The organism is Pseudomonas sp. UBA6562, assembly GCF_002434265.1.
Lineage (GTDB): Bacteria > Pseudomonadota > Gammaproteobacteria > Pseudomonadales > Pseudomonadaceae > Aquipseudomonas.
On the sequence record NZ_DJJS01000004.1, the window covers coordinates 209,753 to 252,966 of the forward strand.

Here is a 43,214-nt window from a genome sequence, read left to right on the forward strand (position 1 = left end):
ATACCTTTATTCGGCTCATCGGCTATCCACGGGCATGAAAAAGGGCGCCCTGTCAGCCAGGGCACCCTCCGATCTGCTGCGTATTACCTCACCTGGGCACGGCGTCCAGCGCCGCGCACCTAGGCGACACCCTTCAGTCCGTGGTGATCCGCGAATGCTTGCGCGTGTCCTTCATGGTCGCGTACACCAGCAGCGAACAGGCGATGCAGGCGGTGACGTACCAGTAGTAGCCCGTCTCCATGCCGGCGCTTTTGAACCACAGCGCCACGTACTCGGCCGTGCCGCCGAACACCGACACGGTCAGCGCATAGGGCAGGCCCACGCCCAAGGCGCGGATTTCGGTGGGGAACAGTTCGGCTTTGACCACGGCGTTGATCGAGGTGTAGCCGCTGACGATGATCAGCGCCGCCATGATCAGGAAGAACGCGCCCCACCAGCTCTGGATGGTGTGCAGGGTGGTCAGGATCGGTACGGTGAAGATCGTGCCCAGCACGCCGAAGGCGATCAGGATCGGACGCCGGCCGATCTTGTCCGACAGTGCGCCGATCACCGGTTGCAGGCACATGAACAGGAACAGCGTGGCCGCCGAGATGGTGGTCGAGTCGCTGATGCTCATGCCCACCGTGTTCACCAGATACTTCTGCATGTAGGTGGTGTAGGTGTAGAAGGCCAGGGTGCCGCCCATGGTCAGGCCGACCACGGTCAGCAGCTCCTTGGGGTGGCGCATCAGGGTGCGCATCAGGCTTTCCTTGGCTTTTTCCTTCTTGGTGAACGACGCGGTCTCTTCCATGCCACGGCGCAGCCACAGGGCGACCACCGCACACAGCGCGCCGATCACGAAGGGTACGCGCCAGCCCCAGGCGTACAGCTCTTCGGTGGTCAGGGTGTTCTGCAGGATGATCAGCACCGCCAGGGCGATGAGCTGGCCGGAGATCAGCGTCACGTACTGGAAGCTGGAGAAGAAGCCGCGGCGCTCCTTGCTGGCCATCTCGCTGAGGTAGGTGGCCGAGGTACCATATTCGCCGCCGACCGACAGGCCCTGCATCAAGCGCGCGACCACAAGCAGCACGGGCGCCGCCACACCGATGGTTTCGTAGCCGGGGGTCAGGGCGATCACCAGGGAACCGGCGCACATCAGCAGCACCGAGGCCATCAGCGCCGCCTTGCGGCCCTTGCGGTCGGCGTACAGGCCCATCAGCCAGCCGCCGATCGGGCGCATCAGGAAGCCCACGGCGAAGATCGCAGCGGTGTTGAGCAGTTGTGCGGTGGTGTCGCCGGCGGGGAAGAAGGCTTTGGCGAAGTACAGCGAGAATGCGGCGTAGACGTACCAGTCGTACCATTCGACCATGTTGCCGATCGAGCCACTGAAGATCGATTTGAGTCGGCTGGAGGTGCTACGGATGGCGGGCGCGGGCTGCGCCCGGCCTGGCAGGGGAGTGGTGTTATCCATCAGGGATACCTTCTCATTGTTTTTTTTAGGGCCCGCTGTGGCAGGCAGGCCTGGACGGTTGCAGAAGGTATGCCAATTGGGTGCGCAGCGATTCGAAAGGGTGCGCAGGCTCGGCCTGAAGCCGTCACAAGGGCCTAGCTAGCGGGCTTGCACAGCTGAAAAAGCAACACTCAGGTGATTCGGTACGTCCTGAAAATACAGTGTTGCGCTCACCTCTAAGCGGAAATCCGCCTATCCATGCTTAACGATGGGCAAGATTCCGCCTATTCGCGCTCGATGAAATCCTCGCGCACCAAACCATGGCGCTGCATCTTCTCGTTGAGCGTGCGGCGTGGCAGTTGCAGCGCCTCCATCACCGCTTTGATCTCGCCTCGATGCTGACGCAAGGCGGCGCGCAGGCACTGCGCTTCGAACGCTTCGAGCTGTTCGGCCAACGACGGGCTGCCGGCATCGGCTTGCGTTTCGGGCGCATCGAGTCCCAGCGCATGGCGCTCGGCAGCATTGGCCAGTTCGCGTACGTTGCCGGGCCAGTCGTGGGCCAGCAGTTGCGTCAGTTGCAGCGCCGACAGCGGCGCGGTCTGACGGCCCAGGCGCTCGGCGCTGTGGCGGGCGAAGTGCTCGAACAGCAGCGGAATGTCTTCGCGGCGCTCGCGCAGGGGCGCCAGGCGCAGTTCGGCGACGTTCAGGCGATAGGCGAGGTCTTCGCGGAAGCGCCCGGCACGGGCCTCCTCGAGCAGGTCGGGCTTGGTCGCGGCGATCACCCGCACATCGACGCTGATGCTTTGGTTGGCGCCCAGACGCTCGAGCTTCTGCTCCTGGATCACCCTCAGCAGCTTGGCCTGCTGGGCCAGCGGCATGCTTTCGATCTCGTCGAGGAACAGCGTGCCGCCGTGGGCGTATTCGAGCTTGCCGATGCGCTTGCCCTGGGCGCCGGTGAAGGCGCCGCTCTCGTGGCCGAACAGCTCGGCCTCGAACAGAGCCTCGGGAATCGCTGCGCAGTTGAGGGCCACGAAAGGTTTGCCGGACCGCGGGCCATAGTCGTGCAGGCAGCGCGCCACGCGCTCCTTGCCGCTGCCGGTCTCGCCGCGGATCAGCACGTTGACCGGCAGGGCGGCCAATTCCAGCACCTGTCGGCGCAACTGCTGCAGGCCTTGCGACATGCCCAGCAAGGTGCCTTCCAGGCGCGACTTGAGGTCGGCCTGCTCGTGCAGGCGTCGGTTCTCCAGCACCAGTTGGCGCTTTTCCAGAGCGCGGCGCAGGCTGCCGAGCAGGTGTTGCGGCGTGAAGGGCTTTTCCAGCAAGTCGTAGGCGCCGCGGCGCATCGCATCGACCGCCATCGGCACGTCGCCATGCCCGGTGAGCAGGATCACCGGCAGGTCGGCATCGCGCTGCTGCAACCGTTCGAGCAGTTGCAGACCGTCCATGCCCGGCATGCGCACATCGCTGATCACCACACCGGGGAAGTGCGTGGGCAACTGCGCCAGGCAGGCCTCGGCGCGGTCGTGCAGCTGCACGTCGAAGCCCGACAGGCTCAGCCATTGTTCGATGGCCGTGCGGATGCTCGCTTCATCGTCGATGACCATCACCGAATTCAACATACAGGCTCCAGATCGCAGGGCAGGGAGAGGGTGAAGCAGGCGCCGCCGGCCAGGTTCTCGACCCGCAACTGGCCACCGGCCTCGTGCACGATACCGTAGGAAATCGCCAGCCCCAGCCCCAGCCCGTCGCCCACCGGTTTGGTGGTGAAGAAGGGGTCGAAGACTTTGGGCAGGTCGGCTTCGGCAATGCCGCCACCCGAATCGATCACGCTCAGGCGCCAGTCGGGGCCGGCGTGCTCGATGCGGATCTCCAGGCGCTTGAAGCGTTTGTCGGCCATGGCGTCCAGGGCGTTGTGCAAGAGGTTGATCAGCACCTGCTCCAGGCGGATGGCGTCGCCGCGCACCCAGGCCGGGCGCGCCAGATACAGGGCCAGATCGATGCCGTCGCTGCGCAGGCGGGTGTCGAGCAGTTGCAGGGATTGATCGACCACGGTGGCCAGGTCCAGACGCTCGCGCAAGCCGCCGGGGCTGTTGCGGGCGAAGGTCTTCAGGTGGCCGGTGAGCGCGGCCATGCGTGCGAGCATCTGTTCCAGCGGCTCCAGGGCCTGGCGGGCCTGGTCGATGCGGCCATGGTCGAGCAGCAGGCGCAGGGTCTCCAGTTGCATGCGCTGGGTGGTCAGCGGCTGGTTGATCTCGTGGGCCAGGGCCGCCGACATCTGCCCCAGGGCCGCCAGCTTGGCGCTCTGCACCAGGCCTTCTTGGGCGGTGCGCAGCTCGCGGGTGCGTTGCTCCACTTCGCGCTCCAGCGCTTCGCGGCTGCGCTGGCGCAGACGTGCCAAGCGCAGGCGCTGGCTGACGAACAGCGTGGCGAATACCAGGCTCAACCACACCGCCGCCGCGCCCAAGGCGGCGTTGCGGCCGTCTTCGCCCAATTGCGGTTGACGCAGCAGGTGCAAGGTCCAGCCTTCGCTGTCCAGCGGCAGGCTTTCCCAGAGGTAATCGCGGCTGCCTTGCGGGCCTTGCACGCGGCTCAGGCGGCTGTGCTCGGTGAAGCGGCTCAGCACCTGGTGTTGCAGCGGGCGCAGGGGTTGCTTGTCGTACTGCCGGGTTTCGGCGAGCTCGGCGCGGTCGTCACGGCTGAGCGAGCGCAGTTCGCGGTAACGCCAGCCTTCCTGGTTGGCGATGAAGATGATCCCGCGCGCATCGCTGACCAGCACCACGTCGCTGCCCTGGCGCCAATCGCGTTCCAGCTCGGGAAACTCCAGCTTGACCACCATCGCACCCAGAAAGCGCTCGTGTTCGTCGTTCACCGCGCTGGAGAGGAAGTAGCCCGGCACGCCGCTGGTGACGCCCACGGCGAAGAAACGCCCGGTGCCTTCGCTGCGGGTCTGCTTGAAGTACGGGCGAAAGCCGTAGTTGGAGCCGACGTAGCTGGTCGGCAGGCGCCAGTTGCTGGCCGCTACGGCAAGGCCGGTAGGGTCGAGCAGTTCCAGGGTCGAGGACTGCGCCGCGCCATTGATGCGTTCCAGTTTGCGGTTGAGCGCCTCCTGCGCCGCCCCCTCGACCGGCCCGCGCAGGGCCGCGATCAATTCCGGGTCGAGGGCGAGCACGGCGGGCAGGGCGCGGTAGCGTTCGATCAGGGTGTGCAGGGACGTGGCGTACAGGCTCAGTTGCTCGCTGGCGCGCATGGCATCGGCGCGCATCGCGTCGCGCTTGGCGTGCTGCATGGCCCAGCCGGCGCTGAGCACGGTGCCGGCGACGATGGTCAGAATCATCAGCCCCAGACGCAGGGCGCGGTAGGACAGTGGCATGGGGCGATCCCCTGGAAGGAAGTAGCCGGGCGATGGCTCGGGGTCGGGGCGCCGTTGCGGCGGCACCCCGAGCTGCGGTCAGCGTAGGTCGAACGACTGCTGCTGCACGTCTTGGGAGTCCAATCCCACTTGCACGTTGAAGGTGCCCGCTTCGGCCACGTGCTGCAGCTGGGCGTTGTAGAACTTCAGGTCGTCCTCGCCCAGTTCGAAAGCGAGGGTGCGCGATTCGCCGGCCTTGAGCATCAGCTTCTCGAAACGCTTGAGTTCCTTCACCGGCCGGCTCATGGAGCCGGTCACGTCCTGCAGGTAGAGCTGCACCACGGTTTCGCCATCGCGCTTGCCGGTGTTGCGCACCGTGACCTTGGCCTGCAAGGTTTCGCCGCGTTGCAGGTGCTTGCTCGACAGGCTCAGGTCGGACAGCGCGAAACTGCTGTAGCTCAAGCCGTAGCCGAAGGGGTACAGCGGGCCGTTGGGTTCCTCGAAGTACTGCGAGGTGTAGTTGCCCGGCTGCCCTGGGGTGAACGGGCGGCCGATGCTCAGGTGGTTGTAGTACAGCGGAATCTGTCCCACCGAACGGGGGAAGGTGATCGGCAGCTTGCCGGACGGGTTGTAGTCGCCGAACAGCACGTCGGCGATGGCGTTGCCGCCCTCGGTACCGCTGAACCAGGTTTCCAGAATGGCGTCGGCCTGCTCGCGTTCCCAGCCGATCGACAGCGGCCTGCCGTTCATCAGCACCAGCACCAGGGGCTTGCCGGTGGCTTTCAAGGCCTTGATCAGCTCGCGCTGGCTGGCCGGGATTTCCAGGGTGGTGCGGCTCGACGACTCGTGCGACATCCCGCGCGACTCGCCGACCACGGCCACCACCACGTCGGCCTGCTGGGCGGCCTTGACCGCCTCGTCGATCAGCACCGCGGGCGGGCGCGGGTCGTCGACGATTTCCGGGGCGTCGAAGTTGAGGAAGTTGAGGTAATCCAGAATCGCCTTGTCGCCGGTGACGTTGGCGCCCTTGGCGTAGACCAGCTTGCCCCGGCCGTCGAGCGCCCGGCGCAGGCCTTCGCGCACGGTCACCGAATGCTGCGGCCGGCCATCGGCGGCCCAGCTGCCCATCATGTCGATGGGCGCGTCGGCCAGTGGGCCGACCACGGCGATGGCGGCGGATTTGCTCAGGGGCAGGGTCTGTTCGCGGTTCTCCAGCAGCACCAGGCTGCGCTTGGCCACGTCGCGGGCGGCGTCGCGGTGCAGGCGCGATTCGGCGTAGGTGTCCGGCACGTCGTCTTCGGGCTTGCCGATGCGCACGTAAGGGTCTTTGAACAGGCCCATTTCGTACTTGGCACCGAGCACTTCGCGCACCGCCTGGTCGAGCTCGGCCTGGCTCACTTCGCCGGATTTCAGCAGCCCGGGCAGTTCCTCGCCGTAGAGCGAGTCGTTCATGCTCATGTCGATTCCGGCCTTGATCGCCAGCTTGGCCGCCTCGCGACCGTCGCGGGCCACGCCGTGGCGGATCAGCTCCTGGATCGCGCCGTGGTCGCTGATGGTCACGCCTTTGAAGCCCCAGTCCTTGCGCAGCAGGTCGTTCATCAGCCAGGTGTTGGCGGTGGCCGGCACGCCGTTGATCGAGTTCAGCGCCACCATCACGCCACCGGCGCCGGCATCGATGCCGGCGCGGTAGGGCGGCAGGTAGTCGTTGTACATCTTCGGCAGGCTCATATCGACCGTGTTGTAGTCCCGCCCGCCTTCCACCGCACCGTACAGGGCGAAATGCTTGACGATGGCCAGGATGCTGTCGCGCTCGGCCGGGCTTTTGCCCTGAAAGGCGCGGACCATCGTTTCGCTGATGCGCGAGGTGAGGTAGGTGTCCTCGCCGAAGCCTTCGCTGGTGCGACCCCAGCGCGGATCGCGGGCGATGTCGACCATGGGCGCGAAGGTCATGTCCAGGGCGTCGGCCGAGGCTTCGATGGCCGAGGTACGGCCGACCTGGGCGATGGCCGCCAAGTCCCAGCTCGAGGCCAGGCCCAGGCTGATGGGGAAGATGGTGCGCTCGCCGTGCACGGTGTCGTAGGCGAAGAACATCGGGATCTTCAATCGGCTGCGCATGGCCGCGTCCTGCATGGGACGGTTTTCGGCGGCGGTGCGCGAGTTGAAGGTGCCGCCTATGCGGCCGGCGGCGATTTCCTCGCGGATCGTCTGCGCGGTCATTTCCGGGCCGATGCTGATCAGGCGCAACTGGCCGATCTTCTCGGCCTGGTTCATCTGCCCCAGCAGGTGGTCGATGAAGGCCTGCTTGTCTTGCAGGGCGGGAGCGGCGTCGGCGGCGAGGGCCGCCTGACTGACAAGGGCGAAAGCCAAGCCCAGCAAAGGCAATTTCATGGTCGATTCCGTCATGGGGCGCAGGCCGTCTCCGGGGGGAGTACGGGCAACCGAAGTGTTCGGGCGGCTATTGTTGTACAGTGCGTCGGGCCACGGCATGCCGGTCTGCCGATGGCCGGCGCCGAATTATGCCTGATTATGGCTGTGGCTCCAGAACCACGATGCACCCATAACTATAAGAAGCCACCGAGACCCAGGGCATGACTTCGCTCACCCCCTTGCAACAGCGCCAGATCGTCGAGGCCGTCGCCGGCGCCGAGCGGCGCACCGCGGCCACCGTGCGTGTAGTGCTGGCGCGCCGCACCGATGACTACCCCTACCTCCCGCTGTTCTGGGCCGCCTCGCTGGCCTTGGCCGTCCCTTGGCTGGTGCAGGCGGTGTTCGGCTGGCATCTGGGCCGGGGGCTGATGCTGCTGCACGGTCTGCTGTTTATCGGCCTGTGCCTGCTACTGCGCCATCCGCGCCTGAACGGCCGGCTGGTGCCACCTGCATTGCGTCGCCGGCAGGCGGCGCGGCTGGCACGCCAGCAATTGGAGCTGCAAGACGTGGGGCAGGGAAGGTTGCTGATCTTCGTGTGCGAGGCCGAGCGTTATGTGCAGATCCTCCACGACGCCACGCTCGCGCCGGCTGTCGCGGCCGGTACGCGGCACCTCATCGAGGCCCGGCTGCGCGCCGACCTCGCCCAGGAGCGACTGTTGCCCGGGCTGTTGCTGGCCATCGAACGTTGCGCCGATCTGCTCGAAGCGCTGCCGCCGGAAACTGGACGGACACCGCCAGCCCAACGCCTGGCCGGCCAGCGCCTGACGCTGCTCGATTAGCCGCGCCCATCGCCTGGCGCTTCGCCTACCTGCGCCGGCCACGTAGAATGCGCGCCATTGCGCCCTGCGCTCCCGCACTCCGAGGCACCCGCTGTCCATGTCCGTTACCGCTCCCACCGCTGCCGCGCCCGATGCGCGCAGCCAGTTCCTCGCCCTGCTCGACCGGGCCCTGGCCGACAACACCCTGAGCAAGCTGGTGCTGGCCCGCCATGTGGGCAGCGATGCCAGCTTGCAGCGGATCATCGCCAAGCCGGTGCTGATCAAGGGCCAGCCGCACCTTTCGCTGGTCTATCGGCACCAGACCCGTGACATCACCCGCAACCTGCCGCTGGCCGACGTGCCGGCGCTGGCCGCCGAGCTGTTGCCCGCCGCCTTTCGCAATGCCCACCTGTTCGACGCCGACGGCGAAGTGCAACTGACTTTCAGCAAGAAGGGCAAGGCCATGCTGCAACGCCATGGCGCCCAAGCGCCGCGCGAGGCCGCCGCCAGCACCGGCCACGACCGTGAGAAGAAACGCCACCTCGAGCTGTCGCGGCCTTTCCTGCGCGACCTCGGCGTGACCGACGCGCAGGGCGCCCTGATCCCGTCGATGTCGCGCAAGTGGAAGCAGATCAACAAGTTCATCGAAGTGTTCGAGCACGCCTTGGCCAGCGCGCCGCTGCCGGTCGATCGACCGTTGCGGGTGGCCGACTTCGGTTCGGGCAAGGGTTACCTGACCTTCGCCATGCACGACTACCTGCGCAACAGCCTGGGCCGCGAGGCGCAGGTGACCGGCGTGGAACTGCGCCCGGACATGGTCGAGCTGTGCAACGCCGCCGCCTCGCGCCTGCAACACCCGGGCCTGCGCTTCGAGTGCGGCGACGTGCGCACCGTGGTGCCGGACGCCATCGAAGTGATGATCGCCTTGCACGCCTGCGACGTCGCGACCGACTACGCCATCCACACCGGCATCCGCTGCCAGGCGGCGATCATCATGTGCTCGCCGTGCTGCCACAAGCAGCTGCGCCCGCAACTGCGCAGCCCCGAGTTGCTGCAGCCGATGCTGCAATACGGCCTGCACCAGGGCCAGCAGGCCGAGATGCTCACCGACAGCCTGCGCGCGCTGTACCTGGAAGCCTGCGGCTACGAGACCAAGGTGTTCGAGTTCATTTCCCTGGAGCACACCAGCAAGAATAAGATGGTCCTGGCCGTGAAGCGCGAGCGGCCGCTGCCGAACCACGAGCTGCTGGCGCGCATCGCGCAGTTGAAGGCGTTCTATTCGATCACCGAGCACTGCCTGGAAACCCTGCTGCGCGCCGACGGCCTGCTGCCGGCGCACTGAGGGCGCTCAGCGCCGGCGCAGGCTTTTCGGTGGCTCGATGGCCAGCGTAGGGGCCGCCAGCGGGTGGCTGCTGGCGTCGAAGAAGTCCAGGGCGGTGCCGGGCAGGTCGCCCAGCCGCTCGCCGAAATGCCGCTGCTGGTTGAGCACCGAGGCTTCGCCCAAGGGCCGGATGCCCACGGCGATGCGCGCCGGACGCGCTTGGCGCAGGGCCTCGAGCACATGCCCGTCGCTGTCGTCCAGGTGCTGGCCGAGCAGGCACAGGTTGCCGCCTTCGATGGCCAATTGCGCCAGGCACCAGGAGAGGTAATCGCTGCTGCGGATGGCTTGCAACTTATGTGCGCTCGGCGCTTCGTTGACGAACAGCGGCACTTCGCCCGGCACGTTCACCGCCGCGCCGTCGAGCAGTTCGCGGCCCTCGGCGGCGCGCAGGCGCGTGGTGCCGTCGGCCTGGCGCAACAGGTGCAGGCCGCCGTGCAGGTGCAGTACGCGAGTGCCGTCGGCTTGCGTGCGGCGCACATCGAAGAAACCCTGCTCGTCGAACAGTGCCGCAAAGCCCTCGGGCTGGTGCTGCACGGCCCAAGGCAGGATCAGGTCGTAGTTGCTGGTGTACACGCTGCGGTAGCGGCGCAGCTCGGCGTTGATCTGCGCCAGCGTGGCGTCCGGCACCAGGCTCAGCGGCACGTGCACGGCGCGGATGGCGTGGATCAGCGCCTGCTTGATCGAGTAGTAACGGTTGAGCGGTGCGGTGGAGTTGATGGCCAGGGCGGCATTGGCGCGTACGGTAGTGTTCAGCGCGCTCAGCACCGGTTCGAACAGTTCCGTGCCCAGGGCCTTGAACAGCGCCTGGTCGCTGATGCCCAGGGCCTTGTGGCGCACCTGCTGGGCCTGCTCGAACAGCGAGAAGTAGCCGAACGGTTTCCACAGCGCGCGGCTGGCGCCATTGCCCAGCAGTAGGGCGGTGGCGGGGTGGCGGTCGTTGAGCTCGGCCCAGGAGGGCAGGTGGACATCGCGTGCGGGCATTGGACTTCCATTGGCGGTCGCGTAAACGCCGCGACTGTAACACGTCGCTTTGGCGCACCGCGCGGGCTGCCAGGTGCCGGTCGGCCGAAAGCGACGGGCGTCGAGCGGCAGTTCTTGAGGTCGCACGCGGCTGCCTATATCGTCCGCACCATTCATCTTTAGGTAGGAAAGGTTTCAGGCTATGGCGAGCGAACATCTTGGCGCGGAGCAGTACGTCGAAGGCCGTCTGGTGGCCGTGATCCTGCTCGTGCTCACCGGCGTCGGCGCCCTGGCAGCCACCACCTTCTGCGGTGGCCGGGCGTGCGCGTTGGCCGCGCCGGTGGTCGCCTGCGCTGTGGTGGCGGCGCTGGTGCTGCTGGCCGTGCTCAACCGCGGCGCCAAGCGGCCCAAGCGCGAAGGGCGCAGCTACCTGCTGGCGTTCGCGGTGGCGCTGGTCTGGGCCGGTGGGGTGAGTGCGTTGGTGCTCGGGCAGACCGCGCCGGCGCAAGCGCACCTGGCGCTGTTCGCCGGGTTGTTGTGCGGTTTGCTTGGGGGCGTCGCGGCGGCGATCGTCGCGCACCTGTGGCACGAGTGGCCGAGCAACGCAGCTGCGCGCCCGACCCGCCGCGAGGCGAAAGCCCGGCAGGCGCTGGCGCAGGTCAAGGATCGGCTGTGAGGCGTGTGGTCGCCATCGCACGCTAGGCCTTGCGCATGAGCCCGCCCACGTCGCGCTGCGCCGGGTACGCGAAGGTTTCGGCAGCCAGTGCCCCAGGCAACGGGAATGATTTGCCCACCGTTGCGCTCGAACCTGAAACGACGGCTCTGCAAACCCAAGCGGCTCGCGTTGCGCACACAGGACTGAACGATGGCCAAAGAGATCAAGAACCCCTGTATTTCCGAGTGCAAGGTCAACAGCGAGATTTGCCTGAGCTGCGGGCGCAGCCGCGAGGAGATCCGCAAGTGGAAGGGCATGAAGCGCTCTGAGAAGAAGGACACGGTGGAGCGCGCTGCCGTGCGGTTGAAGGCGATCAAGAAGAAAAAACGCGACAAGAAATGAAAGGTCTGTAACCCAATCCTGCCCGGCTTCGGCAGCTCGAAGGCGAATGCGCGTGATCCGTAGCATGCAGCTGAGCAGGGCCCCTGAAGTGGCGCGCCGAACAGCGCAAAGCCGTTCGCCTACGAAAGCACGGCGGGCAAGCGAACACTGCCTCGACAAGCCTCAAGCCCACTGGAATGGGCACTTGGCAGGTAGACGGAGCAGGGCCTCTCAGGAAGCCCGTGCTTCTGGTCAAAGCGAATGCCTCGCGTGCCCTCCCTCCACCTAGCGCACGCTCGCCCGCACCTTTTCGCGAAAGCTGCTTTCGTAGCCGTCCTGGCGTTTCAACCGCTCAGCCAGGGTCGGCAGCAGGCTACGCGCAACCACGACGATGCCGTCGCGGTCACCGACGATGGCATCGCCCGGATAGCACACGACATTGCCGCAGGCGACGGCGATGCCCACCTGGCCCGGACCCCATTTCGAGGGGCCGGCCGGGTTCACCGCGCGGGCATAGACGGGCAGCCCCATGCCGTCGAGTTCTTCGACGTCACGCACCGCGCCATCGATGACCACCGCCGCCACCTGCTTGGCCAGGCAAATCTCACCGAGCAGGTCGCCGAACACCGAGCGGTTCACCTCACCGTTGCCGTTGATGACCAGCACGTCCCCTGGCTGCGCTTCGTCCAACGCGCGGTGGATGGCGAGGTTGTCACCCTCGCGCGTGTTCAGCGGCAAGATGGTGCCGAAGAACCTGGGCTTGCCGGCGGTGTGGCGAATGGCCGAAGCCATCATGCCCATACGGTCGAGCACGTCGCCGATCAGGGCCACCGGGTAATGCGAGATGTCCTCGACCAACGCCAGGTCGGCGCGCTCCCAAGTGGCGTTAACACGGATCGACTCATCGGACACATTGATGAACATTGCATACCTCCCGTTTCGAACGAGGCTTAGCCGAGCGACTTCGCCACAGGCTGGTTGACGGGGTGGGCAGGTGCCCGGCCCTCGAGTACGGCGGCGATCGCTTCCAGGGCGCTCATGCCGACGCGCAACAGCGACTCGTCGGTCTGGCCGGCGACATGGGGCGTGACGATCAGGTTGGGCGTGTTGGCGATGTCCGGCGTGGCATGCGCGAAGGGGTTGATCATGTCGATGTTCTCGGCGGCCAGAACGTCAGCCCCCGCACCGGCCAGCTTGCCGCGCTTGAGCGCGTCGACCAGCGCTTGCTCGTCCACCACGCCGCCACGGCTGGTGTTGATCAGCATCGCGCCGGTTTTCATCTTGGCGAACTCGGGCGCGCCGATGAGGTTGCGCGTGGTCTGCAGCAGCGGCACGTGCAGGCTGACGACATCGGCCGTGGACAGGAGGGTGTCGAAGTCCACCCAACGCCTGTCCGAGCCCGGGTCGATGGCCGGGTCGGTGAAGATCACTTTCATGCCGAACGCCTCCGCTACAGGTGCCACGCTCGAGCCGATGTTGCCGAACCCCACCAGGCCCAGCGTGCGCCCTTCGAGCTCGATGCCGGTCAGCGAGAGGCGGTCTTCTGCCCAGATCAGGTTGCGGGTTTGCTCGGAGGCCAGCGGCAATTTGCGGCACAGCGACAAGAGCAGGGCGAAGACATGCTCGACCACGCTGCGCTGGTTCGCACCCGGCGTGTTCGTGACCCAGACGCCGTGGTCGGCGGCCGCTTCGCAGTCGACGTTGTCATAGCCGGCACCATGCCGAGCGACGATCTTCAGCTTCGGCGAGGCCGCGATCATTTCTGCGCTGATGCGGCCACCCCGCAAAAACACGGCATCGACCTGATTGTGGATTGCTTCATAAGCGACGGCATGGGGGCCGTAGCCGAGACGAACCTCGCCGATCTCTGCTAGGCGGGAGAGGATCGTTTCGTGGATGGGGCTGGTGACGTAGATCAGAGGCATGCTGTCGTACTCAGGCGAATTGATGTTTTTTGTCGTCGTCGGCCGCTTGGTTGCGCACCGTCCACAACACGATCAGGCCCAGGACACCGGCAGCGCTCAGGATGAAAGCGGGCGCCGTCTGGTTGCCGCTTGCGCCGATCAGCCAGGTGGCCATGAACGGCCCGATGCCGCCGCCGATGACGGCGCCCACGCTGTGGCCGAAGGCGACGCCGGTGTGGCGAACGTGGGTTGGGAAGAATTCGGGCATGACCGAATAGGTGCCGGCCAGACACAGCGCGTAAGGCACCATGCCCAGGGCCAGACCGGCCATGGCCAGGCTGACCTGACCTTGCTGCATCAGCAGGAACGAGGGCACGGAGAGCAGTGCGTAGCCGAGATAGGCCAGGCGCAGCACAGCCTTGCTGCCGATGATTGAGCCGAGGTGGCCCGCCAGCGGAATCATCAGCGCGGCGAAGCTGACGGCCACCAGCACGATGGTGGAAGCCTGGCCCTTCGAGTAGCCGAGGATCGAGCTGAAGTACGCGGCGATGAACACCGTGCCGATGTAGGTGCCGATGTTCTGCACCAGGGCGATCATCATGACCTTGGTGAGCGGGCGCATGTAGTCGCGGACCAACTCGGCGAAGGGTGCGCTGTGTGCTTGGTGATCGTCGGCTTTTTTCGATTCGAATTCCGGGCTGTCTTCGATGCCCAGGCGCATCCACAGGCCAATGATGCCCAGTGGCAGGGCCAGCAGGAACGGAACGCGCCAGCCCCAGTCCGCCATCTGCGGGTCGGTCAGCCACGCCGCCGCAAGACCGGCGATGGCTGCGGCGAGCCCTTTGCCGAACTGTGCGATCGACGGCAGGAAGGAGATGTACAGCGAGCGACGATGGGCGGGCGCCCACTCGCGGATGTAGCTGGCCGCACCGCCAATTTCACCGCCGGCGGAGAAACCCTGCAGCATGCGCAGCGCGACGAGCAGGATGGGCGCCCAGACGCCGATCTGCGCATAGCCTGGGAGCAGGCCGATGAGTGTCGCGGCAATCCCCATCAGGGTGATGCTCGCGATCAGACTCGTTCGACGCCCAACCTTGTCCCCGAGCCAGCCGAACGCTATGGCGCCGATCGGACGCACGAGGAATGCCGAGCCGAAGACCAGGAAGGTATTGAGCAAGCCCGTGGTCGGGTCGTCGGAAGGGAAGAAGACCAGCGCGAGGGTGGCCGCCAGATAGCCGTAAATGCTGAAGTCGTAGTACTCGACGAACGTACCGAAGACGGCTGCGGCGGTAGCCTTCTTGGCTTTCGTCTTGCGCTCGATTCCAGGCTCGGGCAGGGCGACGGACTCCGTCAACGTATTGTTGTTATTCATAGGTCACTCCACTGTGTGGATCACGTCCGCTTTTAAAAAAATGGGACAGTGTCCTGTTTTGTTTTTTTAGAGAATCCTCGCGCTCAGCCTGGCTGTCAACCGGCGGCGATTGCTCTGCACCTTGGAACGGGCACAAAATGGGGCCCTCCCGATGCCCTGCCAGCCGACCAAATGCCTAACGCACCCACTGAACATGCGGCTTCCAAAGCCTGCGCAGCCACCTCCAGCCACGGTCGACTGATCGAGGTGCTGGATGCTTTGGTCAGACGAGCGGATGGCGAAGCCTGGGGCGTAAGGGAGCTGGCCAACGAGCTCGAGCAAAGCCGGAGCACCGTCAACCGCATCCTAGTGGCTTTGGTCGAGCGGGATTTTGCGGTCGAGGAGGGCGTCGGAAAATATCGAGTGGGGCCGCGCTTCAGGGTGCTGATGCACGCGCTGAATCACCGCAGTGCGCTTTTAGGTACGGCCCGGCAGCTACTCGATGGCCTGGCGCAGGGTGCACGGCAGGCGGCCGTGCTGTCGGTGTATGCGCCGCATGCGAACGGCTACTACATCCTGCACTGTGGCGAGGCCCCGGCCACGTTGTTCTTCAGGCCCAAGCGCGGAAATCCGTTCCCTTTGGCGTTCGGAGACATCGGTAGGGGGTTTAGCGAGTACCTGCGAACGCATGCCTGTTCGGAGGAAACTCCACCCCAGCGAATACCGCTCGAACCGTCAAAGGGCATTGCCGAAATCGAGTTCCCTACGGCTGTTTCGATGGTGGTGAGGCCACTGGCACCGGGGTTGCTGATCCTGGTGTCGCTGCATGAGCTGGGCGGTGTCGAGGCCAAGGTACGCGACACGGCCCAGGTGGTTCTCGAGCAGATAGCCGACCGTCTGGCACAGACGGTCGGCGTGTCGGGCGGTGCTGGACCTGAGGTCGTCAGCGATGGCGACAGTTCCATCGTCGCCCGGCTGGAGGGGCTGCTTCAGTTGGTCTGCGCCGAGCCCAATGGCTACGCGTGCGGTTCGGGTATGGCCGTCCAGTTGCACTGCAATGCGGCGACGGCCAAGAAAATCATGGGCTCCGCTACGCTCGAACGCTTGATACACAGCGACGGGCAGGCGATCCACCCCAGTGCCCGTCTCTATCAATGGGCAGCGCTGCTGAGCAACGAAACCCACTCCCCCGTGAAACTCTGCAAGGCCATCGTCGACGCCCTCGTGAAGGAAACGGGCGAGACCATCGCCTACCTGGCGTTCGACCGTGCCACTGGCAAGGCCCAGTTCCTCGACGTTGTCCAAGGTTGGCGGCCCATCCAGTACCAGCTGGAAACCGGAGTGGAGGTCCCGCTATATGCAGGGGGGGCGGGTAAAGCCGTGTTGGCTCATCTGCCAGATGCGTTCGCCGAGGGTTTGACGCTGGAAAAGCTCACCGAAGCGACGATCACCTCGCACGCCAAGCTGCGTGCCGACCTTCAGTCGATCCGCGATCGAGGCTGGTCGATGGGCGACGGCGAACGGGTGCTGGGCGCCTTCGGTATCGGCGTGCCGTTCTTCGTCGACGGGCACGTTGCCGGATCGATTTCCGCGACCATACCGCAGTACCGCAAGGAAGACTGTGACATCCCGTCCCTGGTCGAGAGCATGAGGCTGGCCTCGGAACGCATTGGTCGTTTGCTTTCTGTGGGGGCAGGGGGCGAGTCGTGTCTTGAGACCAGGCGCTGCAAAAGGGCAGGCGTGTCTGATGGCAGGGCTGGACACTTGTGGTCGTGAGGGAAGGTGGACTGGATTCTAGCGCTGAGGCCCACGTATGTCGGGGCTTGGAGGTGGAGCGGGTAGAGGGAATCGAACCCTCAACTAAAGCTTGGGAAGCTTTCGTTTTGCCACTAAACTATACCCGCTTCGCAGGGCGACTTTTTACCAGAGTGCGGCAGGTATTGAAAGCACGAACTGTGAAATAACCGCCTTCCTCGCTTCGCCCCGCAATGCCTTTGCAGCCTTTCTCAGCCTGTCTGCCGCCGGTTGCTCTGCCATGCGCGGATCAAACCGAAGCGATTTCCTCCGCATCCAGCTCACGATACTCCCCCGGCGCCAGCCCAGGATCGAGACGAATCGCCCCCATCTGCTCGCGGTGCAGCGCCACCACCTTGTTGTCGAACTGGCCGAACATGCGTTTGACCTGGTGATAGCGCCCCTCGACGATCGTCAGGCGTGCCTCCCGTGACCCGAGAATGTCCAGTTGGGCGGGTAGGGTGGTGAGGTCTTCGAAGGCGAAATGGAACCCTTCGCGAAAGCGCGCCACGTAATGCGCGCCGATCTCGTCTTCGGTATGCACCAGGTAAGTCTTGGGCTGCTTGGTACGCGGCTGGGTCAGGCGGCGCGACCATTGGCCGTCGTTGGTCAGCAGGAGCAGGCCGGTGGTGTTGTAGTCCAGGCGGCCGGCGATGTGCAGGCCTTCGCGCAGTGCGGGCGGCAGCAGGTCGAGCACGGTGGCGTGCTCGGGGTCGCGGGTGGCGCTGACGCAGCCGGCCGGTTTGTGCAGCATCAGGTAGCGCGCCGGCTCGCCGGCTTGCAGCACCTGGCCGTCCACGTGCACATGGCTGAACACCCTGACCTCGCAACGCGGATCGTCCACCGCCTGGCCATCCACGCGCACGCGCCGCTGCGCCAGTAGCAGGCGCACTTGCTGGCGGTTGTACTGGGGCAGGTTGGCGAGAAATCGGTCCAGGCGCATGAGGGTCGGCAGGTAGTGGGCAAGGGCGCGCAGTCTAGCGCTTTGGCGGGGCGAGCGCCGCAGGGTCTCCATGCGGTCTTGGTGATGCTGCCGATGCCGCGGTCTAGCGGGACGGCGATACCGCTTCCAACCGTGCCAGTACGCCCGCGCAACGCGGACATAAACAGCGGCTGTTGCGTTGCTCCAAGGGTAGGGCCAACAGCACCGCAGGGTCGATGCTGACCCCGTAGCACCAGCAGGGCTGGTCCGCGCGTTGCGGGTCGGCCAAGACGCAGTCGTTGCGGTTACCGCAGGCGGGGCAGTGCTGGGCGTCAGTCATGTGCGGCTGCCAAGCGTTCGCTGCGCAGGCGCTGGCGCGCGTTTTGTTGGGCGGGGTAGGGAGCGTCAGTCATGCGCGGTCTCCAAACGTTCGCCGCAGACGCGGTTGCGCCCGCCCTGCTTGGCGCGATACAGAGCGTTGTCGGCCCGGGCCAGCAAGGCTTGCAGGTCGTCGCCCGGCTGCAGGCTGCTCATGCCGATGCTGGTGGTCAGGCGCAACGGCCTGCCTTCGAAGCTGAACACCAGTTGTTCGGCGCGCAAGCGGATCTTGTCGGCCACATGCAGCGCCGCTTCGCCTTCCACACCCCGCAGCAGCACGATGAATTCCTCGCCGCCCCAGCGGCAGAGGATGTCGGTCTGACGCAGGCTGCCTTGCAGCACCAGGGCGAACTGGCGCAGCACTTCGTCGCCGGCCAGGTGGCCATGGGTGTCGTTGAGGACCTTGAAGTGGTCGAGGTCGATCAGCAACGCCACCAGTGGCGTCTGCTCGCGCTGGGCCTGTTGCAAGGCACGCTCGGCCAGCAGGTCGAAACTGCGTCGGTTGGGCAGGCCGGTCAGGCTGTCGAGGGTGGCCAGGGCCTCGGTGTTGTCCTGGTGGCGCTTGATCATGGCGTTGAGCAGCAACAGCACCACCAGGGTGATCATCGCGCAGATCAGCAGATTGATGTACAGCGACTCGCGGATGCGGTCCAGCGCGCCGGTCTCGCGCTTGTCGACCATCAGGTACCAGTTCAGCTCGGGAATCAGCCGCACGTTCAGGTAGTGGCTGTGCCCGTCCGCGTCTTCGTAGCTGTGGCTGCCGGCGCTGGGCGCCTGCATGCGGCCGGCCATGCTGCCCAGCGCGGCGTTGTCCGCCATGCGGTCGCCGACGCGCAGGCCGTGGGGGGCGCCGTCGGAGCCTGTGAGCAGCACTTTGCCCTGGGCGTCGGTGAAGAACACCGAGCGTTGGTAGCGGCGTTGGTATTCGTCGATCAGTTCGACCACCGTGTTCACGCTCAAGCCCACGCCTGCCGCACCGATAAAACGCTGGTCGTCGTCGAGCACGCGGTAGTTGATGAACAGGGTCAGGGCGTCCTGGTTGGCCATGTCCACATCGACGTTGATCTCGTAGGGTGCAGCCCCATCGTGCAGGCGGAAATACCAAGCGTCGCGCCAGTTGCCGCCCTCCACCTTCTTCAGCACACCCTTGGCCTGGTAGTAGGTGCGGCTGGCTTCGGAGACCAAAAACGCGGTGAAGGTGCCTTGCCGTGCCACGATCTCGCCGAGGTAGCGGGTCATGCGTGTGGGGTCTTGCTCGCCGGCCAGCAGCCAGTCGCGCACGAAGGTGTCCTGGGCCATCATCGAAGCCATCAGCACCGGTCGGATCAGGTCCTTCTGGATTTCCGAATAGACGGTGTTGGAGGTCAGCGGCAGTTCGGTGTTGATGATGCTGTCGCGGATGGTGCTGCGCGAGGCGAGGTAGCTCAGCAGCGAAGTGGCCAGAAAGCCGCAGGTCAGCAGCACCAGCAAGGCGAGGATCAGCGAGCGCTGCGAGAACAGAGCGGAGCGAGGCGGCATGATCTTCCCATGATGTTTGCCAAGGCGGGCCATTCTAGTGACAAGCAGGAAAAATGGCCCTATGTTTTTCCACAGCCGGAACACCTGTTTCAAATTGTTGCTGGGCTGGCACCGAACCCTGGAATCGCGGTCCTAGCTAAGCCGATCCACGTACCTGGGTCGGCGCCCGCCAGCGTCGTTGGTCTGGGCACCCCAGCGGTCCGGGAGGCCGCCCATGTTTCCTCGAATCCGAATGCTGTTCCTCGCACTCGCGGCGTCGCTGACGGCCGCCTGCGTACCCTACACCGGCGCCGGCCAGTACCGCACCGAGGTGTATTCCGTCGAGCGCGAGGTGTACCCGAGCGACGGCTATTACGTGGTGCCGCAGCCGCGCTATCGCTACGACGCGCCGCCCCGCTACTACCCGGCACCACGGGGTTACTACCGCGTGGTGCCCGATCCGCGCCTGCGGCCCTATGCGCCACCGCCGGTGATCATCCGCGAACGTGGCCCGCGTTATGACTATGGCCATCGTCAGCGCTACGACTATGGCCGCGATCGTGACCGGCATGACTACCGCAGGCCCTACCGCGACGGGCCACGCCATGGTGGGCCGGGGAATTGGCCGGGTCGTGGCGACGGACCGCGGCAGCATGGCGGGCACTACGGTCCGCGTCGGTAAGGCGGGCACTGCCCCGCGCGATGGATGCGGGCCGCTCCAGGTTCGCTTGGCAACCGCACCCGCAGGGCCGGGCGAACCGAACGTATCGGCCGCCGGTCCCATGGTTGACATGGGCAAGACGCTTTTCTACTGTCGCGCCCCCTGATTTCGGACCGCCCCATGACCGACGACGATCGCATCAAGCTCGAACCCAGTTGGAAAGCCGCCCTGCGCGCCGAGTTCGACCAGCCCTACATGCACCAGCTGCGCGAGTTCCTGCGTCAGGAATATGCCGCCGGCAAGCAGATCTACCCACCCGGGCCCCTGATCTTCAATGCGCTCAATTCCACGCCGTTGCCGCAGGTCAAGGTGGTGATCCTCGGCCAGGACCCGTACCACGGTCCCGGCCAGGCCCATGGCCTGTGCTTCTCGGTGCAGCCGGGCGTGCCCACGCCACCGTCGCTGGTCAACATCTATAAAGAGTTGCAGCGCGACCTGAACCTGCCCGTGCCCAACCATGGCTATCTGCAGAGCTGGGCCGAGCAGGGCGTATTGCTGCTCAACACCACCATGACCGTGGAGCGCGCCAACGCCGCCTCGCACGCCAAGAAAGGCTGGGAACACTTCACCGACCGCATCATCCAGGTGGTCAGCGATGAGTGCGAGCACGTGGTGTTCCTGCTGTGGGGCGCCCATGCGCAGAGCAAGCAGAAGCTCATCGACGGTACCAAGCACCTGGTGCTCAAGTCGGTGCACCCCTCGCCGCTGTCGGCCTACCGTGGGTTCATCGGCTGCGGGCATTTCAGCCGGGCCAACGGCTTCCTCGAACAGCGCGGTATCGCGCCGATCGATTGGGCGTTGCCGGCCAACCCTGGCGCGTGAGCCTCAGCCGGCGCGTTGCCAGCGGCGGAACAGGGGTTCGGCCAGGAACAGGACGAACAGCAGGCGCATGACCTGCATGGCCGTCACCAGGGGCACCGACAGTTGCAGGGTCTCGGCCGTCAGGCTCATCTCGGCAATGCCGCCAGGCATCATGCCCAAGGTCAGCGAACGCACGTCGAGCCCGGTCAATGTGCTCAGCGCCCAGGCCGCGGCGCCTGCGACCGCCATGCTCAACGCAGTGGCGACCAGGGTGCGGCCCAAGAAGGCCGGCGCTCGGCGAAAGAAGGCGCGGTTGAAGTGACAGGCCAGGCCGCTGCCGATCAGCCATTGGCCGATCTGGCTGGCGCCGTCGGGCAACGAAGTGTGCAGACCGCCGGCCAGGCTCACCGTCGCCGCTACCAACAGCGGCCCGAACAGCCAGGGGTTGGGCTGGCGCAGGCGTTGCCAGAGCAACGCGCAGCCCAGCGCCAGCGGCGCGATCAATGCCAACCACGGCCAGCTTACGCTGCTGCTGTGATTGAGCGCTACGCCATCGCCCAGCAGCAGCTTGAACAGCGCCGGTACGCACAGCACCACCGCCAGCACGCGCAAGCTCTGCGCCGCCGCCACCTGGCTGAGTACCGCGCCGTTGCGCGCACCGAGGTTGACCATCTCGCCCGAACCGCCCGGCATGCTGGCGAAGAACGCCGTGGCGCGGTCTTCGCCGCTGCGGCGCAGCAGCGCCACGCCGATCACGCTCGACAGCGTGGTCAACAGTGCGCCGAACAGGATCAGCAGGAAATGATGGGAGACTTGCTCGATCACCAGCGGCGTGAAGTGCAGGCCGATGCCCACGCCGATGATCCATTGGCCGCATTTGCGCCCGTGGGGTATTTCCGACAGCTGCCAGGGGGTCAGGCAGCGCACCAGGATGATGGCCAGCAGGGCGCCGACCATCCACGGCAAAGGCCAGCCGACCTTGCTGGCGAGAAACCCGCCCGCAAGGCCGACCAGCCCGGTTGCCCAGTACAGCGGCAGACCGCGATCAGGCACCGGCCAGTGCCCGACGTGCCTTGGCACGGCGGCGCCAGATGCGGATCAGCGGCAGCGAGATCATGCACGCGGTGAGGATCCACACACCCAGGCTGATCGGGCTCGACCAGAGGATGCCCAGTTCGCCGTTGGAGATCGACAGCGCGCGGCGCAGGTTCTGCTCCATCAGCCCACCCAGGATGAAGCCGAGCAGGATCGGCGACAGGGGGAAGTCCAGCTTGCGCAGGATGTAGCCCATGATGCCGATGCCGACCATCAGGAACAGGTCGAAGGTGGTGGCATGCACGGCGTACACGCCGATGCCGGTGATGATCGCGATCACCGGCACCAGCGCCCAGTTCGGCACGGCCAGGATGCGGGTGAAGATGCGGATCATCGGGATGTTCAGGATCACCAGCATGATGTTGGCGATGAACAGCGAGGCGATCAGGCCCCAGACGATGTCCGGCTGCTGCTGGAACAGCAGCGGGCCGGGGGTGATGTTGTACAGCGTCAGCGCGCCGATCATCACCGCCGTGGTGCCCGAACCGGGTACGCCCAGGGTCAGCATCGGCACCAGGGCGCCGCAGCAGGAGGCGCCGATGGCGGTTTCCGGCGCCGCCAGGCCGCGGGCATCGCCCTGGCCGAACTTGCCGCTCTCACCGGCCATGCGCTTCTCGGTCATGTACGCCACGGCGCTGGCCAGGGTCGCACCGGCACCGGGCAGCACGCCCATGACGAAACCGAGCAGGCCGCAGCGGATGTTCACCGCGAACACCGACGCCGCTTCCTTCATGTTGAACAGCATGCGCCCGGTGGCCTTGACCGCCTGGTGGCCGTGGTGGGTCTTCTCCAGCAGCAGGAGGATTTCGCTGATCGAGAACAGCCCCAGCACCAGCACCACGAACTGAATGCCGTCGGCCAGGTGCACGCTGTCGCCGGTGAAGCGGTACACCCCGCTGTTGGCGTCGATGCCCACGGCCGAGAGGAACAGGCCGATCAGCGCGGCGATGAACGTCTTCAAGGGTTTGTCGCCGGCCATGCCGCCCAGCGCGACGATGGCGAACACCATCAGCACGAAGTATTCCGCCGGCCCGAAGGCGATCGCCCATTTCGCCAGCAACGGGGCGAACAGCACCATGCCGCAGGTGGCGATGAAGGCGCCGATGAACGAGCTCCAGGCCGACAGCGACAACGCCACGCCGGCCAGGCCCTGGCGGGCCATGGGGTAGCCGTCGAGGGTGGTCATCACGGTGGAGGCTTCACCCGGGATGTTCAGCAGGATCGAGCTGATGCGGCCGCCGTACTCGCAGCCCAGGTACACCGCCGCCAGCAGGATCAGCGCCGATTCCGGCGGCAGGCCCAAGGCGAAGGCGATGGGGATCAGCAGGGCCACGCCGTTGATCGGGCCCAGGCCCGGCAGCAGGCCGACCACGGTACCGATCAGGGTGCCGCTCAGGGCGGTGACCAGGTTGTAGGGGGAGAGGGCAACGCCGAAGCCCTGGCCCAGGTAGCTCAAAGTATCCATGTCTCAGTTCTCCAGAACGCTGAGCAGGCCAAGGGGCAGCGGCACGTCCATCATGTGGTCGAACAGCCAGTAGAGGAACACGCTCATCAGCGTCACCACGATGGCGCTGTGCAGCCAGCGGCCGCCATACAGGCGGGCCATGGGGATGCCGACGAGGATCGCGCTGAGGATGAAGCCCAGCGACTCGAAGGTGTAGGCGAACAGCAGCAGCAGACCGACGCAGGCAGCGATCTTGGTCAGCGTGGCGCGGTCGAGCTCGGGCTCATCGTCCTTGCGCACGATCGGCGTAGGGCGGATCGCCAGGTACAGCAGGCCCAGGCTCATCAGGCCGAGCATCAGCAGCGGATAGGCACGCGGCCCGACCGGCTCGTAGGAAAACGCAGCCTGGTAAGGCCAGGCCATCACTGCCAGTGCGGCACACACCGCCAGCAGGATGAGGGCGAAGAGGCGTTGCAGGATCATGGACAATTCCTCGATTAGGAAAAGGCTGAATCGGGGTGTAGGAACATTCGGCTAGGCGCTCCGATTAGCTGCGATGGCACCGTGTAGGAGCGGCTTTAGCCGCGATGGGCGGCAACGCCGCCCTACCTCAGCCATCGTGTAGCGTCGGTGAGAGCGAGGTTGCAGCCGTCGGGGCGGCGTTGCCGCCCATCGCGGCTGAAGCCGCTCCAACAGGGGGACGCATCGCGGCTGATCGGAGCGCCGAACCGACCGCTCCTACAACAGAACCGCCGGCTTACTGCACCAAGCCGAATTCCTTGGCCAGCACCTTGTACTGCGCCACCTGCTGCTTCACATAGCCGTCCAACTGCTCGCCGGTCATGGCGAAGGGGAACAGCTCGCGCTGGTCGCGCAGCTTGGCGAATTCTTCCGAGGCCAGCACCTTGTCGAAGGCCTCTTTCCACCAGGCGTAGTCTTCGTCGCTGACCTTCGGCCCCAGGTAGAAGCCGCGCACCACGGGCCAGACGATGTCGTAGCCTTGCTCCTTGGCGGTCGGGATGTTCTTCATTTCCGGATCGTCCAGACGCTCTTCGGAGAACACCGCGAGCAGGCGCATGTTGCCGCTCTGGATGTGCGGCATGGAGTCGGAGATGTCCGTCGAGCCGACCTGGATGTGCCCGCCCAGCAGCGCGGTGGCGATTTCGCCGCCGCCTTCCAGGGCCACGTAGCGCAGGTCGCGCGGGTTGATGCCGGCGGCCTTGGCGATCAGCGCGGTCTGCATCCAGTCCTGGCTACCGACGGTGCCGCCCGAACCGATCACCACCTTGCTCGGGTCTTTCTTCAACGCCGCGACCAGGTCGTCGAGGGTCTTGTAGGGCGAATCGCTTTTCACCGCGATGGCGCCATAGCTGGTGCCGACCGCCGACAGCCAACGCACGGCGTTTTCGTCGAAACGGCCGAACTTGCCCTGCGCCAGGTTCAGCAGCGAGCCGCTGGACCAGGCCACCAATGTGCCGGCGTCGGCCGGGCGCTGGGCGACCACGGCGTTGTAGGCCACAGCGCCCACGCCGCCGGGCATGTAGGTCACGCGCATGGGTTTGCTGAGGATCTTTTCGTTGACCAGGGCGCTTTGCACCAGTTTGCACGTCAGGTCGAAACCGCCGCCGGGCGAGGCCGGGGCGATGCATTCGGGGCGTTTGGGCTCAGCGGCCAGGGCATTGCCGACCAGCAGCAGGCAGCCGGTGGCCAGGACGAGGCGGCGCAGGGAAAAGGTCATCGTCTATCTCCGTCACACTTGTTGTTATGGGTTACCAGAGGGCCACGCTGTAGCTCACCAGCACACGGGTTTCGTCGGCATCGCGGGTGAAGTTGGAGCGGAACGAAGCGTTGCGCAGGCGCACCTCGACGTTCTTCAACGGCCCGCTCTGCACCACGTACTTGAGTTCGGTGTTGCGTTCCCACTCCTTGCCCTCGCCACCGCTGGCGCGGCTGACGTTGTCGCCGTGCAGGTAACGGGTGAGGAAGCTCAGGCCGGGCAGGCCGAGGGCGGCGAAGTTGTAGTCGTAGCGCAGTTGCCAGGAGTGCTCGTCGGCGTTGGCGAAGTCGTTGATCTGCACGAAGTTGACCAGGTGCGGGTCGGCGCCGTCGAGGTAGGGAAAGGCGCTGTCGCCCGACAGGTGCTGGTAGGCCGCGCTGAGCTTGTGGCCGCTCAAGGCGTAGCTGAACATGCCGTTGACGGTGGTGTTGTCGATGTTGCCGGCCCTGGCCTGGCCCTGCTCGTCGCTGCTCGACAGGCGCAGGTCGGCGCCCAGGGTGCCCGGGCCCCAGGGCTGGGTGGCGAGCAGGCCGAGGAAGTGCTGGCGGTAGACGTCGTCGAGCTGGGCGAAGTGGTAGCTGCCGGTGATGCGCTTGGTGAAGGCGTAGTCGACCCCGGCCATGTCGAAATGGTCGCCGCTGAAGGTGCCGCTGAAACGGCTGCCCTTGTTGTTCAGCGCCAGGTCTTCCCAGTTGGTGTCGTTGCGGTCCTTGGCCTTTTCCAGGCGCCCGCCGATGAAGGTCACGCGCTCGATGTCGCGCGAGCTGAGCAGCGCGCCTTCGAAGGTCTGCGGCAGGATGCGGCCGTCGTTGGGGCGCAGCACCGGGGTCACCGGAATCAGCGAGCCGACCTTGAGTTCGGTCTTGGAGATGCGCACTTTGCCGGTCACGCCGAGCTTGGAGTATTCGTCGGCGGCCTTGCCGTCGTCGTGCACCGGCAGCAGGCCGGTGCCGCTGCGGTCGCGGCTGGAGTCGAGCTTGACGCCGACCATGCCCAGCGCGTCCAGGCCGAAGCCCACGGTGCCGTCGGTGTAGCCGGACTGGATGTCGAGCATGAAGCCCTGGGCCCACTCGTCGCGCTTGGACTGTTGCGCGCTGGTGCCGTCGCGGAAGTCGCGGTTGAAGTACATGTTGCGGGTTTCGAAGGTGGCGGTGCTGTCTTCGATGAACGCGGCCTGGCTCAGCGGCGCGAAGCCGGCCAAGGCGAGGGCGCTGGCGAGGGTGCCAGAGCTTGGAGAAAACGAACGGGTAGGCACGAACGCCTGACGCTGGGCGGGCAGCATGGGATGACTCCGTTTCTTGTTCTTATGAGTTGCACCACGAGGGTGCACGGCACGGCAGATCGAGCTGCCGTGGTGCGATCCTAGGTAACCAACCTTTCAGCAACCTTTCACGCCGAGAGGATTGTTACAAAGGGATTCACAGAACCGACGGGGCGGGTACACTCCGCGCCAACCGAACGATGCGGGGATGAAGGCGATGCGTGTATTGCTGGTCGAAGACCACCTGCAACTGGCCGAAAGCGTGGCCCAAGCCTTGAAGGGCCTGGGCCTGACCGTGGACGTGCTGCACGATGGGGTCGCTGCCGATCTGGCGCTGGCCAGCGAAGAGTACGCCGCGGTGGTGCTCGACGTCGGCCTGCCGCGCCTGGACGGCTTCGAGGTGCTGGCGCGTCTGCGCGGGCGCGGCAAGACCGTGCCGGTGCTGATGCTCACCGCGCGCAGCGACGTCAAGGACCGCGTCCACGGCCTCAACCTGGGCGCCGACGACTACCTGGCCAAGCCGTTCGAGCTGAGCGAACTCGAGGCCCGGGTCAAGGCCCTGCTGCGCCGCAGCGTGCTCGGCGGCGAGCGCCAGCAGTGCTGCGGGCCTCTGGTCTACGACCTCGACACTCGGCGTTTCACCCTCGATACCGAGCACCTGACCCTGACCTCCCGCGAGCAGAGCGTGCTCGAAGCGCTGATCGCCCGGCCGGGGCGGGTGATGAGCAAGGAGCAGTTGGCCGCCCAGGTGTTCGGCCTGGACGAAGAAGCCAGCCCCGACGCCATCGAGATCTACATCCACCGCCTGCGCAAGAAGCTCGACGGCCATGCGGTGGCCATCGTCACCTTCCGCGGCCTGGGCTATCTGCTCGAGCACCGCGATGCGTGACGACGGCAGCCTGCGCGGGCGCCTGCTCGGCAACCTGGCCCTGCTGCTGGTGGTGCTGATGTGCGCCAGCGGCCTGAGCGCCTACTGGAACGGCCGCGAGGCGGCCGACACCGCGTACGACCGCACGCTCCTGGCCTCGGCCCGGACCATCGCCGCCGGCCTCTCGCAGCGCGACGGCACATTGAGCGCCGACGTGCCCTACGTGGCCCTCGACACCTTCGCCTACGACAGCGCCGGGCGCATCTACTACCAAGTGCTGGATATCCAGCAGCGCCTGATCTCCGGCTACGAGCACCTGCCGCCGCCGCCGCCGGGCACCCCGCGCACCGACGACTATCCGGCGCTGGCGCGTTTCTACGATGCCCGCTACCAGGGCCAGGACGTGCGTGTGGTGAGCCTGCTGCGGGCCGTCAGCGAGCCGAACATGAACGGCATGGCCGAAATTCGCGTGGCCGAAACCGACGAGGCGCGCGAGAGCATGGCCCGCGACCTGATGACCGACACCCTGCTGCGCTTGGGGATGCTGGCGTTGGCCGCGCTGATGATGGTGTGGTTCGCCGTGAGCGCCGCGCTGCGCCCCTTGGAACGCCTGCGCAGCGCGGTGGAGGAGCGGCAGCCCGACGACCTGCGGCCCTTGCCGCTGGTGCAGGTGCAGCGCGAACTGAGCCCGCTGGTGCATGGCCTCAACCATTTCACCGAGCGCTTGCGCGCGCAGTTCGAGCGTCAGGCACAGTTCATCGCCGATGCCGCCCACGAACTGCGCACGCCGTTGGCGGCGCTCAAGGCGCGCTTGGAGCTGGGCCAGCGCTCCAGCGATCCGCAGCAGTGGCGCCAGACCCTCACCGAAGCGGCCCAAGGCACCGATCGGCTGACTCACCTGGCTAATCAACTGCTGTCGTTGGCGCGGGTCGAGCATGGCGCCCGTACCATCGCCGAAGGCGGTGCCCAGCGCCTGGACCTGACTCAACTGGCCCGCGAACTGGGCATGGCCCTGGCGCCTCTGGCCCATGCCCGAGGCGTGGCCCTGGCGCTGGAGGCCGAAGCGCCTGTGTGGCTCAAGGGCGAACCGACTTTGCTCAACGAGCTGTTGAGCAACCTGGTGGACAACGCTATCGCCCACACCCCGGTGGGCGGCACGGTGGTGCTGCGGGTGCTGGCTCCAGCCGTGCTGGAGGTGGAGGACGACGGCCCCGGCATCCCCGAAGCGGAGCGTGAACGCGTGTTCGAGCGCTTCTACCGGCGCAGCCCGCAGGGCACCGGCCTGGGCCTGGCCATCGTCGGCGAGATCTGCCGTGCGCATTTGGCCAGTATCAGCTTGCACGACGGTGACAACGGCGGGTTGAAGGTGCGGGTGAGTTTCAGCACCGATTGACGTGGGTGACGCGGGCAAGGCAGCGCCTTGACGGCGTCGGCGCGCTCAGCCCAGCATGCCGCGGGCTTCGAGCAACTCGGCCACATCCAGTTGCTTGTCGGCCGGCAGCTTCAGATGGCGCCAGGCCGGCAGCGCCGTCGGCGGCAGGGCAGGGTCGCCCTGGCGCAGATGGCGAGCGAGCTGCACCACGTCGATGTAGTCCAGTTTATGGGTAGTGCGTTCCAGATCGTCGATCTGGCTGGGCAGGTTGACCAGTTGTTCGGGAAAGTCCCAGGCGCTCAAGAGCTTGTCGCCGAGCACGGGCTGAATCTGCTCGATGATGTGGTGCAGGCACACCGGGTCTGCCAACAGTTCGTTGTGTTCTTCGGCGTAGATCAGCACCGGCAGGGCACCGATCTGATGGACCAGACCGCCCAAGGCGGCCTGGTCGGGCTTGAGCGAGGTGTGGCGGCGGCACAGCTCGTAGCTGATGCCGGCCACTTCCAGGCTGCGCGCCCAGACGTCGCGCAGTTTCTGTTCCACCGACGGCGAGCGGGCGTGGAAGATCTGCTCGATGACCAGGCCGATGGCCAGGTTGCAGCTGTAGTTGATGCCCAGCCGGGTGATCGCGGTGTGCAGGTCGGTGACTTCCACCGAGGCGCGCAGCAAGGGGCTGTTGACCACCTTGATCAGGCGTGCCGACAGGGCTGCGTCCTGACCGATCACCCGGCTCAGGGCCGCGACGCTGATCTCGCTGTCCTCGGCAGCCTCACGGATGCTCAAGGCCACCTCGGGCAATGTCGGTAGGAGCAGTTCGTCGTTATCGATGGCGGCAAGCAATTGTGCTTGCACCTTGTCGGCCAGCTTGTTCATCGGGCTTCTCTGCCGCTGTGGAGGGGAGCGCCCCACGCATGGAGTGGGGCGGGCTGATCAGCGTTGGATTTCCCGGTCGCGGTCAAGTTCGTAGGGCAGGTCGAGCAGGCTCAGGCGCGGGCCGTCGGCGGCCCCCAGGTGCAGGTTGTCGTCGGCCACGGCGTCGGCACTGAGCACTGCCAGCAGTTCGCACGCCTCACCGGCGCGCGCCGCCAGCACCACTTCGCCGACCGACGAGCCATGGGTGGGAGAAAACACTTCCGTGCCCGGTTCGGGCAGAGCGCTTCGCGCCAATGCCACGCGGTACATGCGGCGCTTGAGCTTGCCCAGGTACTGCATGCGCGCGACGATTTCCTGACCGGTGTAGCACCCTTTCTTGAAACTCACGCCGTCCACTGCCTGCAGGTTGATCATCTGCGGAATGAACAGCTCGCGGGTGGCGCCCACGACTTGGCCGATCCCGGCGCGGATCTGGCCCAGCAGCCAATCGTTCAAGGTGCCCTGGGTCAACTGGGCATCCAGGCCCTGGCGCACGGCGGCCGCTTGCTCGGCCGTCGCCCAGAGCTCGACGCGTTCGGCGGACGCACGCACCGCCATCAGCCCAGGTTGGCGAGCAGTGGCGCCCGCCTCGAACGCAACTTCCAGGCCCAGCGGCTGCAGCGCGGCATCGCCCCGGTGCAGGCCGAAGCGCACCCAAGCGGCGCTCTCGTCGGTGAGCACCGCCTTGGAAAATACGGCGTATTTCTTCAAGTCAGCCATTTGCGCTTCGAGCAGCTCGCTGGCCATCGCCAAGAGAAAGCCATCCCCCTGTGGCAGGATGCGGAAGCTCGACTGCATGCGACCCTTGACCATGCAGCGCGCGCCGAGGCCGGCGTGGGCGTCGTCGAGGTAGTTGAGGTTGCAGGTCAGTTGTCCCTGCAGGAACTTGCCCGCGTCGGAGCCGCGGACGGCAAGGATGCCCTCGTGATCGAGAGAGCAGTAGAAAGCGGAATCGGCCATGGGACATCGCGATAGCTAAGGAACTGGCGGCCATCATAGAACGGTGCCGAGCAAATAGGTAGGCGAGTGGTCATGTGCGGTAACAGGGTACGACCAATGCCCAGTGCCGCCGTGCCGGCCAGGCTGTATACTGCCGGGCCATTCGAGGAGGGCCCCATGGTCGAACAAACTGAACTCAATCGCCTGCTCTGGCACAGCCGGCGCGGCATGCTGGAACTGGACGTGCTGCTGGTGCCCTTCAGCCAGGAGGTTTACGCCACCCTCAGCGAGCACGACCGCGCACTCTACACGCGCCTGCTCGAATGCGAAGACCAGGACATGTTCGGCTGGTTCATGGAGCGCTGCGAGTCCGAAGACCCGGAGCTGCAGCGCATGGTGCGCATGATCCTGGACCGTGTCCAGCCCAAGTGAAGCCTTCGAATGCCGTTGGCAAGGCTCGCGCCTGCTGCTGACGGCCTACCTCGGGTGCATGGCCTTGGCGCTGTGCGCCGTCTGGTTCGGTGCCGCACCTCTGTGGTTCGCCAATCTGCTCAGCCTGGGCTGCGCCCTGCACGCGCGCTGGGTGATCCCGCGGCGCATCCTGCTCACCCATCCCCATGCCATCACCGGCCTGCGCCGCAACGCCCAGGGCTGGAGCCTGTTCAGTCGAGCGTCGGGCTGGCAGCCCGCACGGCTGTGTCGTGACAGCCTGGCCTTGCCGCACTGTGTGGTGCTGCGCTACGTGCGGCGCGGTCGCTGGTTGAGCGAAAGCCAGTGCGTCCCGGCAGATGCGCTGGACGCCGAAACGCACCGCCGCCTGCGTGTGCGCTTGAAGTACAGTCGGCGGCGTTGGCGGTGAGGGTCAGTGCCGGCCCAGCGTCGGGTCCAGCACCGTATCGCGCGCTTCGGGCAGCATGTCGGGGTAATCGAGGGTGTAGTGCAGGCCGCGCGATTCCTTGCGCTGCATGGCCGAACGGATCATCAGCTCGGCGACCTGGGCCAGGTTGCGCAATTCGATCAGGTCGCGGCTGACCTTGTAGTTGCTGTAGAACTCGTCGATCTCGTCGAGCAGCATGCGCACGCGGTGCGCGGCCCGTTGCAGGCGCTTGCTGGTGCGCACGATGCCCACGTAGTCCCACATGAAGCGCCGCAGCTCGTCCCAGTTGTGCGCGATGATCACGTCTTCGTCCGAATCGGTCACCTGGCTGGCGTCCCAGCCGGGCAGGGCGCGCGGCATGGGGATAAGGTCCAGTTGCGCGATGATGTCCGCAGCCGCGGCGCGGCCGTAGACGAAGCATTCGAGCAGCGAATTGCTGGCCATGCGGTTGGCGCCGTGCAGGCCGGTGAAGCTGGTTTCGCCGATGGCATACAGGCCGGGCACGTCGGTGTGGCCGTGTTCGTCGACCATTACCCCGCCGCAGGTGTAATGCGCAGCGGGCACCACGGGAATGGGTTGTTGCGTGATGTCGATGCCAAAGCCCAGGCAGCGCTCATAGACGGTCGGGAAGTGGGCCTTGATGAACTCGGCGGGCTTGTGGGTGATGTCCAGGTACACGCAATCCACGCCCAGACGTTTCATTTCATGGTCGATGGCGCGGGCCACGATGTCGCGCGGCGCCAGCTCTTCGCGAGCGTCGAAGCGTGGCATGAAGCGTTCGCCGTTGGGCAGTCGCAGCAGCGCGCCTTCGCCACGCAAGGCTTCGGTGATGAGGAAGCTCTTGGCCTGGGGGTGGTACAGGCAGGTGGGGTGGAACTGGTTGAACTCCAGGTTCGCCACCCGGCAGCCGGCGCGCCAGGCCATGGCGATGCCATCGCCGCAGGCACCGTCGGGGTTACTGGTGTACAGATAGACCTTGGCCGCGCCGCCAGTGGCCAGCACGGTGAAGCGCGCGCCGAAGGTATCGACCTCACCGGTGCTGCGGTCCAGCACGTAGGCCCCCAGGCAACGCTGACCGTTGAGGCCCAGGCGGCGCTCGGTGATCAGGTCGATGGCCACGCGCTGTTCGAGCAGCTCGATGTTCGGCCGTTGCCGGGCCTGCTCCAGCAGCGAGGTGAAGATCGCCGCACCGGTGGCGTCCGCGGCATGGATGATGCGCCGATGGCTGTGGCCGCCTTCGCGGGTCAGGTGGAACTGGTAGCTGCGCGCGTCGGCGGCCTGTTCGTCGCGGGTGAAGGGCACACCCTGCTCGATCAGCCAGTCGATGGCCTCGCGGCTGTGCTCCACGGTGAAGCGTACGGCGTCTTCATGGCACAACCCGCCGCCGGCGTTGAGGGTGTCTTCGACATGCGACTGCACGGTGTCGGTGTCGTCCAGCACGGCGGCCACGCCGCCCTGTGCCCAGAAGGTCGAGCCGTTGGCCAGTTCGCCTTTGCTCAGCACCGCGACGCGCACATGGCGCGGCAAATTCAGCGCCAGGCTCAAGCCGGCCGCACCGCTGCCGATCACTAGGACATCATGTTGGAATGGTTGGCTCATGTCGGGGCACTAGTATCTGGATGAGGTGAACGGCACAATAGCCCCGCGTAGGTGGCACTGTGAGACTATCGGGCCGTAGCCGGGATGCCTTTATAGCAGCCCCGGCCCGCTGATTTCCAACGACGCTTGTCCGGTTTGCTGGTTTCGCCAGGGAACTTTCGGCGATCGTCGGAAATCCCATGAAGGCTGCCCGCACGTCAAAATTGCCGCGGCGACGCAGGGCAGCTGCTCTTACCGGGCGAAATCCTGCGTATTCGAGATTCTACGTCGATGAGGGCGGCCTTCACCGTCTTCATCGCTCATGCGAGCCGATGAAAGGCCGCAGGAAACTTGCTTGGAGGGGAGAACTTTTGCCTAAAGCCCGAGTCTATGTTTGCAAGCCTGAACGATGGCTTTTGCAACGCTCCTTCGAGACCACTGAGGAGTGTTCATGCTAACCCAGGAAGAGGATCAGCAGCTTGTCGAGCGCGTACAGCGCGGCGATAGGCGAGCGTTCGATCTGTTAGTGCTGAAGTATCAGCACAAGATTCTCGGGTTGATCGTGCGTTTCGTCCACGACACCCATGAAGCACAGGATGTCGCGCAGGAAGCCTTCATCAAGGCCTACCGAGCGCTTGGAAATTTTCGCGGTGACAGCGCCTTCTACACCTGGCTGTACCGCATCGCCATCAACACGGCGAAGAACTACCTGGTGTCCCGCGGAAGGCGGCCGCCAGATAGCGATGTGAGTTCCGAGGATGCGGAATTCTATGACGGCGATCACGGCCTCAAGGATCTTGAGTCTCCTGAGCGCTCCCTGTTGCGGGATGAAATCGAAGGCACCGTCCATCGGACCATCCAGCAATTGCCCGAAGATTTGCGTACGGCACTGACCTTACGTGAATTCGATGGTCTGAGTTACGAAGACATTGCCAGCGTCATGCAATGTCCTGTGGGCACCGTGCGCTCTCGAATATTTCGCGCTCGGGAGGCCATCGATAAAGCCCTGCAACCGCTGTTGCAGGAGTCCTGAGACAGCGGCGATAGCCAAGAGAGGAACCGCCATGAGTCGTGAAGCTTTGCAGGAATCGCTGTCCGCGGTATTGGACAACGAAGCGGATGAACTGGAACTGCGTCGTGTGCTGAGCGCCGTCGAAGATTCGGAGACCCGCGCTACTTGGTCGCGTTACCAGGTCGCTCGTGCAGCCATGCATAAAGAATTGCTGATGCCGAACCTCGACATCGCATCGGCGGTTTCCGCAGCCTTGGCTGAAGAAGCTGCCCCGGCCAAGGTCCAGAAAGGTCCATGGCGCGGCATCGGTCGTCTGGCCGTCGCTGCTTCGGTGACTGTCGCCGTCTTGGCAGGCGTGCGCCTGTACAACCAGGACGAAATCACCGGTGCCGAGCTTGCTCAGCAGCAGCCTGCCCAACAGGTCCTGAGTGCACCGCAAGCGCAAGGCCCTGCCGTGCTGGCCGGCTACACCGAAAGCAGCGATCAGCCGACCGGCCCCATGGCCAACGGCGCGATGCAGAACCAGGCTGGCTGGGACAAGCGTATGCCAGGCTACCTGCAGCAACACGCGCAGGATTCTGCTGCCAAAGGCGGTGAAACCGCACTGCCTTACGCTCGCGCCGCTAGCATGGACGATGCCAAGTAAGGGGCTGCATGCGCGCATTTGCCTTCCTACCGCTGGTGGTCGGCAGTTGCGTCGCACTACCAGTTCTGGCGGCCAATTCTTCGCCTGAAGCGGGGAAGTGGCTGTCAAAGCTGGCTCAAGCCGAACGGCGACAGAATTACCAAGCCTCGTTCATCTACGAACGCAATGGCAGCTTCTCATCCCACCAGATCTGGCACCTTGTCCATGACGGGATTTCCACCGAGCGTCTGTTTCGCCTGGACGGCGACGTTCAGGAAGTCGTACGTGTCGATGGCAGGGTAAGCTGTGCTTCCGGGGACCTGACGTCTGCAGTCAGTACACCGGGCAAATCGCCTGCGAACATCCTCGATCCTCTTAAATTGATGAGCTGGTACGACTTGAGCGTCATCGGCGAGTCGCGCGTGGCCGGGCGAGACGCAATAACCCTTAGCCTTGCGCCTCGCGATCCACATCGCTATGGCTTCGACCTGGATCTGGACCGGCAAACCGGCTTACCGCTGCGTTCTTTGATGGTCAACGAAAAAGGCCAGATGCTCGAGCGTTATCAAGTCGTCAGCCTGGACACCCGGCAAGCCCCCGACGCAGCTGACATGCAAGGCAGTTCTGCCTGCAAGCCGATCGCATCCACGCCCACTCGTAAGAAGGCGGCGCTCGTGGAGTGGCGGGCCGAGTGGTTGCCCGCAGGTTTCGAACTGGTGGGCAGTTTCCAGGCACAAGGCGAGGGGCCTAGCTCTCTAATGTACGACGATGGCCTCGCGCGGTTTTCGGTCTTCCTCGAGCCAGTCGCTGCCGCCGATGGCAAGGACATTCGCACCCAGCTCGGCCCCACCGCTGCCGTTTCGCGCCATCTGGCGACGGCCAGAGGCGACATGCTGGTCACGGTCGTCGGCGAAATCCCATTAGGTACCGCCGAGCGCATAGCGCTGTCGATGAGATGGCAGGGCGCTCAGGAAAGTCGTTGAGCACGCTTGGCCAGAACGGTTTACACGCATTGTTGAAATGAAATTAACGCATTGTCATTTGCATTCCCCTGGTAAATTTTCTATAGGTCTGTTCTTTCGAGGTCTGGCCTGTCCTGCGTCTGCGGGAGCCTTACTGCTAATTACGCTCGTTGTGACGGGAGTCGTATGTCGATACCACGCTTGAAACCCTACCTTTCGATGTTTGCCGCCGTGTTGATGCTCGGCCAGGCGCTCGTGGCCCAGGCCCAAGAGGCGCTGCCCGATTTCACCACCCTGGTCGAACAGGCTTCGCCCGCCGTGGTGAACATCAGTACCAAGCAGAAGCTGCCGGAGCGCCGTATCGCCGCTGGGCAAATGCCCGACCTGGAAGGCCTGCCGCCGATGTTCCGCGAGTTCTTCGAACGCAGCTTGCCGCAACAGCCGGGTTCGCCCCGCGGCGACCGTCAGCGCGAAGCGCAGTCGCTGGGTTCAGGCTTCATCATCTCGGCCGACGGCTACGTGCTGACCAATAACCATGTGGTCGCTGACGCCGACGAAATCATCGTGCGCCTGTCCGACCGCAGCGAGTTGCAGGCCAAGCTGGTCGGCACCGACCCGCGCACCGACGTGGCGCTGCTCAAGGTCGAAGGCAAGGACCTGCCCACCGTCAAACTGGGCGATTCGGAAAAGCTCAAGGTCGGTGAGTGGGTGCTGGCCATCGGTTCGCCGTTCGGCTTCGACCATTCGGTGACCAAGGGCATCGTCAGCGCCAAGGGCCGCACCCTGCCCAACGACAGCTACGTGCCGTTCATCCAGACCGACGTGGCCATCAACCCCGGCAACTCCGGTGGGCCGCTGTTCAACATGAACGGTGAAGTGGTGGGCATCAACTCGCAGATCTTCACCCGCTCCGGTGGCTTCATGGGCCTGTCGTTCGCCATTCCGATCGACGTGGCGCTGGACGTTTCCAACCAACTCAAGAAAGACGGCAAGGTCAGCCGCGGCTGGCTGGGTGTGGTCATTCAGGAAGTGAACAAGGACCTGGCCGAATCCTTCGGCCTCGACAAGCCTGCCGGCGCGTTGGTCGCGCAAGTGCTGGAAGACGGCCCGGCGGCCAAGGGCGGCCTGCAGGTCGGCGACGTCATTCTCAGCCTCAACGGCAAGCCGATCGTCATGTCCGCCGACCTGCCGCACCTGGTCGGCAGCATGAAGGACGGCGACAAGGCCAAGCTCGAGATCATCCGCAACGGCAAGCGTCAGGGCCTGGACATCGCCGTAGGCGCACTGCCCGAAGACGATGCCGACACCGGCATGGGCGGCAGCAAGCAGGGCGCCGAACGCAGCAGCAACCGCCTGGGCGTGTCCGTGGCCGACCTTACCGCCGAGCAGAAGAAGTCGCTCGAACTCAAGGGCGGCGTCACCATCAAGGAAGTGCAGGACGGCCCAGCGGCGCTGATCGGCCTGCGTCCGGGCGATGTCATCAGCCACTTGAACAACCAGGCCATTCTGTCGGCCAAGCAGTTCACCGAGATCGCCAAGGAACTGCCGAAGAATCGCTCGGTGTCCATGCGTGTGCTGCGTCAGGGGCGTGCCAGCTTCATCACCTTCAAACTGGCCGAGTAAGCCGGCTACAAGCGGAACGGGGCAGCGCAAGCTGCCCTTTTCGTATGCGCGAGGTCAGCGCGGCGAGCGCCGCGAAAGGCCGGGCGCCATACACGCGGTTACCGGTTAACTGATCGGGAATCTCCCATAACCCTGCGGCTTGGGGTACAATTCCCGGCTATTTTTGGCGGGCGTCCGGCTCGCAGCCTTTTCGAGTGTTGACCTGTGAGTGATTTGAGTCATATCCGCAATTTCTCCATCATCGCCCACATCGACCATGGCAAGTCGACGCTGGCCGATCGTTTCATCCAGCTCTGCGGCGGCCTCACCGCGCGCGAAATGGAAGCCCAGGTCCTCGACTCCATGGACCTCGAACGCGAACGCGGCATCACCATCAAGGCCCACAGCGTCACGCTCCACTACAAGGCGCAAGACGGCAAGACCTACCAGCTCAACTTCATCGACACCCCGGGCCATGTCGACTTCACCTACGAAGTCAGCCGCTCGCTGGCTGCCTGCGAAGGTGCGCTGCTGGTGGTCGACGCCGGCCAGGGCGTTGAGGCGCAATCGGTCGCCAACTGCTACACCGCCATCGAGCAGGGCCTGGAAGTCATGCCCGTCCTGAACAAGATGGACCTGCCCCAGGCCGACCCCGATCGCGTCAAGGACGAGATCGAGAAGATCATCGGCATCGACGCCACCGACGCCGTGGCGTGCAGCGCCAAGAGCGGCATGGGCGTCGACGAGGTGCTCGAGCGCTTGGTGCACACCATTCCGCCACCCGAGGGCGATATCGACGCGCCGTTGCAGGCGCTGATCATCGACTCCTGGTTCGACAACTATCTGGGCGTCGTCTCCCTGGTGCGCGTGCGCCACGGCCGCGTCAAGAAGGGCGACAAGATCCTGGTCAAGTCCACCGGCAAGGTGCATCTGGTCGACAGCGTCGGCGTGTTCACCCCCAAGCACACGCAAACCGCCGACCTCAAGGCCGGCGAAGTGGGCTTCATCATCGGCAGCATCAAGGACATCCACGGTGCGCCGGTGGGCGACACCCTGACCCTGTCCACGACCCCGGACGTGCCGGTGCTGTCGGGCTTCAAGAAGATCCAGCCGCAGGTCTACGCGGGCTTGTTCCCGGTCAGCTCCGACGACTTCGAAGACTTCCGCGACGCCTTGCAGAAGCTCACCCTCAACGACTCGTCGTTGCAATACGCGCCGGAAAGCTCCGACGCCCTGGGCTTCGGTTTCCGTTGCGGCTTCCTCGGCATGCTGCACATGGAGATCATCCAGGAGCGTCTGGAGCGCGAGTACGACCTCGACCTGATCACCACCGCGCCGAGCGTGATCTACGAGCTGGAATTGAAGACCGGTGAAACCATCATCGTCGACAACCCCTCCAAGCTCCCGGACGTCTCTGCGGTCACCGACTTCCGCGAACCGATCGTCACCGCGACCATCCTCGTGCCGCAGGAACACCTGGGCAACGTGATCACGCTGTGCATCGAAAAGCGTGGCGTGCAGCGCGACATGCAGTTCCTCGGCAGCCAGGTGCAGGTGCGCTACGACATGCCGATGAACGAAGTGGTGCTGGACTTCTTCGACCGTCTGAAGTCCACCAGCCGTGGCTATGCTTCGCTGGACTACCATTTCGACCGCTACCAGTCGGCCAACCTGGTCAAGCTGGACGTGTTGATCAACGGCGACAAGGTCGACGCCCTGGCGTTGATCGTGCACCGTGACAACGCGGCCTACAAAGGCCGCCAGTTGACCGAAAAGATGAAGGAGCTGATCCCTCGGCAGATGTTCGATGTGGCGATCCAGGCAGCCATAGGCGGCCAGATCATCGCGCGAACCACCGTCAAGGCGCTCAGAAAGAACGTACTGGCCAAATGTTACGGCGGCGACGTCAGCCGTAAGAAGAAGCTGCTGGAGAAGCAGAAGGCTGGTAAGAAACGCATGAAGCAGGTCGGCAACGTGGAAATTCCACAAGAAGCCTTCCTTGCCGTGCTCAGGTTGGATAGCTAGGTCCTATGTCGCTAAATTTCCCGCTGTTGCTCGTTCTTGCCGTGGCCATCTGTGGTTTGCTGGGGCTCATCGACCTGTTGTTCCTGGCACCGCGCCGGCGAGCGGCGATCGCCACCTATCGGGGTAGCGTCAGCCAGCCCGAGCCGGCGGTGGTCGAGCGCCTCGACAAGGAACCCTTGCTGGTCGAATACGGCAAATCGTTCTTCCCGGTGCTGTTCATCGTGCTGGTGCTGCGCTCGTTTCTGGTCGAGCCGTTCCAGATTCCGTCGGGGTCGATGAAGCCAACGCTGGAGGTCGGCGACTTCATCCTGGTGAACAAGTTCTCCTACGGCATACGTCTGCCGGTGATCGACAAGAAGGTCATCGAGATCGGTGACCCCAAGCGCGGCGACGTGATGGTGTTCCGCTATCCGAGCGATCCGAACGTCAACTACATCAAGCGTGTGGTCGGCCTGCCGGGCGACCAGATCCGCTACACCAACGACAAGCGCCTGTTCGTCAACGGCCAGGCCGTCGCCGAACAGCTGGTCGGCACCGAACCGGGCACCCTGGGCAGCGCCGAGCTGTACAAGGAAAAACTGGGCGAGGCCGAGCACCTGATCCGCAAGGAAATGAGCCGCTACCGCATGCCGCCCGACCAACAGTGGACGGTCCCGGCCGGCCACTACTTCATGATGGGCGACAACCGCGACAACTCGAACGACAGCCGCTTCTGGGATGACCCGAACATTCCCAAGGAACTGCACGGCATGGTGCCGGACCGCAACATCGTCGGTAAGGCCTTCGCGGTCTGGATGAGTTGGCCCGAACCCAAGCTCAGCCACTTCCCCAACCTGTCGCGGGTTGGTTTGATCCACTGATCCACCGGCGCTGTCGATCTGGCAGCGCCGAATGCATTTCTGACATAGGCTGTGTTCTCCAGGATCAGAGAAATGCCATCGCATCGGGCGGTGGCCACGGCCGGCAGTCTTCAGGACCTCGATTTGAACAACGCGTTGAACAACCTTCAGGTGGCCCCATGAGCGCGCCCCTTGACCGCCTGGAGCGCAAGCTCGGCTACACCTTCCGAGATCAGGAGCAGATGCTGCTGGCCCTCACTCACCGCAGTTACGCCGGGCGCAACAACGAGCGCCTGGAGTTTCTCGGCGACTCGATCCTCAACTTCGTCGCCGCCGAGGCGCTGTTCGAGCGCTTCCCACAGGCGCGCGAAGGCCAGTTGTCGCGCCTGCGGGCGCGTCTGGTGAAGGGCGAAACCCTGGCCCGCCTGGCCCGCGGCTTCGACCTGGGCGACTACTTGCGCCTGGGTTCGGGCGAACTCAAGAGCGGCGGTTTCCGCCGTGAGTCGATCCTGGCCGATGCCCTCGAAGCCTTGATCGGTGCGATCTACCTCGACTCCGACATGCAAACGGTACGCGAGCGCATCCTCGCCTGGCTGGCCGGCGAATTCGAAAGCCTGACCCTGGTCGACACCAACAAGGATCCGAAAACGCGCTTGCAGGAATTCTTGCAGTCGCGCGCCTGCGAGTTGCCGCGCTACGAAGTGGTCGACATCCAGGGCGAACCTCACTGCCGCACCTTCTTCGTCGAGTGCGAAGTGGTGCTGCTGAACAACAAGAGCCGCGGTCAGGGCGTGAGCCGGCGTATCGCCGAGCAGGTCGCGGCAGCCTCGGCGCTCATCGCCTTGGGCGTGGAGAATGGCAATGACTGAGAACACCCCCACCCGTTGCGGCTATGTGGCCATCGTCGGCCGTCCGAACGTGGGCAAGTCGACGCTGCTCAACCACATCCTCGGGCAGAAGCTGGCGATCACCTCGCGCAAGCCGCAGACCACCCGGCACAACATGCTCGGCATCAAGACCGAAGGCGATGTGCAGGCGATCTACGTCGATACGCCCGGCATGCACAAGGCCAACGACAAGGCGCTCAACCGCTACATGAACCGCAACGCGTCGGCCGCCCTCAAGGATGTCGACGTGGTGATCTTCGTGGTCGACCGTACGCGCTGGACCGACGAAGACCAACTGGTGCTCGAGCGCGTGCAGTACGTCACCGGGCCGTTGATCCTGGCGGTCAACAAGACCGACCGCATGGACGAGAAGGGCGATCTGATCCCGCACTTGCAGTGGTTGCAAACGCAACTGCCGAATGCCGAGATCGTGCCGATCTCCGCTCAGCAGGGGCATAACCTCGACGCCCTGGAAGCGCTGATCGCCAAGCACCTGCCGGAAAACGAGCATTTCTTCCCGGAAGACCAGATCACCGACCGCAGCAGCCGTTTCCTCGCCGCCGAACTGGTGCGCGAGAAGATCATGCGTCAATTGGGTGCCGAGCTGCCGTACCAGATCACCGTCGAGATCGAAGAATTCAAGCAGCAGGGCCATGTGTTGCACATCCACGCGCTGATCCTGGTCGAGCGCGACGGGCAGAAGAAGATCATCATCGGCGACAAGGGCGAGCGCATCAAACGCATCGGTTCCGAGGCGCGCAAGGACATGGAGCAGCTGTTCGATGCCAAAGTGATGCTCAACCTCTGGGTCAAGGTCAAAGGCGGTTGGTCGGACGACGAGCGCGCCCTGCGCTCGCTCGGCTACGGCGACCTGTAACCCTCCCGTCGAACGGCCCGGATTCTCCGGGCCGTTTTCTTTCGCAGGCCTTTGCATGGAACACCCAGTCGGCCAACCGGCCTATGTGCTGCACAGCCGTGCCTACAAGGAAACCAGCGCGTTAGTGGATCTGTTCACTGCGCAAGGCCTGGTGCGTGTGGTATTGCGCCGCGCCCGGGGCAAGGGCGGCAGCCTGGTGCGGCCGTTCGTGTTGCTCGAAGTGGAGCTGCGCGGGCGCGGCGAGCTGAAGAACGTCAACCGGCTGGAAACCGTCGGTGTCGCGGCCTGGCTGCACGGCGACGCTCTATTCAGCGGGATGTACCTCAACGAGTTGCTCATGCGCCTACTGCCGGCCGAAGTGCCGCACCCGGCTTTGTTCGAGCATTACGCCCTGACCTTGCAGGCGCTGGCCGAGGGGCGCCCACTGGAGCCGCTGTTGCGCGCCTTCGAATGGCGCGTGCTCGACGAGCTTGGCTACGCCTTCTCGCTCAGCCACGACCTCGACGAACAGCCCATCGTCAGCGAAGGTCAGTACCGGTTGCGCGTCGATGCCGGCCTGGAACGGGTGGAGCTGACCCAACCCGGTCTGTTCAGTGGGACGCAGTTGCAGGCACTGGCCGAAGCCGACTGGAACGCGCCCGGCGCGTTGCTCGCGGCCAAGCGCCTGATGCGCCAGGCCCTGGCGGTGCACCTGGGCGGCAAGCCTCTGGTCAGCCGGGAACTGTTTCGCAAGCGCTGATCCCGTCGTATGCTGTGCGGCTCACACTCTAGGAGAGCCTTCCGTGACTCACAGCAACCGCATGCTACTGGGCGTCAACATCGATCACGTGGCCACCCTGCGCCAGGCGCGCGGCACGCGTTACCCCGACCCGGTCAAGGCGGCGCTGGATGCCGAAGAGGCGGGGGCCGATGGCATCACCGTGCACTTGCGTGAAGACCGTCGGCACATCCAGGAGCGCGACGTGCTGCTGCTCAAGGACGTGTTGCAGACGCGCATGAACTTCGAGATGGGCGTTACCGAGGAAATGATGGCGTTCGCCGAACGCATTCGTCCGGCGCACATCTGCCTGGTCCCGGAAACGCGCCAGGAACTGACCACCGAAGGCGGCCTGGACGTGGCGGGGCAAGAGGCGCGGATCAAAGCCGCAGTCGAGCGCCTGGCCCGGATCGGCGCCGAGGTCTCGCTGTTCATCGATGCCGACCCGGCACAGATCGAAGCGGCCCACCGCGTCGGCGCACCGGCCATCGAACTGCACACGGGACGTTATGCCGATGCCGAGAATCCGACCGAGATGGCCGAAGAACTCGAGCGCATCGCCAAAGGCGTGGCCTTGGGTGTCGACAATGGGCTGATCGTCAATGCCGGCCACGGCCTGCACTACCACAACGTCGAAGCCATCGCGGCGATCAAGGGCATCAACGAGCTGAACATCGGCCATGCGCTGGTGGCCCATGCGCTGTTCGTCGGTTTCAAGGAAGCGGTGGCGCAGATGAAGGCGTTGATCCTCAACGCGTCGCGCTGACACCTCGGAAACAAGCCCCTACCTGCGATCT

The 43,214-nt window shown here is 65.2% G+C and carries 40 protein-coding genes and 1 tRNA gene; 21 read left to right on the top strand and 20 right to left on the bottom strand.

Features of this window, described 5'->3' with window-relative positions; translation table 11 throughout:
* Window positions 1–133 precede the first annotated feature (133 nt).
* From B4M43_RS05125 to bglX, 4 genes are all read right to left on the bottom strand, one after another.
* Window positions 134–1,450, bottom strand: a complete 1,317-nt coding sequence (locus tag B4M43_RS05125; RefSeq protein ID WP_296264800.1) for an MFS transporter — start codon at window positions 1,448–1,450, stop codon at window positions 134–136.
* A gap of 263 nt (window positions 1,451–1,713) precedes the next feature.
* Window positions 1,714–3,048: a sigma-54-dependent transcriptional regulator gene (locus tag B4M43_RS05130; RefSeq protein WP_296264802.1), complete on the bottom strand. Its 1,335-nt coding sequence runs from the start codon at window positions 3,046–3,048 to the stop codon at window positions 1,714–1,716.
* Window positions 3,042–4,799, bottom strand: a complete 1,758-nt coding sequence (locus B4M43_RS05135) for an ATP-binding protein (protein ID WP_296264804.1) — start codon at window positions 4,797–4,799, stop codon at window positions 3,042–3,044. Before B4M43_RS05135 ends, B4M43_RS05130 begins: the two co-directional genes overlap by 7 nt.
* Before the next feature lie 78 nt (window positions 4,800–4,877).
* Entirely contained in the window at window positions 4,878–7,166 is a 2,289-nt protein-coding gene (gene bglX, locus B4M43_RS05140) for a beta-glucosidase BglX (protein WP_296264806.1), read from the bottom strand.
* Between the two features lie 200 nt (window positions 7,167–7,366).
* On the opposite strand from bglX, the gene B4M43_RS05145 reads away from it, so the two are divergent.
* The gene (locus B4M43_RS05145) at window positions 7,367–7,984 is read left to right on the top strand and encodes a hypothetical protein (protein WP_296264808.1); all 618 of its coding nucleotides are present in this window, start codon (window positions 7,367–7,369) and stop codon (window positions 7,982–7,984) included.
* A 97-nt stretch (window positions 7,985–8,081) separates the two neighbouring features.
* Window positions 8,082–9,305 (top strand): class I SAM-dependent methyltransferase, encoded by a 1,224-nt coding sequence (locus B4M43_RS05150; RefSeq protein ID WP_296264809.1) that lies wholly within the window; start codon window positions 8,082–8,084, stop codon window positions 9,303–9,305.
* 6 nt (window positions 9,306–9,311) lie between these two features.
* Here B4M43_RS05150 and B4M43_RS05155 read toward each other — a convergent pair whose 3' ends face one another.
* Window positions 9,312–10,325 carry a DUF4917 family protein gene (locus B4M43_RS05155; RefSeq protein WP_296264810.1) on the bottom strand — a complete coding sequence of 338 codons (1,014 nt, stop codon included), beginning with the start codon at window positions 10,323–10,325 and terminating at the stop codon, window positions 9,312–9,314.
* Window positions 10,326–10,506: 181 nt separating this feature from the next.
* Between B4M43_RS05155 and B4M43_RS05160 the strand changes: the two genes are divergently transcribed.
* Together B4M43_RS05160 and B4M43_RS05165 are read left to right on the top strand one after the other, a co-directional pair.
* The gene (locus B4M43_RS05160) at window positions 10,507–10,980 is read left to right on the top strand and encodes a hypothetical protein (protein WP_296264812.1); all 474 of its coding nucleotides are present in this window, start codon (window positions 10,507–10,509) and stop codon (window positions 10,978–10,980) included.
* Between the two features lie 189 nt (window positions 10,981–11,169).
* On the top strand, window positions 11,170–11,361 hold the full coding sequence (locus B4M43_RS05165; protein ID WP_296264814.1) for a DUF1289 domain-containing protein: 192 nt from the start codon (window positions 11,170–11,172) through the stop codon (window positions 11,359–11,361).
* A gap of 264 nt (window positions 11,362–11,625) precedes the next feature.
* Here the strand turns inward: B4M43_RS05165 and B4M43_RS05170 are convergent, their stop codons facing one another.
* The 3 genes from B4M43_RS05170 to B4M43_RS05180 are packed head-to-tail and all read right to left on the bottom strand — an operon-like array spanning window position 11,626 to window position 14,616.
* Complete coding sequence (locus B4M43_RS05170; protein ID WP_296264817.1) at window positions 11,626–12,264, bottom strand: RraA family protein; 639 nt, start codon at window positions 12,262–12,264, stop codon at window positions 11,626–11,628.
* A gap of 26 nt (window positions 12,265–12,290) precedes the next feature.
* Entirely contained in the window at window positions 12,291–13,265 is a 975-nt protein-coding gene (locus B4M43_RS05175; RefSeq protein ID WP_296264818.1) for a hydroxyacid dehydrogenase, read from the bottom strand.
* 10 nt (window positions 13,266–13,275) lie between these two features.
* A complete protein-coding gene (locus B4M43_RS05180; protein WP_296264820.1) occupies window positions 13,276–14,616 on the bottom strand; it encodes an MFS transporter in 1,341 nt (446 codons plus the stop codon).
* Window positions 14,617–14,787: 171 nt separating this feature from the next.
* On the opposite strand from B4M43_RS05180, the gene B4M43_RS05185 reads away from it, so the two are divergent.
* A complete protein-coding gene (locus B4M43_RS05185; RefSeq protein ID WP_296264822.1) occupies window positions 14,788–16,371 on the top strand; it encodes an IclR family transcriptional regulator domain-containing protein in 1,584 nt (527 codons plus the stop codon).
* A 54-nt stretch (window positions 16,372–16,425) separates the two neighbouring features.
* Here B4M43_RS05185 and B4M43_RS05190 read toward each other — a convergent pair.
* The 4 genes from B4M43_RS05190 to B4M43_RS05205 all read right to left on the bottom strand — a co-directional run bounded on the left by B4M43_RS05190 (window position 16,426) and on the right by B4M43_RS05205 (window position 19,207).
* Window positions 16,426–16,499, bottom strand: a tRNA-Gly gene (locus B4M43_RS05190).
* Window positions 16,500–16,639: 140 nt separating this feature from the next.
* Window positions 16,640–17,332: a pseudouridine synthase gene (locus tag B4M43_RS05195; protein ID WP_296265334.1), complete on the bottom strand. Its 693-nt coding sequence runs from the start codon at window positions 17,330–17,332 to the stop codon at window positions 16,640–16,642.
* Window positions 17,333–17,435: 103 nt separating this feature from the next.
* Window positions 17,436–17,651: a cysteine-rich CWC family protein gene (locus B4M43_RS05200; RefSeq protein ID WP_296264824.1), complete on the bottom strand. Its 216-nt coding sequence runs from the start codon at window positions 17,649–17,651 to the stop codon at window positions 17,436–17,438.
* Window positions 17,652–17,716: 65 nt separating this feature from the next.
* Entirely contained in the window at window positions 17,717–19,207 is a 1,491-nt protein-coding gene (locus tag B4M43_RS05205) for a sensor domain-containing diguanylate cyclase (protein ID WP_296264826.1), read from the bottom strand.
* A 214-nt stretch (window positions 19,208–19,421) separates the two neighbouring features.
* Between B4M43_RS05205 and B4M43_RS05210 the strand changes: the two genes are divergently transcribed.
* Together B4M43_RS05210 and ung are read left to right on the top strand one after the other, a co-directional pair.
* The gene (locus B4M43_RS05210; RefSeq protein ID WP_296264828.1) at window positions 19,422–19,868 is read left to right on the top strand and encodes a hypothetical protein; all 447 of its coding nucleotides are present in this window, start codon (window positions 19,422–19,424) and stop codon (window positions 19,866–19,868) included.
* 159 nt (window positions 19,869–20,027) lie between these two features.
* A complete protein-coding gene (ung, locus tag B4M43_RS05215; protein WP_296264830.1) occupies window positions 20,028–20,729 on the top strand; it encodes a uracil-DNA glycosylase in 702 nt (233 codons plus the stop codon).
* A 3-nt stretch (window positions 20,730–20,732) separates the two neighbouring features.
* On the opposite strand, the gene B4M43_RS05220 is transcribed toward ung, so the two are convergent.
* The 5 genes from B4M43_RS05220 to B4M43_RS05240 all read right to left on the bottom strand — a co-directional run bounded on the left by B4M43_RS05220 (window position 20,733) and on the right by B4M43_RS05240 (window position 26,306).
* Complete coding sequence (locus B4M43_RS05220) at window positions 20,733–21,761, bottom strand: AbrB family transcriptional regulator (protein WP_296264832.1); 1,029 nt, start codon at window positions 21,759–21,761, stop codon at window positions 20,733–20,735.
* A complete protein-coding gene (locus B4M43_RS05225) occupies window positions 21,754–23,268 on the bottom strand; it encodes a tripartite tricarboxylate transporter permease (RefSeq protein WP_296264834.1) in 1,515 nt (504 codons plus the stop codon). Before B4M43_RS05225 ends, B4M43_RS05220 begins: the two co-directional genes overlap by 8 nt.
* A gap of 3 nt (window positions 23,269–23,271) precedes the next feature.
* Entirely contained in the window at window positions 23,272–23,730 is a 459-nt protein-coding gene (locus B4M43_RS05230; RefSeq protein WP_296264836.1) for a tripartite tricarboxylate transporter TctB family protein, read from the bottom strand.
* 274 nt (window positions 23,731–24,004) lie between these two features.
* Complete coding sequence (locus B4M43_RS05235; RefSeq protein ID WP_296264838.1) at window positions 24,005–24,985, bottom strand: Bug family tripartite tricarboxylate transporter substrate binding protein; 981 nt, start codon at window positions 24,983–24,985, stop codon at window positions 24,005–24,007.
* Window positions 24,986–25,016: 31 nt separating this feature from the next.
* Window positions 25,017–26,306 (bottom strand): OprD family porin, encoded by a 1,290-nt coding sequence (locus B4M43_RS05240; RefSeq protein WP_296264841.1) that lies wholly within the window; start codon window positions 26,304–26,306, stop codon window positions 25,017–25,019.
* A 196-nt stretch (window positions 26,307–26,502) separates the two neighbouring features.
* Between B4M43_RS05240 and B4M43_RS05245 the strand changes: the two genes are divergently transcribed.
* Together B4M43_RS05245 and B4M43_RS05250 are read left to right on the top strand one after the other, a co-directional pair.
* On the top strand, window positions 26,503–27,174 hold the full coding sequence (locus tag B4M43_RS05245; protein WP_296265336.1) for a response regulator: 672 nt from the start codon (window positions 26,503–26,505) through the stop codon (window positions 27,172–27,174).
* A complete protein-coding gene (locus B4M43_RS05250) occupies window positions 27,167–28,546 on the top strand; it encodes a sensor histidine kinase (protein WP_296264843.1) in 1,380 nt (459 codons plus the stop codon). Before B4M43_RS05245 ends, B4M43_RS05250 begins: the two co-directional genes overlap by 8 nt.
* 45 nt (window positions 28,547–28,591) lie before the next feature.
* Here B4M43_RS05250 and B4M43_RS05255 read toward each other — a convergent pair whose 3' ends face one another.
* Together B4M43_RS05255 and B4M43_RS05260 are read right to left on the bottom strand one after the other, a co-directional pair.
* Window positions 28,592–29,398: an HDOD domain-containing protein gene (locus tag B4M43_RS05255; RefSeq protein ID WP_296264844.1), complete on the bottom strand. Its 807-nt coding sequence runs from the start codon at window positions 29,396–29,398 to the stop codon at window positions 28,592–28,594.
* Between the two features lie 57 nt (window positions 29,399–29,455).
* Window positions 29,456–30,397 (bottom strand): YgfZ/GcvT domain-containing protein, encoded by a 942-nt coding sequence (locus tag B4M43_RS05260; protein WP_296264846.1) that lies wholly within the window; start codon window positions 30,395–30,397, stop codon window positions 29,456–29,458.
* Window positions 30,398–30,553: 156 nt separating this feature from the next.
* On the opposite strand from B4M43_RS05260, the gene B4M43_RS05265 reads away from it, so the two are divergent.
* On the top strand, window positions 30,554–30,808 hold the full coding sequence (locus B4M43_RS05265; RefSeq protein WP_296264847.1) for a succinate dehydrogenase assembly factor 2: 255 nt from the start codon (window positions 30,554–30,556) through the stop codon (window positions 30,806–30,808).
* On the top strand, window positions 30,792–31,235 hold the full coding sequence (locus B4M43_RS05270; protein ID WP_296264848.1) for a protein YgfX: 444 nt from the start codon (window positions 30,792–30,794) through the stop codon (window positions 31,233–31,235). The genes B4M43_RS05265 and B4M43_RS05270 overlap by 17 nt, the downstream gene beginning before the upstream one ends.
* 3 nt (window positions 31,236–31,238) lie before the next feature.
* Here B4M43_RS05270 and nadB read toward each other — a convergent pair whose 3' ends face one another.
* A complete protein-coding gene (nadB, locus tag B4M43_RS05275; protein WP_296264850.1) occupies window positions 31,239–32,852 on the bottom strand; it encodes an L-aspartate oxidase in 1,614 nt (537 codons plus the stop codon).
* 430 nt (window positions 32,853–33,282) lie between these two features.
* Here nadB and rpoE point away from each other — a divergent pair, with 430 nt between their 5' ends.
* The 10 genes from rpoE to pdxJ all read left to right on the top strand — a co-directional run bounded on the left by rpoE (window position 33,283) and on the right by pdxJ (window position 43,183).
* Entirely contained in the window at window positions 33,283–33,864 is a 582-nt protein-coding gene (rpoE, locus tag B4M43_RS05280) for an RNA polymerase sigma factor RpoE (RefSeq protein ID WP_011535354.1), read from the top strand.
* A gap of 31 nt (window positions 33,865–33,895) precedes the next feature.
* The gene (locus tag B4M43_RS05285; protein ID WP_296264851.1) at window positions 33,896–34,489 is read left to right on the top strand and encodes an RseA family anti-sigma factor; all 594 of its coding nucleotides are present in this window, start codon (window positions 33,896–33,898) and stop codon (window positions 34,487–34,489) included.
* An 8-nt stretch (window positions 34,490–34,497) separates the two neighbouring features.
* The gene (locus tag B4M43_RS05290; protein WP_296264852.1) at window positions 34,498–35,451 is read left to right on the top strand and encodes a MucB/RseB C-terminal domain-containing protein; all 954 of its coding nucleotides are present in this window, start codon (window positions 34,498–34,500) and stop codon (window positions 35,449–35,451) included.
* Between the two features lie 171 nt (window positions 35,452–35,622).
* Complete coding sequence (locus B4M43_RS05295; protein WP_414707817.1) at window positions 35,623–37,053, top strand: DegQ family serine endoprotease; 1,431 nt, start codon at window positions 35,623–35,625, stop codon at window positions 37,051–37,053.
* A gap of 204 nt (window positions 37,054–37,257) precedes the next feature.
* On the top strand, window positions 37,258–39,057 hold the full coding sequence (gene lepA, locus B4M43_RS05300) for a translation elongation factor 4 (RefSeq protein WP_296264854.1): 1,800 nt from the start codon (window positions 37,258–37,260) through the stop codon (window positions 39,055–39,057).
* 5 nt (window positions 39,058–39,062) lie between these two features.
* On the top strand, window positions 39,063–39,917 hold the full coding sequence (gene lepB / locus B4M43_RS05305; RefSeq protein ID WP_296264855.1) for a signal peptidase I: 855 nt from the start codon (window positions 39,063–39,065) through the stop codon (window positions 39,915–39,917).
* A gap of 158 nt (window positions 39,918–40,075) precedes the next feature.
* A complete protein-coding gene (rnc, locus tag B4M43_RS05310; protein ID WP_296264856.1) occupies window positions 40,076–40,765 on the top strand; it encodes a ribonuclease III in 690 nt (229 codons plus the stop codon).
* Window positions 40,758–41,660 (top strand): GTPase Era, encoded by a 903-nt coding sequence (era, locus tag B4M43_RS05315; RefSeq protein ID WP_296264857.1) that lies wholly within the window; start codon window positions 40,758–40,760, stop codon window positions 41,658–41,660. The genes rnc and era overlap by 8 nt, the downstream gene beginning before the upstream one ends.
* A gap of 55 nt (window positions 41,661–41,715) precedes the next feature.
* Window positions 41,716–42,399 carry a DNA repair protein RecO gene (gene recO / locus B4M43_RS05320; RefSeq protein WP_296264858.1) on the top strand — a complete coding sequence of 228 codons (684 nt, stop codon included), beginning with the start codon at window positions 41,716–41,718 and terminating at the stop codon, window positions 42,397–42,399.
* 61 nt (window positions 42,400–42,460) lie between these two features.
* Window positions 42,461–43,183 carry a pyridoxine 5'-phosphate synthase gene (gene pdxJ, locus B4M43_RS05325; RefSeq protein ID WP_414707818.1) on the top strand — a complete coding sequence of 241 codons (723 nt, stop codon included), beginning with the start codon at window positions 42,461–42,463 and terminating at the stop codon, window positions 43,181–43,183.
* The last annotated feature ends 31 nt before the right edge of the window (window positions 43,184–43,214 follow it).

Coding starts and splice junctions, on each gene's coding strand:
- B4M43_RS05125 (WP_296264800.1), bottom strand. CDS start 1,450: ATGGATAACACCACTCCCCTGCCAGGCCGGGCGCAGCCCGCGCCCGCC.
- B4M43_RS05130 (WP_296264802.1), bottom strand. CDS start 3,048: ATGTTGAATTCGGTGATGGTCATCGACGATGAAGCGAGCATCCGCACG.
- B4M43_RS05135 (WP_296264804.1), bottom strand. CDS start 4,799: ATGCCACTGTCCTACCGCGCCCTGCGTCTGGGGCTGATGATTCTGACC.
- bglX (WP_296264806.1), bottom strand. CDS start 7,166: ATGAAATTGCCTTTGCTGGGCTTGGCTTTCGCCCTTGTCAGTCAGGCG.
- B4M43_RS05145 (WP_296264808.1), top strand. CDS start 7,367: ATGACTTCGCTCACCCCCTTGCAACAGCGCCAGATCGTCGAGGCCGTC.
- B4M43_RS05150 (WP_296264809.1), top strand. CDS start 8,082: ATGTCCGTTACCGCTCCCACCGCTGCCGCGCCCGATGCGCGCAGCCAG.
- B4M43_RS05155 (WP_296264810.1), bottom strand. CDS start 10,325: ATGCCCGCACGCGATGTCCACCTGCCCTCCTGGGCCGAGCTCAACGAC.
- B4M43_RS05160 (WP_296264812.1), top strand. CDS start 10,507: ATGGCGAGCGAACATCTTGGCGCGGAGCAGTACGTCGAAGGCCGTCTG.
- B4M43_RS05165 (WP_296264814.1), top strand. CDS start 11,170: ATGGCCAAAGAGATCAAGAACCCCTGTATTTCCGAGTGCAAGGTCAAC.
- B4M43_RS05170 (WP_296264817.1), bottom strand. CDS start 12,264: ATGTTCATCAATGTGTCCGATGAGTCGATCCGTGTTAACGCCACTTGG.
- B4M43_RS05175 (WP_296264818.1), bottom strand. CDS start 13,265: ATGCCTCTGATCTACGTCACCAGCCCCATCCACGAAACGATCCTCTCC.
- B4M43_RS05180 (WP_296264820.1), bottom strand. CDS start 14,616: ATGAATAACAACAATACGTTGACGGAGTCCGTCGCCCTGCCCGAGCCT.
- B4M43_RS05185 (WP_296264822.1), top strand. CDS start 14,788: ATGCCTAACGCACCCACTGAACATGCGGCTTCCAAAGCCTGCGCAGCC.
- B4M43_RS05195 (WP_296265334.1), bottom strand. CDS start 17,332: ATGCGCCTGGACCGATTTCTCGCCAACCTGCCCCAGTACAACCGCCAG.
- B4M43_RS05200 (WP_296264824.1), bottom strand. CDS start 17,651: ATGACTGACGCCCAGCACTGCCCCGCCTGCGGTAACCGCAACGACTGC.
- B4M43_RS05205 (WP_296264826.1), bottom strand. CDS start 19,207: ATGCCGCCTCGCTCCGCTCTGTTCTCGCAGCGCTCGCTGATCCTCGCC.
- B4M43_RS05210 (WP_296264828.1), top strand. CDS start 19,422: ATGTTTCCTCGAATCCGAATGCTGTTCCTCGCACTCGCGGCGTCGCTG.
- ung (WP_296264830.1), top strand. CDS start 20,028: ATGACCGACGACGATCGCATCAAGCTCGAACCCAGTTGGAAAGCCGCC.
- B4M43_RS05225 (WP_296264834.1), bottom strand. CDS start 23,268: ATGGATACTTTGAGCTACCTGGGCCAGGGCTTCGGCGTTGCCCTCTCC.
- B4M43_RS05230 (WP_296264836.1), bottom strand. CDS start 23,730: ATGATCCTGCAACGCCTCTTCGCCCTCATCCTGCTGGCGGTGTGTGCC.
- B4M43_RS05235 (WP_296264838.1), bottom strand. CDS start 24,985: ATGACCTTTTCCCTGCGCCGCCTCGTCCTGGCCACCGGCTGCCTGCTG.
- B4M43_RS05240 (WP_296264841.1), bottom strand. CDS start 26,306: ATGCTGCCCGCCCAGCGTCAGGCGTTCGTGCCTACCCGTTCGTTTTCT.
- B4M43_RS05245 (WP_296265336.1), top strand. CDS start 26,503: ATGCGTGTATTGCTGGTCGAAGACCACCTGCAACTGGCCGAAAGCGTG.
- B4M43_RS05250 (WP_296264843.1), top strand. CDS start 27,167: ATGCGTGACGACGGCAGCCTGCGCGGGCGCCTGCTCGGCAACCTGGCC.
- B4M43_RS05255 (WP_296264844.1), bottom strand. CDS start 29,398: ATGAACAAGCTGGCCGACAAGGTGCAAGCACAATTGCTTGCCGCCATC.
- B4M43_RS05260 (WP_296264846.1), bottom strand. CDS start 30,397: ATGGCCGATTCCGCTTTCTACTGCTCTCTCGATCACGAGGGCATCCTT.
- B4M43_RS05265 (WP_296264847.1), top strand. CDS start 30,554: ATGGTCGAACAAACTGAACTCAATCGCCTGCTCTGGCACAGCCGGCGC.
- nadB (WP_296264850.1), bottom strand. CDS start 32,852: ATGAGCCAACCATTCCAACATGATGTCCTAGTGATCGGCAGCGGTGCG.
- rpoE (WP_011535354.1), top strand. CDS start 33,283: ATGCTAACCCAGGAAGAGGATCAGCAGCTTGTCGAGCGCGTACAGCGC.
- B4M43_RS05285 (WP_296264851.1), top strand. CDS start 33,896: ATGAGTCGTGAAGCTTTGCAGGAATCGCTGTCCGCGGTATTGGACAAC.
- B4M43_RS05290 (WP_296264852.1), top strand. CDS start 34,498: ATGCGCGCATTTGCCTTCCTACCGCTGGTGGTCGGCAGTTGCGTCGCA.
- lepB (WP_296264855.1), top strand. CDS start 39,063: ATGTCGCTAAATTTCCCGCTGTTGCTCGTTCTTGCCGTGGCCATCTGT.
- rnc (WP_296264856.1), top strand. CDS start 40,076: ATGAGCGCGCCCCTTGACCGCCTGGAGCGCAAGCTCGGCTACACCTTC.
- era (WP_296264857.1), top strand. CDS start 40,758: ATGACTGAGAACACCCCCACCCGTTGCGGCTATGTGGCCATCGTCGGC.
- recO (WP_296264858.1), top strand. CDS start 41,716: ATGGAACACCCAGTCGGCCAACCGGCCTATGTGCTGCACAGCCGTGCC.
- pdxJ (WP_414707818.1), top strand. CDS start 42,461: ATGCTACTGGGCGTCAACATCGATCACGTGGCCACCCTGCGCCAGGCG.